Source organism: Pseudomonas wayambapalatensis (genome assembly GCF_049942315.1).
Taxonomy (GTDB): Bacteria; Pseudomonadota; Gammaproteobacteria; order Pseudomonadales; family Pseudomonadaceae; genus Aquipseudomonas; species Aquipseudomonas wayambapalatensis.
The window spans coordinates 1-55,926 of the sequence record NZ_JBNFMU010000215.1 but is presented as its reverse complement, the minus strand read 5'-3'; the positions used below and the strand labels follow the sequence as shown (position 1 = coordinate 55,926).

Below are 55,926 nucleotides of genomic sequence, written 5' to 3'. Positions count from 1 at the left end.
TTCGCGGGCAAGCCCGCTCCTACAAAAACATAGCCTGCCTACCCCACCAGTCCTCCTCTGCACCGATCCTGTGCCACTTGCACCTCGGCAAGGCACAAATTCCTTGAATCCTCGCAAAACCGCCCTGAAAGCCCAGTATTTCCGGGCCTTTCAAAACTGGCACGCCACCTGCAATAGGTACTGTATCTCCAGTTTCGGGGGCCTCGGTACAGGCAGGCCGGGATATCCCCCTCTTTTATTCGCAACACCGCCCGTTTTGGGGACCTCGGTACAGGCAGGCCGGGACTCCCTCTTTTATTCGCAACATCGCCCGTTTTGGGGACCTTGGTACAGGCAGGCCGAGACATCCCCTCTTTTATTCGTGCAGCCTCACCTGCACTCGCCAGTGTCCGGCGTCCTCTGCAGCGGCCCAGGTGCCGCTCAGAGGACGCGCGGCAACCACCGTCAGTACCAACCCCTCCTCGCTCTGCTGCAAGCGCCAGCCCACCGGCCGGCCCTGCAGGCTCAACTGTCCGCGCTGGGCCTTGCCCTCGGCCTGGAACACCACGGCCACCGTCCCTTCGACGTTTTCGCCATGCAGCTTGGGGGCTTCGTTGAACCACAGGTCGAGGCCATCCTGCACCACCTCGACCCGCTCGAGCACACGAACGTCAGGCGCGGTCAGGCGACCGATCATCAGCCCCACCATCACACCGACGATCGCCATCGACAGCAACACACGCGGCCAAGCCTTCGAACGCGGGTCCGGTTCGAGGGTAGAATGCTCGTCATCTTCGTGCCTGGAGCCGTGCATGTTTCACGTCATCCTCTTTCAACCAGAAATTCCGCCGAACACCGGCAATATCATCCGCCTCTGCGCCAACAGCGGCTGCGACCTGCACCTGATCGAGCCGATCGGCTTCGAGCTGGACGACAAGCGCCTGCGTCGTGCGGGGCTGGATTACCACGAGTATGCCACGCTCAAGCGCCACGAGAGCCTCGAAGCATGCCTGGAGAGCCTGGGGCAGCCGCGCCTGTTCGCCTTCACCACCAAGGCCTCGCACCCCTTCCATGAAGTGGCCTACCAGCCGGGCGATGCCTTCCTGTTCGGCCCTGAAAGCCGCGGCCTGCCTGCCGAGGTGCTGGACAGCCTGCCCGCCGAGCAACGCCTGCGCCTGCCGATGCGGCCCGGGTGTCGTAGCCTGAACCTGTCCAATACCGTGGCCGTCACGGTATACGAGGCCTGGCGCCAGCAAGGCTTTGCCTGAGCAAGACAGCGATTCGCCGCCCATGAAAAAGGCCGCGCCCCTCACAGGACGCGGCCTTTTCATTTGCGCGATGCGGATCAGTTATCCAGCGCCACCTGCCCGGCAGCACCGCGCTTGCGGTGCAGCAAAAGGCCCGCCGCGACCACGGCGATGCTCAGCAAGGCCGTCGCGATGATCTCGATCCGGTGATCTTCACGCAGCGCCATCACCACCAGCACAGCCACGATGAAGGCAATGGTCGCCCAGGTCAGCCCCGGGAACAGCCACATCTTGAACGAGATCTTCTCGCCGCGCGCTTCACGTTGGGCACGCATGCGCAGCTGGGAAACGGCGATCACCAGGTACACCAGCAGCGCAATGGCGCCGGAGCTGGCCAGCAGGAACTCGAACACCTGGGCCGGCGCGACGAAGTTGGCGAACACGCAGAGGAAGGCCGCAGCGGTCGACAGCATGACCGCCCAGTGCGGGGTGCCCGCCTTGGTGGTGCGCTGGGCCACGGCCGGTGCGTCGCCACGCTTGCTCAGGGAGAACAGCATGCGCGAAGAGGTGTACAGCGCCGAGTTCAGGCAGCTGGTCACGGCGATCAACACGACGATGTCGACGATCAGCTTGGCATTGGGCACACCGATCAGGCTCAAGACGGTCTGGTAGGAACCTTTTTCCGCGAGGGTCGGATCGTTCCACGGCACCATGGCCACGACCAGGAAGATCGACACCAGGTAGAACAGGCAGATACGCCAGATCACCGAGTTGGTCGCACGGCTGATCTGCTTGCCCGGGTCCTTGGACTCGGCGGCCGCGATGGTGACGATTTCGGTGCCCATGAACGAGAACATGGTGGTCAGCATGGCCGCCAGCACTGCACCGAGGCCATTGGGCATGAAGCCCTGGGTATCGAACAGGTGGCTGACACCGCTGACCTGGCTGCCCGGCACCATGCCGAACATGGCCGCGCAGCCGACGACGATGAAGGCGATGATCGCCAGCACCTTGAGCAGGGCGAACCAGAACTCGAACTCGCCGTAGTTCTTCACGCTGAACAGGTTGGTGATGGTCAGCGCCAGGGTGATCACCAGCGAGAACGCCCACAGGTCGACGGCCGGGAACCAGGCATGCAGGATCGCTGCAGCGGCGTTGGCCTCCAGCGGGATCACCAGCACCCAGAACCACCAGTACAGCCAGCCGATGGTGAAGCCGGCCCAGCGCCCGATGGCGCGGTCGGCGTAGGTCGAGAACGAACCGGTGTCTGGCGAGGCGACGGCCATCTCGCCGAGCATGCGCATCACCAGCACCACGAGAGTACCGGCAGCGGCATAGGCGAGCAGGACCGCCGGGCCGGCTGCGGCAATGGCGTGGCCGGAGCCGACGAACAGACCGGCGCCGATGACGCCAGCAATGGACAGCATGGTGACATGCCGTTGTTTGAGCCCCTGAGCGAGGTCATTGGAATTGTGCTTACCGCTCATAAAACTACCTTTGTAAGGAGTGGACCACCCGATTGCTGATAACGAAGCGCGCCAGGGGTTGATTTAGACGCCTTGGCAATCGGCGCTTTCCAGCTGGCAATAAGTGCGCCAGCGCGGAAAATCATTCGTCTGAATATTGCTTCAGTCCCGAATGGCGGGGCCTTGCGGGCATTCGGCCAGGGTTTGACCGAATGCACATCCAGGCCTGCGGGCCAAGTGTGCATTACTGAAATACCCACTTACAAATGCACTAAAGGTAGTCCTTGGTAACACCTTTGCCCCGATCAGGGGCACAAAAGGTGCAACCTCGGCGTGCAACCTTGAGTCGGTGGTGTGGCCTTCGCGGGCAAGCCCGCTCCTACGGTTGGGGCGGGGGCGCACTAGTGAACAAAACCAAAACTCCTTCCCTCCCCCGCCCAAAACTGGCACCATCGCGCCTTTTTTCATCAAGGCTCCGGCGCCAAGCGCACCGTGTTGCGGACATCCGCGCGACGTTGCACTGCAGCGATGCGACAAACTGTCCTGTCAACGACCCGAGCCTGCTGCGACCCGGTTGGCCGCCATTACGCCGCTATGCTAGCGTTGCGCTCGCCAGGAAGGCCGCCAACAGCTGGGAACGCACCCGAACACATGAGGACCGCACATGGCCCAGGCCACGCCCGCGCTGGAAATCCGCAATCTGCACAAACGCTACGGCGATCAGGAAATTCTCAAGGGCATTTCGCTGACCGCGCGCGACGGTGACGTGATCTCGATCCTCGGTTCGTCCGGTTCCGGCAAGTCCACCCTGCTGCGCTGCATCAACCTGCTCGAGAACCCGCACCAGGGTGAAATCCTCGTCGCCGGCGAAGCGCTCAAGCTCAAGCCCACCAAGACCGGCGACCTGATCGCCGCCGACAACCGCCAGATCAACCGTCTGCGCAGCGAAATCGGCTTCGTCTTCCAGAATTTCAACCTGTGGCCGCACATGTCGATCCTCGACAACATCATCGAGGCGCCACGCCGCGTGCTCGGCCAGAGCAAGGCCGAGGCCATCGAAGCGGCCGAGGCGCTGCTGAACAAGGTCGGCATCCACGACAAGCGTCACAGCTATCCCGCCCAACTTTCCGGTGGCCAGCAGCAGCGCGCCGCCATCGCCCGCACCCTGGCCATGAGGCCCAAGGTCATCCTGTTCGACGAGCCGACTTCGGCGCTCGATCCGGAAATGGTCCAGGAAGTGCTTAACGTTATCCGCGCACTGGCCGACGAAGGCCGTACCATGCTGCTGGTAACGCACGAGATGAACTTTGCCCGCCAGGTGTCCAGTGAAGTGGTCTTCCTGCACCAGGGCCTCGTGGAAGAGCAAGGATCGCCGCAACAGGTCTTCGAAAACCCGACCTCGGCGCGTTGCAAGCAATTCATGTCCAGCCACCGCTAAACGGAGCAACACATGCAGACCTACAAGAAATTCCTCCTGGCCGCTGCCGCCACGCTGGTGATGTCGGCCAACGCCCTGGCCGCGGAAAAACTGCGCATGGGTATCGAGGCGGCCTACCCGCCGTTCAACAACAAGGATGCCAGCGGTAACGTGGTCGGCTTCGACAAGGACATCGGCGACGCCCTGTGCGCCAAGATGAAAGTCGAGTGCTCGGTCGTGACCTCCGACTGGGACGGCATCATCCCCGCCCTGAACGCCAAGAAGTTCGACTTCCTGGTGTCGTCGCTGTCGATCACCGACGAGCGCAAGCAGGCCGTGGACTTCACCGAGCCCTACTACTCCAACAAGCTGCAGTTCATCGCGCCGAAAAACGCTGACTTCAAGACCGACAAGGCTTCGCTCAAGGGCAAGACCATCGGCACCCAGCGCGCCACCCTGGCCGGCACCTGGCTGGAAGACCACTACGGCAGCGATGTCGATGTGAAGCTCTACGATACCCAGGAAAACGCCTACCTGGACCTGATCGCCGGCCGTATCGACGGCATCCTGGCCGACAAGTACGTGCAGTACGAGTGGCTCAAGAGCAAGGACGGCCAGAACTACGAGTTCAAGGGCGACCCGGTGGAAGAGAGCGACAAGATCGGTATCGCCGTGCGTAAAGGCGATCCGCTGCGTGAGAAGCTGAACGCTGCTCTGAAGGAAATAATCGCCGACGGCACGTACAAGAAGATCAACGACAAGTACTTCCCGTTCAGCATCTACTGATACGCCCCGACTGGCACCGCCGCTGCGCGGTGCCGGTCCCTTGAACGCACCCTGCCCATGAATATCGACCTGCACGGATTCGGTCCGGCCATGTTGGCTGGCACCCTGATGACCGTAAAACTGGCGCTCTGTGCCTTGCTGCTGGGGCTGGTCCTTGGACTGCTCGGCGCACTGGCCAAGACCTCGCCGATCAAGCCACTGCAATGGCTTGGCGGCACCTACTCGACCCTGGTTCGCGGCGTGCCCGAACTGCTGTGGGTCCTGCTGATCTATTTCGGCACCGTCGGGCTGATGAGCAGCCTCGGCGATGCCCTGAACATGCCCGGCCTGGAGCTCAGCGCCTTCGCCGCGGGCGTGATCGCCCTGGGCCTGTGCTTCGGCGCCTACGCCACGGAAGTGTTCCGTGGCGCGATCCTGGCGATCCCCAAGGGCCACCGTGAAGCGGGCCTGGCACTGGGGCTGTCGAAGGGGCGCATCCTGTCGCGGATCATCCTGCCGCAGATGTGGCGCGTGGCCCTGCCGGGCCTGGGCAACCTGTTCATGATCCTGATGAAGGACACTGCACTGGTGTCGGTGATCGGCCTCGAAGAAATCATGCGCCACGCCCAGATCGGCGTGACCGTGACCAAGGAGCCGTTCACCTTCTATGCCGTCGCCGCCTGCATCTACCTGTGCCTGACCATCGTCGCCATGGCCGGCATGCATTTCCTTGAAAAACGCGCCGCTCGCGGCTTCATGAGGGCCGCGCAATGAACTGGGAAGTCATCATCAAGTGGCTGCCACGCCTGGCCCAGGGCGCGACCCTGACCCTGGAGCTGGTGGCCATCGCGGTCGTTGCCGGGCTGATCCTGGCCATCCCGCTGGGCATCGCCCGTTCCTCGCGCCACTGGTACGTGCGCGCCCTGCCCTACGGCTACATCTTCTTCTTCCGCGGCACACCGCTGCTGGTGCAGTTGTTCCTGGTGTACTACGGCCTGGCGCAGTTCGACCTGGTGCGTAGCAGCTCGCTGTGGCCCTACCTGCGCGATCCGTTCTGGTGCACGGTGCTGACCATGACTCTGCACACCGCCGCCTACATCGCCGAGATCCTGCGCGGTGCGCTGCAGGCGATCCCCAAGGGCGAGATCGAGGCGGCGCGCGCGCTGGGCATGTCGCGCGGCAAGGCACTGTTCTACATCATGCTGCCGCGCGCCGCGCGCATCGGCCTGCCGGCGTACAGCAACGAAGTGATCCTGATGCTCAAGGCCAGCGCCCTGGCCAGTACCGTGACGCTGCTGGAACTGACCGGCATGGCGCGCACGATCATCGCCCGCACCTACCTGCCGGTGGAGATCTTCTTTGCGGCGGGCGTGTTCTACCTGTTGATTTCGTTCGTCCTGGTGCAGGGTTTCAAGCTGCTCGAGCGCTGGTTGCGCGTCGACGCCTGCCAGGGGCGGTGATCTGAACCCGCGCTGACCTTTTCGCGGGCAAGTCCGCTGCCACAGCTACCCACATGCTTGGGGGGTTGTTGTAGGAGCGGGCTTGCCCGCGAAGGCCGCCCCACCGACCACCCGCCATGCCCTCGACCCCATTCCTCCCCCCCGACCAACTGAACGAGCGCTTCCAGGCCCTGGACCAATTCCTGCGCCAGCACGAACCCCTCTGGAAACCCCGCCCCTTCACCGCCCTGCACCTGGAATGGGAATCCCGCCATCCCGAGCTCGCCCAATGGCTGCGCACGCGCCCCCTGGAGCAAGCCGAAGCCGCCGCACAGCACCCTGAACGACTGCCCGCCCCCGCGCCCTTCCCGCAACTCGCGGACCAGGCCCGGGAGTTGTCCCGCGTCGACGAACTGCCCCTGGCCGACCTGCACACAGCGGGTCATCGCCTGGCGGTCAACGTGCCCGGCCGCAAGTGGCAGCAGATCGAAGCCTTCGGCAGCCGCCTGAGCTTCAAGCAGCCCGCGACCCACTGGCTGGACTGGTGTTCGGGCAAAGGGCACCTGGGCCGTCGGCTGCTGCAACCCGGCCAGCAATTGACCTGCCTCGAATACGACGCCGAGCTGGTCGCAGCCGGCCAGGCACTGAGTGACCACCACCACCTGCCCGCGCACCACCTGCACCAGGACGTGATGGCCGCTGACAGCGTTCGCCACCTGACCCGCGATCACAGCGTGGTCGCCCTGCACGCCTGCGGCGACCTGCACGTGCGCCTGCTGCAACTGGCCAGCGCGCAAGGCTGCCGACAGATCGCCATCGCACCCTGCTGCTACAACCGCACCCAGCGCGAGCATTACCAGGCACTGTCGAGTACCGCGCAGGCCTCGACATTGCAACTGAGCATCACCGACCTCGGCCTGCCACTGAGCGAAACCGTCACCTCCGGCGCCCGCGCGCGCCGCCTGCGCGACACCTCGATGGCCCGTCGCCTGGGCTTCGACCTGCTGCAGCGCCAGCAGCGCCACTGCGACGACTACTTGCCGACCCCATCGCTGCCAACCGCCTGGCTGGACAAATCCTTCGAAGACTACTGCCGCGACCTCGCAGCCCTGCGCCAGGTGCCGCTGATCGGCCACCCCAACTGGCCGGCGCTGGAAGCCGCCGGCTGGCAACGCCTGGCCGAAGTGCGCAACCTCGAACTGCTGCGCAACCTGTTCCGTCGACCGCTGGAGTTGTGGCTGGTGCTCGATCGTGCGCTGTTCCTGCAGGAACAGGGTTACAACGTGCGCCTGGGCGAGTTCTGCAGCTATCCACTGACTCCGCGCAACCTACTGCTGCTGGGGGAGCGGGAATAGCCGGAAAACCTGTGGATAACTCTGTGAACAAGCTTGTGATGAAATTCACGGCTTATTGGATCCACTGGCTATTTCACCCGCTTCACTTATTCCCTTCAGTAAGCGAACGCCAACAAAAACAGGCCTTTGCGCAAAGACCAACGGCGCAGCGCTTCGGCATGCCTCTCGCACAGCACCTGCATGCCGCTTGTGCATAAGCCAAATCCCAGATCCGACGCAAGCCCCTGGTAGCAACTCCTTTTGTTCAGAATCTAAAGGCCTGCCCAATCCCCTGTGGGAGCGGGCTTGTCCCGCGAACACGGGCGTAGCCCGTGCCAGGCAGCGCGGTGTCTTCTTCGCGGGTAAACCCGCTCCCACACCTGGTTCAAGTTCCCACTGCGGCAAAGCGTCGCAAAAGCTATTACAGCAAAATAAATTATTGTATTACGATAATTTATCAAGAATAATCCACCCCGTTCATCACTGTACGGAGGCACCCCATGAACAGTAGATCCGTCGCCTATGCGCGCTCCCGATTGCGCACCATCGGCGCCCTGGCCGCCCTTCTGGCCTGGACCACCGCTGCCGTCGAGTTCGGCGGCACGCCGATGCTCTGGCTGCTCGACTACCCCACCATGGTTTCCGCCTACCTGCAGGCCTACGGCGACCAGATGCCGCTGCTCCTCGCCGAAGGCTACCAACCGTCTCACCTGGCGATCGGCCTGGTGTTCTTCCTCGACCTGATTCCCACCGCCATTTCGGCATTCGCCCTGCTACTGACCGGCATCTTCTTCATGCGCCTGTCCAAGGGCCAGACTTGGACCCTGCCCAACATCCGCCTGCTCTGGTGGGTCGGCCTGCTGTGCATCGGCTCGCCGCTGCTCTGGTCGCTGATCGGCACCTTCGAAGGCCTGGCCCTGGCCATCGACCTGCCTGCCGGGGAAAGAAGCTTCAGCGTGTCGATCGGTGTATCATCCGAGGCTGTCTACGAGATCATGAAAGGCATTCTGCTCTGCGCCTTCTCGCTACTCATGCGTGACGCCAAGACCATCAGCGATGAACACAACTGTTATGTCTAGCCAGCCCTTATGCCGATAATCATCCGCCTCGACGTCGTCATGGCCCGGAACAAGATCCGTTCCAAAGACCTGGCGGAAATCATCGGCATAACGGAAGCGAACCTGTCGCTGCTGAAGAACGGCAAGATCAAGGGTTTCAAGATCGAAACCCTCGAGAAGCTGTGTCGCGCGCTGAACTGCCAACCCGGCGACCTGCTGGAGTTCAGCGAGGAATGATCAAGGACTGCAACACCCATGTATTTGCCCCACAAAGGTTTACTCGCCGTACTGCTGGCCACCTGGCTGATCAGCGGCTGCGGCCCGAGTTACACGTATAGGTATTCGCCACCGCCCAGCGCGCATGGCATGAACTGCATCAACAGCTGCTCGAGCGAGCGCAGGCATTGCCAGCAACTGGAGCGTCTGGAACAAAACAGCCAGCGCGCCCTGTACCAGGCCGAAATGCGTGCCTACCAGTACTGCAAGACCGGCAAGAGCAAGAAGGAAGCGCGTCACAACTGCTACCAGCCGAGCTACCCATTCGGCAGCTCATCCAGCTACAGTTGCGGCCGCGAATACGACAGCTGCTACATGGCCTGCGGTGGCACCATCCAGCGCATTCGCAACCCAGATTGATAGATGAACGGATTTCGACACGTGAAATACACCACGCCTTTCACCCTTCTGGCCCTTGGCCTGGCCCTGAGCGGCTGCTCCAGCAGTAGCAGCAGCTACACCCCAAGGACCTCGAACCTGGACTGGGAAACCCCCGGCATGCAGCTCGGCGGCGACCGCGGCCTGCCCCTGCGAGTGGACGACCGCTGCCGCAAGCGCGGTTGCGACAACCACAAGCTGTTTTTCAACCCCGCAGAGCCTGAACCGAGCGTCAACACCATCCACCGCGGCTGGTAGGATTTTCTCCTTTTGGGGCGGTGACTTAGGCGATTTCGCGTTGAATGCAAGGAAGTGGTTTACAGCAGCCAACCGATCGCTATAATGACGCCCCTGTGCCGGTATAGCTCAGATGGTAGAGCAACTGACTTGTAATCAGTAGGTCCCGGGTTCGATTCCTGGTGCCGGCACCATTCAAGGTTCCATAGAGAGCTTTCAAAATCTCTGGAACCCCCGAAAAACCCGCCTTCTGGCGGGTTTTTTCGTTTTGGCGTTCCGTCGGATTCCGAGGGTAGCCAGCGCTAATAAGGGTACTTTTAAGGATACCTACCAATTCGACATTGGAAAGTACCCTTATGGCTCGCACAACGGCACCCCTTACCGACAACGCCTGCCGCACTGCAAAGGCTCGCGAACGTGAGTACAAGCTTTTTGACGGCGATGGCCTTTACCTGCTCGTGAAGCCCAACGGTCGCAAAGGCTGGCGGCTCAGGTACGTGAAGCCCGATGGTCGCGAGGGCCTGACCTCACTCGGCAATTACCCGGTGGTCGGGCTGGCTGACGCTCGCCACAAGCGCTTCGAGCTCAAACAGCAGCTCGCCAACGGCATTGACCCTATCCAGTCCAAGCAGCAGGCCAAGGTGCAAGCCGTGATCAATGGCCGAACCTTCGAAAGCGTTGCGCTCGATTGGTATGCCGGGATGGTGCCGAAGTGGGCGCCGGGCCACGCCAAGACTGTGCTCAGCCGGTTGAAGACTCACGTATTCCCTTTGTTAGGTGCCAGGGCAATCGTTGAGTTGGACACCCACGACCTCATGCAGCCACTGGAGGCTGTGACGAAGCGCGGCACCATCGACGTGGCGCTCAGGATCAAGAACTACCTGCAAAGCATCATGCGCGAAGCCAAACGGCTGCGGCTGATCACGACGAACCCGGCTCACGATCTCGATGGCTCGATCAAAACGCCACGGGTTACACATCGACCCGCACTACCCTTATCGCGGTTGCCTGAGCTACAGGCGCGTATCGACGGCTACAAAGGTCGTCCGCTCACGCGCCTCACAGTGATGCTATCGCTGCACGTGTTCGTGCGCTCCAGTGAACTGCGCTTCGCCCGCTGGAACGAGTTCGACCTCAAGCGCGGCATCTGGGAAATCCCCGATACCCGCCCGGCGCTGGATGGTGTGCCCTTTTCCACAAGGGGTACAAAAATGGCCGGGGACATCCACGTTGTACCCTTATCGCCGCAGGCAGTGGCCTTGCTTGAGCAGATCCACGCGATCACCGGCAAGTTCGAGCTGGTGTTCGCGGGGGATGCCAAACCGTGGAAGCCGATGTCCGAGAACACGGTGAATGCCGCGCTCAGGAAGATGGGCTACGACACCAAGGTGGATATCTGCGGTCATGGGTTCCGGGCTATGGCGTGCAGTGCGCTGGTCGAGTCCGGGCTGTGGTCAGAGATAGCGATCGAGCGCCAGATGAGCCACAAGGAACGCAACAACGTGCGGGCCGCTTATACCCACAAGGCCGAGTTCCTCGAAGAGCGCCGGATGATCATGACCTGATGGAGTAGGTTTCTGGAGGCGAACCGCGAGGACCATGTGACGCCACATGAGTTTGCCAATCAGACGGGCGAGAACGTCACGCGGCTTCGCAGTGCCAAGAGGACCGAGTAACCCGCCGCACCACCACCTCAACTCGCTGTGAAGTTACCCACAGCACCGCATGAAGCTCTTCCGCGCGGGTCCTTTCAAACGGGGCTGCAAAGCCGCACCGTTTGAAAGGACCATATCTAAGAAAAAACTGCTGGCACAGTTTACGTCTGTGGAAAACCACTGGTGTCCACCGGGAGATAGCTTTATCCACAGGCGCTAAATCCCTGATATCGCGCTGCTTGACGAATATTGTCCACAAGCGTAGACCGGGAGTCGCAAGAGCTGTCGATGACAGCACCCCTGGTGACCCGAACCTTTAAGGTCACGCCGCTCCCGCGGTAGTTCACCCGCAAGTACGATTCGCGTCCGGTAGCTCGTACGGTCACTACCCATGTGAAGGATGCCAACTCAATATCGTTGCCCCTGCGGCAACCACCCTACCCATCTGCTCAGCGGCAACCTATCCGCTTGGCCATTTCGCGTGCGCCAACCTGCGCCCGTCTCTTTCACCGGAAAGAGACGGGCGCTCCTGACACTGCTGCAGCCCTGATCGCACACGGCTCAGCGGCAATTCCCCTCGTGACAATTGGCGTGACAAACGCCGATGTCACCAGCAACAGCCATGCAGATGATGGTGCCGCAGACCAAGGAATGGCCTGCATCTGACTGACAGTCAGGCATGCCCCGGTCATCGCATTGCTGTGTTCACCCGGCTCAGGATCTCGCGGCACTGGTCTCGTCAGCCAATGCAGCCTCCACCCGCCCACCGGTAACGGTGCTCAGGAGGCCAGATCATGAGATGCCCTTGCTCTTGGACGTAAAGAGCCGCCAGTCCCGCGTAGAGGACATCCCCACAGGTCGCAGGGGCCTTGATCCCTGATAACACTCAGCATTCTTGGCGGGATGACGTGGGGTAAGGCTCTTAAGGTCGAGACCTCAAGAACAGTTCGATCATGGCAATCGTAGGTAATAACGATTGACGAAAAGTGGCGAAGGCCGGAATAAGGGACGAAGCCTCGACTGAAGCCCACCAATCAATATGACGGTGGGGATCACGGGAGATTCATGTCTATAGCTATCAGCCCCAAGTCAGAGCAAGGCTTCAGCCCGCTTCGCATTGGATCCGCTATCATAGACCCATAAATCAATATTTGAGCATGCAATAGAAATTATCAATCGGATCCGGTAACTAAAGTCCGCATGCTTCAGCGGCTCTGACCTGACAAGAGCTAGCGGAATTCGCGTGAGCGAAGTCGATGGTGCTAGGCCGGCTTTCTAGGTTGTTTCCGCATTTTACTTCCCATTTTCAACTGATCGAGGGTACATTTCCGTTTCTCTCTGTGGCATTATTTTGCCATGATCAGATATATGAACCTGCCATAACCGGACTCATTAACTCAGAAATTAACCGAGCCATAACAATCAAGATCTCAACTTTCTAACTTTCATATGAAACATTAACTCCAACTGCAAACCTTTGCCATGCACTAGGCAGGGAAGCGCGAACGAACAATTGCTGGCGGGTAGACTATATGGCAAAGGGCAAGGCAAAATCCTCATCAAAGAATAAAAACAAAAGTAGAAGTAGCTTTATTCGAACACTGCAAACACATTCTAAAGCCAGCTCCAGAAGCCAGGTAAATTATAGAGAAGGATTAGCACTAGCTAGAAAACTAACCCCTAGCTCATTATACCCAGCAATTGTTGACGAGTTATTTCGCTCACCCGCGCACAAACATCTTATTGCTCAACTAGAATTTCCCAAAACGTATAGTGAATTCATAAGAATCAAAACCAAGGTTGAGAATCTCACTGAAGACCAAGCCTTCATCTGGCACGCTTCGGTCTTGGGTAAATATATTGATCAACTAATTAGCTTTCCGAGCTTACAAATAGAGCTGGAGGAATTGTTACTCCAAGGCTTTCTGAGCGAAGCTAAAGAGAAATTAGACACCATCGAATCTCTATACGGGGTGTCAATGTGGCTTATAACAAAACGCCTATACTTAATTCAGCTAATGGATGGCGATAGCGCTCAGAAGACATACGTGCAACAAGTAATAGAAAGTCCAGGTTTCAGTATTCTAGCAGCCCTGGCAACCTATTTCATAAGCATGGCATCGGAAGAAGGACAATCACTGTCTCAACTTGAGGAGGAAATGAGTTCATTCCTAACTATGGACTTAATGAAAGAGTTTGCGAAATCTTGCATCCTCCCATATAAACTACATGAAATAGATGCGCTAGGTAGCTTGCTTTCCTTGATGGAGCATCAACCATTAATTGACCGACTTCAAAGTTTTATTGCAGTGGCTCAGGTCGGGACCGCTAGAAATGGAATCTCCGCTGATAGTTACATATACACTGCGGCCAAAATACTTGAGCCATTGCCAGATCCAAGAATTCAAAAAATCATCGCGCTAGTAGAAAAACCCAAAGAAGTCATTGACTATGATTATACTGAAGGTTTAGCGAACTATACGAAAGGTGATTACAACCTAGTCAGAGGCGAGTCCACTGATCTAATTGAGCTTATTGCCACAAGCCATGCCCATCTAAATGAGCCACCATATGATGGAACCCCCAAAAACCTTTACCAGAAAATAATATTCTGGATGTATGAAATACTGAGGCACCCCAACGACTCAGGTGAAAGTTTCGCAAACCTTAAAAAAGTGTCAATATTTTTCACTGGCATATCGTTACCTGCCCGTATCACCGCCTTCCTGCAATGTAAGCAGGACTATATTTTTGACGACGAACTAGATATACAGTCTAACTTGGCTGCCATTTCCGGCCGAACAGATAATCCAAAAAACTGGAAGATCTATCAAAAACTAAACCGAAATTTCGCTTTGCCCATTGATACTAATGACTTAACGTCAAAATTGTACAAGTCTTTATCCCTTGATTATGAGCACGGCGTCGCAGCCTTAAGCTCCCTTGGACTACCCAAGTATCGAGAAGAAGCCTATAAAGGACACTTAGCATCAAACGATAGAAAACTCTCCATTGCGGCCGACCATTATAAAAACTCGATTAACCATGGCAATGACTATGTGAAAAATCGAGGATACAAATACCTGTTTAAGTCACTTTTTGATAACTCGAATTTTTCGGACTGTGCAAAGCTACTAGTGGAAATCCACTTGAGTGGCATTGACGTGCTTTCAACTTATCCGGTAGCTCAGTTAGCCGAGAAACTTTTAGAAGACTATAAATTAACAAGCGATGTCACTACGGCAATTGTATTAAAACTTGCCTCGCTTTTAGATCAAGACTGGGAAAAGCCGCTATCCGACATCTATGAAAACATAATGGACTCCATGGATGTAGATAAACCATCCAGCATTTCGACAGTAGTCTTCCCAGGAAGCCCAAACGAATTAGTGTTTTTCTATAGACACATATGTGTTACGCGAATTCTTGGTGATACTACAGCTTTTACATCTCCAGAGGACATAGATCAAGAGAGGATATCAATATGTCAAAAACTAATCGAACTGGACCCACCCAACGCAAGCGCATACTCAGCAGAAATACGTAGCATAACAAGAGACAGCAAGGTCTCCGCAGCAATAAAGCAAATTGAAGCAAGCAATATCTATGTAGATGAAGAAGGAGTAAAAGTCGCCACCGATAATAACATTAAAGAGCGATATATAAAGTACATGGAGTTGATGTCCTCCCCTGAAAAGGATGCAAAAACACAGGAACTCGCCAAAAACATAGAAAAGATAATTGGCGACAAAATTGATGTTAAGAATATGGAGTTCCCTGCGGTAGATCGAAAGGGAATACTGAGCAATATGATCCACCATTTTGTCCAAAATTTTGCTCTACATCCGGCCTACGGTTTGGATACACACCTGAGCTCAGGTATTCGCCACGGGAAATTTGAAGGACATCTCCGTAACCCCTTGGCAACTCATGATCTCCTTTGTAGTAGAGATAAAGGACGCATAATATTTCCAGTTGGCTGGGACGAGAAAATCCCAGACATGTCACCTCAAGAAAGATTATTCTTGTTTAAAGCTCTTGAGCGATTCACAGTAAAGATTGAATCATTAATAGACAATTTTTTACTGCACCTACTACATATTAGAACTGAGACTCAACCAGTTGGCATGTTCAATATGTTTGCATCTGAAGACGAGCGCTCCGAAATTAGAGAGAAAATCTCAATATGCTCCGACCACAAAGAGTTTATCGAAGTACTTCTCGAATTTAGCTGGGAATTAACCACTAGATCACTATCGAAAATTCAGACAGAGATTGATGTATCACTCAGAAAAAGCGTAATTAACGCCTTTGATTTATTGCTCAACACAATATCCAACAATGAAATATACACACCAGTAATTAAATCAATAATCAACTCAAGAATTGAGGCTGACAAAGTAATAAGTGAAGTTAAAGCCTGGTTCAAAAAGCCGATCAAAGCTCGTCACGACCCATTCGATTTGGACTTAGCACTAGACGTTGGATCAAAACAGATAGAAAACTGTTACGCCAAGCATAAAGCATACGTAACCAGAGAAATAAACACCTCAGTAAAATTTCAAGGCAAGTATATTGGCGGCGTTGTTGAGGTTATTTTCATACTCTTTCAAAATGTTCTTCTACACAGCGGGCACGGAGAGGGGGATTATCATATAATCTTTACAACAAATAAAAATGGTGGGGATTTAACCATTTCCGTAACAAGCAATGTATCGACTGAAACAGATTTAGCTGAGTTGAGTAAAATGGCTGCGTGCGCTGTGGCTAAGTACAACGACAAACTGCTACCGATGGCACGCAAAGAGGGTGGCTCTGGCCTATCAAAAATATGGCGAATTATGAACTATTACCTCAAAAAAACAAGTAATATCTCACTAGAAGTTAGCGATAACGGCCAGTTCACTACTACGCTCACTATCCTTAACGTTGAGGACCTACTATGTTAGTTCATATCATTGAGGATGACGAATTAAAAGCAAGCCGTATTTTAGATTTTTTAAAATCTCAGCATCCCGATTACACTTTCAAAGTAAGTGGAAGCTACCAGAGCGGATTGAAATCCATGGAGGAGGAAACCCCCGACTTTGTTATACTCGACATGACGCTACCTAATTTCGACTACGCCCCTGATCAAAGGGATAGACGAATGCGCCCTTTGGGCGGGTACGACCTAATGAGGAAATTAAAGCGTAAATCATATTCTACGAAAGTAATCATCGTTACACAGCTACCTTCTTTTGATGAAGACAAAAAGAAACTTTCATTTGAAGAAGTGGCGGAGCGGTGTAGACATGAGTTCCCCGATACATTCGTCACAGGCATCTACTTTGACCAAAGTGATATTTCATGGCAGCGCGAATTAATAAGCGCAATCAATTCATTAAACTCAAGGGATGAGATATGATTCGAATTCTGCTAACTGAAGATGAGCAAGAAAAACGAAGATTAATTACCAAGGAGCTAATAAGCACACCAGGCGTCACTATTGACCAAATTGACGTTGCTGTAGATGTGATGGAAGCTAAGAAATTACTAAAAAAAAGAAAGTACGACCTGCTAATCTTGGACCTCAACCTTCCTTCGCGCGCAGGAGAAATAGCAGAGAAGAATTCTGGGCTTGCTATTTTAGATTTCATAAAAATTAATAAGTCAGCAATAAAGCCAACTTATATAGTTGGCATGACGGCATATGAGGAAGCTGCTGCGGAGGCCGAAGATGAGTTCAGTTCACCACTTTGGAAGCTTGTTAGATTCTCATTTAGAGATATGACGTGGGCAACATCACTAACAGCAGCGGTACAGTACATAGTTAGCTCTCATGCGCCACCATATATATGTGATGGCTCCTCGTTCCACACTGATCTTGGAATATTTGTCGCGCTAGATAGCGAAGAACTAAAAAGCATCTTAGACATTGAAATACCATGGGAAAAAATCACAGTCGCACACGACTCATTGACTTACTACACTGGAATATTCAAAAGTGAAGATAAAGAGCTGAGCGTGGTGGTAGCTGCAGCTCCAAAAATGGGTATGCCTGCAGCGGCCGTAGTTACAACAAAACTAATTTCTACATTTAGGCCTAAGTATCTCGCAATCACAGGGATTTGTGCAGGAATTAGAAGTAAGGTAGCGATGGGAGACCTACTAATCGCTGACCCTTCATTTGATTGGGGAAGCGGAAAATGGGAAAAATCTGGCGACACAGTTGAGTTCAAGCCGGCCACATACCAATGGCGACTTGACCCAAATCTTAGTGCAAGCCTTAAGCAGTTCTCAAGCGATCCAGATATTTTGCGAGAAAGCCACAGAAATTTTGATGGAAAAAAGCCAACTCAATTACCGAAAGTGCATATCGAGGCTATGGCAAGTGGTGCAGCTGTGCTTCAGTCACAAGACCATATGGATATGATTCGAAAGCAGCATAAAAATCTGATCGGGATTGAAATGGAAACTTACTCAGTTTTCACAGCTGCAGCGTATGCATCAGATCCAAAGCCAACATGCTTCTCAGTTAAGTCGGTCTGCGACTTTGGTGATGACCACAAAGATGACAATTACCACGAGTATGCTGCCTATATAAGCGCAAGGTTCTTATACAAATTCGCAATCGACACGCTAGAACCGGTTTTCGAGAAGATGACTGAATAGAAATACTGCTATCACGCCAACGCCCAAGGACGGGCTTTTGATAACAGTAGCGTCTTACGTAATAGCACCTTACGCCCTAATAGCACTACAACAATCTATGACAAGCACAGTTCAAGCCTATAATGAAGAAACCTATGAACTTGTGTATATATTTGAATACTCTTTTTTCATACAACAGCTCATTCGCCTCTAGCACCCAGAGAGCATCCAGTCGATATGCAAGTTTTTGACGGGATAGTTTTAGAGGTACCGCAAGAATATAGTTCAGAAAAAGGCTGTACTTTCAATGAGTTGTATATTGATTCGACTCCTGGTGCCGCATCTAAATCACCTGCATACCAACGAATACCTCCAAGGCCACCACAACCCGCCCTTTGGCAATTTCTTCGTTATGACGTTTTACCTACCACTCGCTCTGCCGCCTTGCGATAAGCCTGTTCTCGCTCGCGCTTATCCACAGCTACCACAAAAACAACAACCTCCTGATCGATCACCTCGTAGACCAATCGGTAGCCGCTGCTGCGCAGCTTGACCTTGTAGCAGTCCGGCAAGCTATGCAGCCGGTTCGCTTCGATCCTCGGATTCAGTAAAACCGAGATGAGTTTTTTCTTGAGTTGCTGCCGGACCGTATCCCCCAGCTTCTGCCATTCCTTTAGCGCTCGCGCATCGAACTCAAGGCTATAGGTCATCCAGAGAAACCTTCACTCGCTGAGGGTCGGCAAGGCGCTCGCGAACGGTCGCTAGCAGCGCCTCATCCTCATCGGTCATGAGGACAGGTTTAAAAGGCAGCTGCCCGCGCTCGGCGACGTACTGCAATGCTTGGCGCATAAGCTCGGAGGGCGTAACACCCAACCGCTCAAGCTCACGATAGGCTCGGATTTTGAGATCGTCGTCGATACGAACATTGATGGAGGCCATGGTCGCTTGCTCACTGTAATGACAATGGTCTTTACAGTGACGTAATTCCGGGCACCAGACAAGTGGCTTAGAGCACAAGCCGACGAAGGACAAAGCCCAGAGAGCGCGAGTACAAGCTCTTCGGCAGCGAAGGCCTGGCCGCCCTTGGCAGCTATCCGGTGGTCGGGATGGGGACGGCATGGATCCCATCCCCCTCTAGTCAGAAATCCAAACGCAACACAGTGCGCCAGAAGTTCTTCAGCGGAGAACGCCAGTGCTTGCGCCAGTTACGCTCCCACCAGTCGTCTTCGTTCTTCACCACGTCCTCAAGGTCGCTACCCGTGACAGCAGCAGCATGCTGGCGGAACATCATCGGGAACACACAATGTTGCCGGATCCGTCGCTTGAACATCACGTCCACGGGCGTGCCGTCGTACGGCGTCTGCGCCAGGATGGCGCAGCCTTTGCGTGAAAGCACGTATGCATGAAGGGCCACCACGCGGCCCCGGGCAATGAACGGGAACCAGGTCAACCAGGTTCGGCCCATGCTGTAGCCGAGGTGCAAGGCCTCGAATCGATGGCGACGCATGAAGCGGTTTACCCAGGCGATCCGCGAGGCTTTCAGCTCGTAGGGCATCACGTCATCTTCAAAAATCAGAATCCGCTCCAGGCCCTCCTCGAGCGCGCGCTGGGCGAGTTGCTGGTGAGACTCGTAGCAGCCGCGCTTGGGGTCGCCGTGCTTCTGCACGACATGAAATATCACTTGGTTGTCGAGCACCTTGCCAATGCTCTTCCTGAACAACTCACGCCTGTCACTCCGTGCATCGAGCGAGATGCAATAGACGGCGTCAACATCGAAATGAATCCTGCCCACCAATCAATCCCTTTAACTAATGCCTGTCATATGGTGGTGCTGAATAGAGCGGCAATAATATCGGGAGAATCTGGTATCACAAAGCCATGTTTGCGTTGTCTACCTGGGCGCATCCGGTGGCTGTCCGCGCAGGTCGTCGAACAGCGAGGGGTCGAGGTTGGCCAGGGTGTTTGACATGGGGCCTCCTCAGAGCGTGCCGATGCGGTCCAGCTCGCGCTTGAGCTGGTCGCGGTCGAGGGTATCCGGATGCAGCGCGAAGAACGCCTCGAAACGCCGTTGAATAAGCGCGAGGGTTGCCCGGAACGCGCCGTCGACCGCGGCTTCGTCGCCCACCACGTCGGAAGGGTCTTCCAGCCCCCAGTGGGCCTTGAGCGCGGGGCCGAAGTACACGGGGCACGCTTCACCAGCGGCCTTGTCGCAGACGGTGATGACGATGTCTGGCGGGTTGCCTTCGAAGGCTTCGTTGCCCTTGCTGCTCAGGCCGTCGATGGCGATGCCGGCTTGCTGCAGGGTCTGCAGGCTGCGCGGCAGCACCTGGCCTCGTGGGAAGCTGCCGGCGCTGATGGCTTGGTAGCCTTGCGGGGCGAGGTGGTTGAACAGGGCTTCGCACAGAATGCTGCGACAGCTGTTGGCAGTGCACATGAACAGGATTCGCATCGCTCGCTCCCCGCCGCGTGGCGGTTTTCAAAGGCCCAGGCGCAGTGCCAGGGCGGAAAGGGTGATCAGCAGCACCGGCAGGGTCAGCAGGATGCCGACCTTGAAGTAGTACCCCCAGGTGATGCGCATGCCTTTGCGGGCCAGCACGTGCAGCCAGAGCAAGGTGGCGAGGCTGCCTATGGGGGTGATCTTCGGGCCGAGGTCGCAGCCGATGACGTTGGCGTAGATCATCGCGTCGCGCACCAGGCCTTCGGCGCCGCTGGCCTGGATCGACAGGGCGCCGACCAGCACGCTGGGCATGTTGTTCATCACCGACGACAGCAACGCCGCAATCAGGCCGGTGCCGAGGGTGGCGGCCCACAGGCCGTGGGCTGCGAGGCGGTCGAGCACGCCGGCCAGGGCGTCGGTCATGCCGGCGTTGCGCAGGCCGTACACCACCAGGTACATGCCCAGCGAGAACACCACGATCTGCCAGGGCGCTTCGCGCAGCACGCGGCGGGTGGAGATCACGTGGCCGCGGGCGGCAACGGCGAACAGCACGGCGGCGCAGGCGGCGGCCACGGCGCTGACCGGGATGCCCAGCGGTTCGAGCACGAAAAGCCCCACCAGCAGCGCCAGCAGCACCACCCAGCCGACGCGGAAGGTCGCGCGGTCGCGGATGGCCAGGGCCGGGGCCTTGAGGTCATCCAGGGCATAGCGCGCCGGGATGTCGCGCCGGAAGTACAGGAACAGCACCAGCAGGGTGGCGGCCACCGCCGCCAGGTTGACCGGCAGCATCACCGAGGCGTAGGCGCCGAAGCCCAGCCCGAAGTAGTCGGCCGAGACGATGTTCACCAGGTTCGACACCACCAGCGGCAGGCTGGCGGTATCGGCGATGAAGCCTGCGGCCATGACGAAGGCCAGGGTCGCGCCGGGCGAGAAGCGCAGCGCCAGCAACATCGACATGACGATGGGGGTGAGGATCAGCGCGGCGCCGTCGTTGGCGAACAGTGCCGACACCGCCGCGCCGAGCAGCACGATGAAGGCGAACAGGCGGCGTCCGTCGCCGCGTGCCCAGCGCGCCACGTGCAGGGCGGACCACTCGAAGAAGCCGGCCTCATCGAGCAGCAGGCTGACGATGATGATGGCGATGAAGGTGGCCGTGGCATTCCAGATGATCGCCCAGACGGCGGGAATGTCGTGCAACGACACCGCGCCGAACAGCAGCGCCAGCAGCGCGCCGAAACTGGCGCTCCAGCCGACACCGAGCCCCTTGGGCTGCCAGATGACCAGGATGAGGGTGAAGACGAAGACGCAGGCGGCGATCAGCATCGGCAGGACCTCGTCCACTCAGCAGCAGGCAGCGGCACGGACGGGGCGATCGTCCATGTGCTGCAGGCGGGCGATGTTGTCCTGGAGCCAGGCGCCATTGGCCTGGGCGGTGACCTGCAACAGCTCGCCGACCCAGGCGGGCAGTTCAGGGTTGAGGCGGTAGTACACCCACTGCCCCTGGCGGCGGTCCAGCAACAGGCCGGCGCTGCGCAACTGGGCGAGGTGGCGGCTGATTTTCGGCTGGCTGTCGTCGAGGGCGCACATCAGTTCGCACACACACAGTTCGCCAAGACGGGCGATCAGCAAGGTGGCGCGGACGCGGGTCTCGTCGGCGAGGGACTTGAAGACCTGGGTGGGGGTGATCATGAGGGGGCACCTGAACATATGGAAATCCGAATATATGGATTTCCATATGCATATTGCAACAGGTGCGGGTGTTTCGTCAGAACGCCGTGCTGACCGTCAGCGACAGGTTGCGCGGATCGCCATAGATCGCTCCGGCGTAGAAGCCGTAGCGGGTGTAGTAGTGCTTGTCGAACAGGTTGTTGGCGTTGAGGCTGACGCTGGTGTCGTCGGTCAGCTGGTACTTGGCCATGGCATTCCAGATCGCATATCCCGACCAGTTGACGTCGCTTGAGCTACGGCTGACACCGTTGGTCGGCTGGCCGGCCGGGGTGGACAGCGCGCGGATGTTGGTCTGCGCGGTGACGCCGGTGCCGAGGGTCAGGCGGTCGAGCGGGCCGGACAACCGGTAGGTGGTCGAGGCCTTGAACAGGTGCGACGGATCGCTGCGCCCGTCGCTGTCGAGGCGGCGGAAGTGCAGGTAGGTGTAGCCGGCATAGACGTTCCAGTTCTCGGTCAGGGCGCCTGCGAGTTCCAGGTCGATACCGTCGGTTTCCTGGCCGGAACCTGCCTTGTAGGCGGTGGCGCCGGTCGGGGTCAGCAGGTCGCCGTCGGTGACTGCCTTGTTCTCCTGCTTGGTGCGGAAGTACGCGGCGGATGCGTTCAGGCGGCCGTCGAACCAGGCGGCCTTGATGCCAGTCTCGTAGCTCTGGCCGCGGATCGGCTCGACCTTGGTGCCGCTGGCGGTCTCTTCAGTCTGCGGGTTGAAGATGTCGGTGTAGCTGGCGTACACCGAGTAGGTGTCGTTGAGGTCATACACCGCGCCCAGGTAAGGGGTGACGATGCCGTTGTTCTGCTGGTTGCTGCGCACGCCGCTGACGTTGCGGGTGGTGGCCGAGTAGTCGGTGCTGCGCACACCGAGGATTACCGACAGCGGGTCGGTGATGCTCAGGCGAGTGGCCGCGTACATGCCTTGAAGGCGGGTGGTGGTCTTGCTGTGACGGCCAGTCCGCGAGGCGAGCATGTCGTAGTCGCTGTCCACGCCATTGAGCCAGTTGCTCAGCGGCAGGCCGTTGTTGGCGCGGAACTGGCAGCCCAGGGCCGGGGCGCTGACGCTGTTGGCGCTGACCATGGTGCAGGTGTATTCCGGCGACCAGGCCACAGTGCGGCTGTCGTTGTAGCCGACCATCGCCTGGTGGGTGCGGCCGAACATCTGGAACGGGCCAGACAGGTCGATCTGCGCCGATTGCTGGGTGGTGTCGCTGGAGCTGTGCAGGCCGTTGAGCACCGCACCGCTGCCATCCTGATCCCAGTAGCCGCCATAGACACCGCGCCCGGACGAGTTGACCTTGGCCAGGCCGCGGTGGTTGAGGGCATCGCTGGTGCTCTGCGAGCCTTTCAGGTCCAGGGTCCAGTCGTTGTCGAAGTGGTGCTGCAGCGAGCCGAAGGTGGTGCGGGTGATGTACTCGCCGAAGCTCCAGCTGGGCACCACGTTGGTGCTGCGCGGCAGGTCGGTCTTGCTGCCGTCGCCATACCAGATCGGGATGTTGGCGCCCCAGCCGCCACCGACCACCTTGTTGTATTCGTACTGGTAACCGGCACCGAGGGTGGTGGCGTCGTCCAGGTCGAACTCGAAGTTGGCCAGCGCTGCGCGGGCGCGCTCGGACTGATTGTCACGGAACGAGTTGGCGTCCTGCTGGGTGACTACGAAGCGCGAGCGCAGGCGGCCGTCTTCGGAGAGCGGCAGGTTGAGGTCGGCGCCCAGGCGGCGTTTGTCCCAGCTGCCGTAGGTGGCGTATGCGCTGCCGCCGAAGGTGCGGGTCGGTGCCTTGCGGATCAGGTTGACCGTTGCCGACGGGTCGCCGGTGCCGCCGAGCAGGCCGTTGGCGCCACGCACGATGTCGATGCGCTCGTACAGGTCCAGGTTCAGCGCGTTGCCGCTGCCGCTGAAGTCAGAGCCGCCGGGGAACTGCAGGCCATCGATCTTCCAGTTGCTGATCGAATAGCCACGGGCGCGGAAATCGGTACGCCCGCCGACTTCCATCTTGCTCATGCTGATCCCCGGTGCAGTGTCGAGCGCCTGCTCGATGCTGTGCACATCGCGGTCGTCCATCTGCTGGCGGGTGATGCTGGTCACCGACTGCGGGGTCTGGCGCGGGGTCAGGTTCAGGCCGGTGGAGCTGCGCGTGCTCTCGACGGTATAGCCGAGCTGGCCGGCGGCGTCGGCACTGGGCAGCGCGCTGTCTTCGATGTTGGTGGCGCCCAGCTCCAGGGGCTGGGGATCAGCCGCAAAGGCACCTGCAGACAGACTGAAGGCGATACACAAGGCAAGCGGTGAGAGGCGGCTGCCGCCGCGGGTGAAGCGGGCGCAGGCGCCGGGGATGCTCTGAGGTTTCATTTGGGAAGGCTTCGTATTCGCAGATGGTTTTTGCTACGATTCTAGGGATGTGCCCTCTGGGCTCCATGCCCGGCTTGTACGGGGATGTAATGGAACGTAACGGGCGCTGCATGGGCGCCCCCGACAGGTGTCCCCCGCAATGAGCACGACCTTGCTGGTCGTCGACGATGACGACGAGATCCGCGAACTTCTCTGCGATTACCTTACCGATGCCGGCTATCAGGTACTGGCTGCCGCCGATGGCGAGCAGATGCGCCAGCAGCTGGCGCGACACAAGGTCGAGCTGGTGGTGCTCGACCTCATGCTGCCCGGCGAGGATGGCCTGAGCCTGTGCCGCCAGTTGCAGGCGCAGCCGGGCCTGGCGGTGATCATGCTGTCGGCCAAGGGCAGCACGCTGGATCGCATCATCGGCCTGGAAGTGGGCGCCGACGACTACCTGTCCAAGCCCTTCGAACCCCGTGAACTCATTGCCCGCATCAAGGCCGTCCTGCGCCGCCCGCAGCGCCTCGACACCCCGAGCGAAGAGCCCGCCAGCCAGGCGCAGCAGTTCGCAGGGTTCAGCCTCGACCATATCAAGCGCCTGCTCACTCATCCCGACGGCCAGGCCCTCACCCTGCCCCGCTCCGATTACCGCGTGCTGCGCGAGCTGCTCGAGGCCAACAACCGCGTGGTATCGCGCGATCACCTGACGCGCAGCGCCTTTGGCCGGGACCACCTGCCCGACGACCGCTCGGTGGACATGTGCATCAGCCGCCTGCGCCAGCACCTGCGCCGCGCCGCCAATGGCAGCGCGCAGATCCTCACCATTCGCAACGAAGGCTACCTGCTCAGCATCGCCTGCGAGCCAGGCGCCTGAAGTGCGCCTGCTGCGCCGCCTGTGGCCACGGACGCTGTTCGGCCAACTGCTGCTGATCATGATCAGCGGCACCCTGCTGATCCAGTTGATGTCCAGCAGCATCTGGTTCGACGTGCGCTTCGCCCAGGTGTTCGAGGCCCCGGTGCGGTTGATCGCTGCGCGCAGTGCGCCGCTGATCGCCCAGGCCGACTGCCATGCCGGGCAGTTGCAGGTGCCGGCGCACTATCACCTGCGCTGCGCCGAATCACTGCCTGAAGCCCAACGTGATGATCGACGCGGGCGGCACCGCATCGAACTGCTGCTGCACCAGGCGCTGGCCTACGAACTCGGCCACGACCAGCCGGCGCGCCTGCTGAAGGTGCAATTGACCGATGAGCTTGGTCAGCCGATCGTCTGGCGCAGCCTGTTCGGCCTGCGTACCGCCCAGGCGCACCTGCAGTTCGCCGTGCCGATGGAGGATGGCCACTGGCTGGTGATCGACGGCGAAGAACTGCAGGGCTGGAGTGGCGAGTCGGCCTGGGTGCTGATCAGCGACTATCTGCTGCGCGTCTATGCCCTGCGCATCGTCGCCGTGCTGCTGGTGTGCCTGGTGGCCGTGCGCCTGTGCCTGCGCCCGCTGCGACGCCTGGCCGATGCCGCTCGTGGCCTGGGGCGCAACCTGGAGCAGCCGGCCCTGCCCCTGGAAGGCCCTGAGGAAGTGCGCCAGGCAGCGCAGGCGTTCAACGCCATGCAGCAGCGGCTGATCGCCATGGTCAACGACAAGGCCTACTTTCTCGCCGCCGTCTCCCACGACCTGCGTACGCCCCTGACCCGCATGCGCCTGCGCCTGGAGCGGTTGGAGGATGGCGAACACAAAGAGCGTCTGCGCCAGAACATCGCGCAGATGGATGCCATGATCGGCCAGGTACTGGACTACCTGCGGGCCGGCGAGCAGCAGAACCTGCAGGAGGTGGACCTGGACCGACTGGTGGCGCGCCTGTGCGCCGACTTGGCCAGCGCCGAAGAGCCGCTGCCGATCCAGGGTGAAGTGGGCAAGGTGAAGGTCGATGCCTTGCTGATGCAGCGGTGCCTGCAGAACCTGCTGGTCAATGCCCTGCGTTATGGCAAGGCGGTTTCGCTGCGGCTCGAGGCGGATACGGCGCAGGTGCGGATTCATGTCGAAGATCGCGGGCCAGGTATTGCCGCGGGCCTGCTGGACACCGTGACCGATCCGTTCGTGCGTGGAGAGGGTTCGCGCAACCAGGTGTCCGGTGGGTATGGCCTTGGGTTGAGCATTGCCCAGCGGATTGCGGCCAGCCATGGCGGTGAGTTGCGGCTTTCCAACCGCGATGGCGATGGGCTGAAAGCGACTGTGGTGTTGCCACGCTAGCACCAGCCCGCCCACAGCGCACACCTCAAGCCCCCCATTGCCAAACCCTGCCCAAAAGAGTTCAAATCGCACTAATTCCCATTAACAACTACCCTCCCCCATGCCCCCCACCGATTCTGCCCTGCGCTCCGCCACCGAGGCTCTCTACCTCACCCACAGCGCCTGGCTGCGTGGCTGGCTGCGCAAGCGTCTGGACTCCACCAGCGATGCCGCCGACCTGGTACAGGACACCTTCGTGCGGGTCATCAAGGCGCGTCGTGCCCTGGATATCCGCAAGCCGCGCCAATATCTGAGCACCGTCGCCAAAGGTCTGGTCATCGACCTGTTCCGCCGCCGGGCGCTGGAGCAGAGCTATCTCGAGGCGCTGGCCTCCCTGCCCGCCTGCGACCACCCATCCGAGGAAGACCAGGCGATCGTTCTGGAAACCTTGATGGAAATCGATCGCATGCTAGACAGCCTGGGCGACAAGGTGCGTCAGACGTTCATCCTGTCGCAGTTCGAGGGGCTGACGTATCCGCAGATCGCCGAGCGCCTGGGCGTCTCGGTACGCACGGTGAACAACCACATGGCCAAGGCGATGGAGCAGTGCTGCCTGATGCGCCTGGGGCTGCTGTGAGCACCGTGTCATCACCGTTGAGCACAGCGCAGCGCGAGGCGTTGCGCTGTGCGGCGCAGTGGTATGCGCGGCTGTCGTCGGGGCTCGAGGATGCGGGCGAGCAGCAGCGCTGGCAGCGCTGGCACGATGCAGATCCTCTGCACCAGCAGGCCTGGCAACAGGTTGAGGCAGTTCGGCGGATGGTCGAGGGGGTGCCACGGCAGATTGCAGCGCCGGCCCTGCGTCAGGCGCGGGAGTCGCGCAGGCGGGTGCTGCGTCAGTTGCTGGTGCTGGCGGGCGTCGGTGTGGTGGGTGTGGGCGGCTGGAGAAGCGAACTGCGAACAACGCTGATGGCCAGCCTGCACACCGGGGTCGGTGAGCAGCGTGAGGTGGTGCTGGAGGATGGCAGCCAGATCCTGCTGGACAGCCGTTCGGCGCTGGATGTGCGCTTCGACGCAGCGCAGCGTGTACTGCGTCTGCTGAGCGGGCGGGTGCTGGTGCAAACGGCCGCCGATGCCCTGGGGCGTCCGTTTCTGGTGGAGGTGGCCCAGGGGCAGGTGCAGGCGTTGGGCACCCGCTTCACGGTCGAGGCCGACGAGCGCTTCTGCGAGGTGACGGTGCTGGAAAAGGCCGTACAGGTGCGTCCGCTGAACAGCGCACAAACCCTGCGTCTGGAAGCGGGTCAGCAGGTGCGGTTCGATCGCTCTCGGCTTGGCGAGCCGTGGCGCAGCGACGCTTCGGTGGCGTCGTGGCAAACGGGTAGCCTGATAGCAATCAACCGGCCGCTGGGCGACTTGCTGGAAGAACTGTCGCGCTACCGGCGTGGCTGGCTGCGCTGTGATCCATCGATTGCCGGGCTGCGGATTTCCGGGGCCTTTCCGCTACACGACATCGACCTCGCCCTCGCCGCATTGGCCAGCGGTTTCGAGCTGCGCATCGTGCGGCGTACCGATTACTGGGTCAGTGTCATGCCTCGGGTCGGTTGAGGCGTTGCAAAAAAATCCTCATCTGCGTTGCACTTTTTTCTCACGTCCTTCGGCCATTGCTCAGACATCTGCCGTTTGAGCGGATCAATTGGGGGAGGACCATCATGACGTACCCGTATGCGCGCCGACTGAAACCGGTGGCCGCAGCCATTCGCCTGGGCTTTTGCAGCGTAGTCCTGACTACGCTGCCGGCGTTCGCCCATGCAGCCGAAGTCAGTGAGCTGCGCCAGTACCAGATTCCTGCCGGCAGCCTGACGGAGGCGCTCAGCGCCTTTGCATCGGCCTCGGGCAGTGCCTTCTCCTTCGATGCCGCCTTGACCGACGGCCATCGCTCGCCGGGGCTGCAAGGCCGCTACAGCGTTGCCCAGGGCTTCGCGCTGCTGCTGCAAGGCACAGGGTTGCAGGTGGTCGCGCAGAGCAATGGCAGTTATGTGCTGCGCCCGTCGCCGCGCAATGACGGCTCGCTGGAGCTGGACGCCACGACCATCTCCAGCCAGCGCCTGGACGCCACCTCCGAAGGCACCGGGGCCTACGCCGCGCGGGCGGTGACCATCGGCAAGGGCACACACACGCTGCGCGAGACACCCCAGGCGGTGACCGTGCTGACCCGCAAGTACATGGACGACCAGAACATCAACACCATCGACCAGGCGATGGAGAAAACCCCGGGTATCGCGGTGTACGAATCGCCCATGGGCGGCAAGTACTTCTATTCGCGTGGTTTCATGATGCAGGGCCAGTACCAGTACGACGGCGTGCCGCTGGATGTGGGCGGCGAGTACGTACAGGCCAACAGCTTCTCGGGCGACATGGCCTACTACGACCGGGTCGAAGTGCTCAAGGGCGCGGCGGGCATGATGAAGGGCTCGGGCAGCTCGGCGGGCGGGGTCAATTTCGTGCGCAAACGCGGCCAGAGCACGCCCACCACCAGCCTGAGCCTGTCGGCGGGCTCCTGGGACAACTACCGCAGCCAGATCGACACCGGTGGCCCGCTCAACGCTTCGGGCACGCTGCGTGGCCGGGCGGTGGTAGCGTTGCAGGATCGCCAGTACTTCTACGACCTGGGTAAACGCAAGGACCAGATCCTCTACGGCGCCCTGGACTACGACCTGACGCCGGATACCACCCTGGGCTTAGGCATCGCCTACGAGAGGCTCGACGCCCGGCCCTGCTGGCACGGCCTGCCAAGGGGGAGCGATGGCAAGGACCTGAAGCTGAGTCGCTCGACCTGCCTGGGCGCTTCGTGGAACACCTGGGACAGCCAGCGCACCACGGTGTTCGCCGACCTCAAGCACCAGTTGAACGATGAGTGGGCGTTCAAGTTCGCCGGGGCCTGGACCCACAACGACCAGGACATCAAGTACGCCCTTTCCGAGACCCCTGGCGGGGTGCCTGCAGGTGCGACCTCGGCGCCATCCTCGGTGTACTCGGGCCTGTTCGACTATGACCAGACCGACTACGGTTTCGACGCGTACCTGGATGGCAAATTCGATGCCTTCGGCCTGCAGCATGAGTTGGTGGTAGGCGCCAACGCCAGCCGCGCCCAGACCCGCGACCACTGGGCGCTGATCAACATGACCGGCCTACTCGGCGCATCGCAGGATCCGCTCAATCCCAACCCGCACATCCCCGAGCCCAGCGATGGCTTCTACGCGCCCAACGCTTACCGTGGCGGCCCCTTCCCGACCGAGACCGACACCCGGCAATTCGGCACCTACGCCACGCTTCGCCTGAAGCTGGCCGAGCCGTTGACCCTGGTGCTGGGTTCGCGCGTCAGTTGGTACCGCAACAGTCGTGACTCCTACACCCAGGCATGGGATTACTGGCAGCACGACCGCAGCCAGGAGAACGGTGAAGTGACGCCATTCGGCGCGCTCATCTACGACCTGAACGACAACTGGTCGGTCTACACCAGCTATGCCGCGATCTTCCAGCCGCAGAGCACTTACACCGACCAGGCAGGCAGCCCCTTGCAGCCCAAGACCGGCGCGAGCTACGAGCTGGGGATCAAGGGCGAACTGCTGGATGGGCGTGTGAACACCTCGTTCAACCTGTTCCGCACCATCGAGGAACATCGCGCGGAGGCCAACTACGACAGCAGCTGCCCAGGGTCTTCGGACGGCTTCTGCTACAGCGATGTGGGCAAGGTCCGGGCACAGGGCTTCGAGGCCGAAATCAGTGGCGAGGTGATCGAGCGCTTGCAGGTGCTGGCGGGCTATACCTACACCCAGACCAAGTACCTGGACAGCACCAGTGCCAATCCGCAGGAGCCGGCGTTTTCGACCACCTACTTCCCGCGCCATCTGTTCCGGGCCTCGGCGGACTACCAACTGGCGGGAGCACTGGAGCGCTGGAGCGTGGGTGCAGGGGTAACGGCGCAGAGTGATGTCGCGTTCCGGGATGGCAATATCAGGCCCGTGGCGGTGAAATCCGTCCAGCCGGGGTATGGCATCTGGAGTGGACGGATCGGCTATCGGATCGACGAGAACTGGTCGCTGGCGCTCAATGGCAACAACCTGTTCGACAAGAAGTACTACCAGAGTGTGGGGGCGGTTTCGTGGGGTAACTTCTATGGTGAGCCGCGCAACTTCACAGTGACGCTGAGAGGCAACTTCTGATGTAGGGCTTCATTCCCAAGGCCCGTGAACTAAGTGTGGGAGCGCACTTGCCCGGAACTGTCAGTTTTTTGTGTTCGGGCCGGCAGTGGCCTGCCGCCAGGCAGGCCCTGATTTTCAACAGGACAAAATTTCTGACACCGTGGCCGCTACAATCCCAAACCTTGAACCCCTTCCCCCAATGCGATATAGCTAAAAAGGCACCCATAACGAAAAGAGGCTAACCACGCCCCCATGCACGAGATCACACGTATCCGTCGGCCGCATGGCCCGCTTGCCAATCTGATCGGCAAGTCTACCGGGCCCTTCCCTGCCGCCGTTTCCAGCCTCGGCTGTTCCCCGCTCTCGACACTCTTCCACACCCTGTCGATCCCGCCCCGCGATGTCCTGCTGGCGCACAAGCGCAAGCGCCCCGTGCCTCCGCCTGCCTGCTGACCCCTGAAGTTTCCGCGCTTCCACCGCCCTCGGCTCGTTGCCGCTCGGGGCTGGGGAAGTCTTGCCCTTCTTCCGTGATCACAGGACTTTTTCATGACTACTCGCGTCGCCATCATCGGCGCCGGCCCTTCCGGCCTGGCGCAACTGCGTGCCTTCCAATCCGCCCACGCCAAGGGCGCGGCCATGCCCGAAATCGTCTGCTTCGAGAAGCAGGCCGACTGGGGCGGCATGTGGAACTACACCTGGCGCACCGGCCTCGACCAGCACGGCGAGCCGGTGCACGGCAGCATGTACCGCTACCTCTGGTCCAACGGCCCGAAGGAATGCCTGGAGTTCGCCGACTACAGCTTCGATGAACATTTCGGCCGCCCGATTTCCTCCTATCCGCCGCGCGAAGTGCTGTGGGACTACATTCAGGGCCGAGTGAAAAAGGCCGACGTGCGCCAGTACATCCGCTTCGACACCGTGGTCAAGGACGTGCGCTTCGACAGTACCAGCCGCACCTTCACCCTCACCGCCCACGACTACGCCAATGGCCAGCGTTACGAACAGGTATTCGACTACGTGGTAGTCGCCAGCGGGCATTTCTCCACACCCCAGGTGCCGTCATTCCCAGGCTTCGAGCGCTTCTCCGGACGCATCCTGCACGCCCATGATTTCCGTGATGCACTGGAATTCGCCGGCAAGGATGTGCTGATCATCGGCAGCAGCTACTCCGCCGAAGACATCGGCTCGCAGTGCTACAAATACGGCGCACGCTCGATCACCAGTGCCTACCGCACCCAGCCCATGGGCTACAAATGGCCCAAGGGCTGGGAAGAGCGGCCGCAGTTGCAGCGGGTCGACGGCGACCGCGCGCACTTTGCCGACGGCTCGAGCAAGCGCGTCGATGCGATCATCCTGTGCACCGGCTACCAGCACCACTTCCCGTTCCTGCCCGACGACCTGACCCTGCGCACCGGCAACCGTCTGTGGCCGCTGGGCCTGTACCAGGGCGTGGTGTGGGAGGCCAACCCGCAGCTGATGTACCTGGGGATGCAAGATCTGTGGTACAGCTTCAACCTGTTCGACGCCCAGGCCTGGTTCGTGCGCGACGTGATCCTCGGCCGCATCGCCCTGCCCGACGCGGCCGCCATGCGCGCCGACAGCGAGCACTGGCGCGCCGAGGAAGAGGCCTTGCAGACCACCGCCTCGATGTACGAATTCCAGGGCAGCTACATCGCCCGCCTGATCGAGCAGACCGACTACCCACGCTTCGACATCGACGCGGTGAACCGCATCTTCCTCAAATGGAAGAACGACAAGAAGCACGACATCATGGGCTACCGCGACCGCTCGTACCGCTCGGTGATGACCGGCACCGCCTCGGTGCCACACCACACCCGCTGGATCAAGGCGCTGGACGATTCGCTGGAAGAGTACCTGCGTGAAACGGCGGAGCCTGGGGATGTGAAGGTACTGCGACCGGAGCGTTGAGGTAGAGATTGGTGTTGACGGGCCCGGCGCATCAGCGCCGGGTTCGGGCCTGCCGTGGCTCGACGAGCCGTCTGCGCATCTCCCTGTGCCGCTCGCTGTTGAACACCAGCAGCGCCAGCAGAGGCAAGAGCAGGATGGCAGCCAACAACATGAAATGCAGGCCGTTGCCCAACAAGCTCAGGGCGATCAGCAGCGCCATCAGCGGTACTGGCAAAACGGCCCACATTGCCCATCCATACCCACGAATCATCGCCAAGTGCCCCAGGCACAGCAGCGCCGCCAGTGCTGTACTCGAAACTATCGTGTAGACGGGATTATCCGGATGGCTGCGCCAATGCTCGTCGATCCACATGGCAAGAACCAATGCCACCGACAGCACACAGGTGAAAAAGCCCAGCAGGAACGTCGGGAAGTAACGACGCATGAACGCATGGAATTCAAGATGGCGTTGATACTCGCCCATCATCGAGACCGTCGAACTTTGAGGCGCTGGGCTTTTGAAGCTCTATCGGCTTGACGCTTGTGTCGATACTCGGCAAGTAGCACGCGCATCGCTCTGTAGCGCTTGCTGTTGAGTACCAGCAACGCCAGCAGCGCGACGACTATGATGCTCAGGAAGATCCCCATGTGCGGCCTGAAACCGTAGGTCGGCAACAGGAAAACCACGGAGCCGATACAAAGGGCGGCGACCATCCATACCCCCCAGTCACGACCTCGCACTACGGCGGCATGCGCCGTGACCAGCGTCACCACCAGCACACCAAGGCTGAGCGGATAGTTGATCTCCCGGCTGCAGTCACGGCAATAGGTACTCCACACCAAAGAGAACGTCCCGGCCATGGCGTACAGCGAGAGAAAATACCCCGCCAGGAACACCATGAAGTAGCGATCGAGAAACTTCTGAAGGTCAGGGTGCCGACTCATTACTCGAACTCCTCATAGAGCCCCAGAGCGATGCTCTTGGTCTTGTCCTGCACCGTCCCGCTGCCGACAAAACCGATGGAAGCGCCAAGCGAATCCTTGATCAATGTTTGAGTGGCGTGCTTGATCTGGGTGGGCGTGTGACGCTTGATCAGCTCACCTGTGCTCTGTTGCAGCTTGAGTTGCTTCGCGGTAAGCGAAGGATGCTTGATCGACAGCAACTCGCGGGTGAGAGCGCTACGCTGCTGACGGCTCAATGAACGGGTCAGGTCGAGCCAGTTGGCACCCGTGGCAGCCTTGCGCACCTGCAGGAAGCGAACAGTCGTGAGGGCCGAGCTGCCGACGCCGATCAACGATATACCGTCGAGCAACGGTGTGGCTGCCCTGTACCAGGCCTCCTGATCCATCGCATCATTGGCTGAAGGGTCGTTGACCTCGTTGACCGTCCTGGCAACACCGATAAAGCACTGTGCGGTACTGGCGGTTGCTGCTGCATATCCGGCAACGGTAAGCGCGAGGCTCACACCGCCGGAGAAGGGCACGGCGATAGTACCGCTGAACATGACGACCCAACCCAGGATCGCACCAGCGCAGGAGAGCGTGGTGCCTACCGCCTCCTTGACCACGCGCGACTCACGCGGGTTGGTCTGCAACTGGTTCATGAATTGCTGGGGCGCAATGTAGCGAGGCGCCTCGCGTAGGATGATGCGCTTGGGCTTGATACTGCAGATCGGCTGAAACTCGCGCAGCACGATCACGTTGTAGTCGGCATCGATATACACGACTCCCGCACCGACGATGCCAGGGTCGGCATCGATCGCCTTGAACAGCTTCTGCTGGTCGATACGCCCCTGCAGGCGCTGACGCGCCAGAAACTGCGAGGTGTTGGCCAATTCGTTGACCAGAAGGTCTTTCATGAATACGTGTCCTTACTCAGCTACAGGCTGGCCTGTCCACAGCGCAAAGCCGCTCTTTGCAGAAGCGGCCTTGCGTCGCGAAAGGGGCGCGATGCACCCCTGCCATGCCATCAAACGTTCGGGCAAGGCACCGGTGCCCAGTCACCCATGTCCGGGTTGCGGCACATGCTGTTGACCTGATCCACACCCGCTTTGGCCACTTGCTGGGCCTCGGCCTTCTTGCCGGTGGCGTTCTGCAGGGTCTTCTCGGTAGCGACTGCTTCAGTCGGCACTTTGGTGTTGGTCTTGCCCGCAGCCTGGCCCTTCTTGGTGCCAGACTTGCTGGTCGCTTTCGGTGGCTGGACCACGGCCACCACTTCCGAACGCTGCACGCCCACCTGCTTGAGGTCCTGCTCGTAGGCCTGGGTGTAGTTGTTCAGGTTCTCACCCAGACGACCGTTGACGGTGCCGAGCAGCTGGTTCGACTCGTTCAGGCCGGCAACGATCTCGGCCAGGCGCTTGCGGCCTTCGGTGTCGTTGATGCGGTTGGCCTTGCGGTTCTGGATCAGGCTGGCGAACTCACGCTGGTAGCAAGCCTGGGACGCCTTGGCGTATTGGGTGGTGCGGTCCAGGTCGGCGGCGCTCTTGTCGATGTCGGCGGCGTAGGAAGCGATGCGCTGCTTGTCGTCGCTGATCTGCTTCTGGCGCTCGGTGTAGTAGCCCGCCGCGCCGCCGACCAAGGCGCCGCCAGCAGCGCCGATGGCGGCGTTGCGACCACGGTTGTCACCGTCCACCAGGGCGCCGGTCAGGGCACCGCCTACCGCGCCGAGCAGTGCGCCGGTGGCGACCGAGCGAGTCATGTCGCCGTCAGTGGAACGCAGGTGCTGCACCGGCTCGTAGCAGTTGGGGTAGTACTCCACCTTGGTCGTTGCACCGATCTTGGAAACCGGCGAACCGGCGCAGCCGGTCAGCAGGACGCTGCTGAAACCGGCAGCCAGCAGCAGAGCGGCACGGGCCTTGGAAGCGGTGATCAGGGAGGTGCGATTCAAGCGCATGGTCGGGTTCTCTCTCGGGTTGTGCTGATCCGGCCTGCTTCATGCGGGCCGGGGTCTTTTTTCAGGGTTTCTTCAAGGTCGCGGAGCAGCCGATGCCAGCAGCTCCTTGAGGATCGTCGCCGGGTCGGCCCGCCGGTTCTGGCGGTACTCCCCGACGTGGCGGACGAACAGGGTGGCGCGGGTCTCCAGGCTCTTGCCCAGCACCGGCTTGCGCTCAAGCTCTTGCTTGACCCGCTGGAACTGCGCCTGGATCACCGCATCGGTGTAGCGCGTGCCGCTGGCCAGGTTGTCGATGTAGATCGCCAGCGCGCCGTCCAGCGCGCTGCGGCCGTTGGCGATGGCGGCGCCATACAGGCTGGCGCTGGCCTGGTCGCCGGAGGCCTGGGCCTTGGCCTGGGTGTTCTGCAGGTTGGTCAGGCGGATGTTGTAGTTGTTGATGGTCTCGGCCACGAGGGCCGCCGACTGGATCAGGTTGCCGGCCGCTTCTTCGCGCTGGCGGGCGATCAGCGAGACATTGCGCTTGAGCTCCTCGTTGACCAGCCCCAACTCGGCCTGCAGGCGCGGGTCGCTGGCGCCGGCGATGATGCCGTCCAGGCGCGTGGTCGGGTCATCGGCGGCATTGATGTCGTCGGTGAGGCCGGCCAGGCGCCCCTCTTTCTGCCATTGCTCGAACAGCTCCTGGTAGCGCGAACGCGGCGCCGACAAGGCACCGATGGCGACGCGGAAACCGGTGGTCTCGTTGCGCTGCTCAGTGCCGTCGGCACCGAACAGCGGATACTCGCGACGCATGCCGGTGAACAGCGTGGTCTCGCCTTCCAGGTAGTTGCCACCCTTGACCACGAAGCCGCCGTAGGCGCCCTGACGGCGACCAGCGTGCACCAGCTGGAAGGATTCCTGGACCATTTCGGCGGCATTGCCGATCACATCGAACAGCCCGAGCGGGTTGGGTTGCTTGGTCCCGATCGGCATCAGTCGCGCAGCCTGGCCGGTGCCACCGGCAACCTGGTTGAACACCGCCCAGTCGGCCAGCGGCCCGTCACTGTCGCTGCCCTCGACCTTGCGCGGGAACAGCCGGCCATCGAGCTCCTGACGGCTGACCGCCGAACCGCCGCGGGCGGCGAATTCCCATTCCACTTCGGTGGGCAAGCGCACGAAACCGATCCCGCCATCTTCGGCCTTGCTGCCCCGGCCACTGACCGGCAGCAACTCGCGGTGATGCTTCATCAACCAGGCGCTGTACACCGCGGCGAAACGCTCGGCCTCGAACCGCGACAGCTTGACCTTGGGCAGGCGACCGGCGGCCTCGGTGACCGGTTCGCAGGCGGGCTCCGCCTCGCCGCTGGCCAGCGACTGAGCCTGGGCCATGACCTGCGCATACTGGCGCGCAGTCACCTCGTACTTGCCGATGAAATACATCATCGGCTTGAGCGGACTGCCCGCCTCGACCTTGGGCAGGCTGGCGCCGACCTGCTTCTGCCAGGCGGGGGACAGGTCCTGCAGGCTGAACTGGCCATTGATGAAGTCGCGGCGATACCCGGAGATGAACGACTGCTTGTAACCCGCCTCGCCTTCGCTGAAGGGATAGCCCAGGTTGACCTCGCGGTCGTCGAGGCTGCCTTGCGCCAGCACGTAGACATGCCGGAAGACAATCTCGCCGCCACAGGGCAGCGGCAAGCTGACGTCGTCGGCCAGGGGCTTGGGGTTGTCCAGCTTGCTGGTGGCGGCAGGGTCGGGCTTGGCGGTGTTGACCGCGGAGGCCTGGGGCTTGTCCTCGCCATCGGCGGGAGAGCAGGCCACAAGGCCCAGTGTGGTGACGATCAAGGCCGCTACCTTGAGGCGAAGTTCAGACATCACGAATTCCTTGCGAGGCGTCGATCCGCGCCACCCGCCAGCCGCCCAGGGCGGCGGCAGCGGTGCTGGCCGACAACACGGCGAGCAGGGCGACGAGATAGTGCATAGGCAGCAGGTGAGCGGCGTACTCGCCGGGCACCTGCATGAACAGTCGGTTCAGGCCGTGCTCGGCCAGGGCATACAACAGGGCCGCCAGCCCGGCGGCGAGCAGGCCGCTGTACAGCGCCTGCAACACCACGAACAACAGCAGCGCGGCGGTGCCGAAGCCCAGCAGGCGCAACACCGCCAGCTCGCGCTGCTTGCGCTCGACCGCCGCCACCGCACCTGCGGCAACCGCCGCAACCGCCCCGGCCACGGCCAACGCGGCGATGATCCAGAACACCAGGTCGAGGTTGCGTCCGAGCGACTGCACCTGGGCGATCTGCGCCGCCTGGGTCGAGACCAGCAACTGACGTTCGGCGAAGAACTGGCGCAACGGCTCGACGTCCTCGAGCGTGCGGGCATACAGGCGAAACGCCGGGTAGACCCGCGCTGCGCTGCCGGCCTGCAGCTCGCCCGCCCAATCCAGCGCCGGTACCGCACGCCCGTCGCGGTAGTCCTCGGCGGCCTCCAGCAAGGCCAACGGTGCGAACAAGGCATCGCGCTCGAACGCTGCCAGCGGCAGCACGGCACGCACGTGCAACGAGGTCTGGCGCCACTGCACCTCGCCCGCACGCTGGCGATTGAAACTGGCCTGCAAGCGATCGCCGGGATGGGCGCCGAGCTTTTCCGCCGCAGTGAAACTCAGCACTACGTCGCGCAAGTCGGCTGCACCGGGGGCCACGGCGCCGTCGAGCAACGGATCGCCGGGCGCGGTCGGCAGCATCTCGACCGTCACCCCACGCCCTTGTGCAGGCAGCAGCAACTCGGCGGTGGCGGCGATCTGGCGGGTGCGCGGGATGGCGAAGGCGACATCCGGACGCGCCGCGAGCCCGGTAATGAAATCGGCAGTGAAACGTCCACCGCCCAAGGGTATGACCTCACGCACGCCCGGGTCGCGCTGCAGGCGTTCGGTCAGGCTGCCGATCAGGCCGAACTTCAGGCCGAACAGCACCAGCAGTGGCGCAATCACCGCCACCAGCGTCAGCACCGCGCAGGCCGACAGCCGCGCGTCGGTGCGGTAGTCCTGCCAGGCTAGCCCGGCGATCAGCAGCGGGCGCATCAGGCAGCCTGCCCCAAGGTCGCGATGACGCCGCCGTCGGCATCGCGCCGACAGTGCATGCGCAGCACCCGCAGCCCGGCGTCGCGGGCCAGGGTCTCGTCGTGGGTGGCGATGATGCAGGTCACCCGATGCGCCTCGGCCTGGCGCAACAGCAACTGCATCACCCGCTCGGCATTGACCGGATCGAGCGCTGCGGTCGGTTCGTCCGCCAGCAACAGCGCAGGCGCATGGGCCAGGGCGCGGGCACAACTGACCCGCTGGCGCTGGCCCAGCGAAAGCGCCGCCGGACGCTTGTCCAACTGGTCGCTCACATCCAGCGCGGCCGCCAGGCGTTCGACACCACCGTCGTCGGCCAGCCCCAGCAACTGACGCGGCAGGCGGATATTGCCGCGCACATCGAGAAAGCCCAGCAGCCCGCCCGCTTGCAGCACATAACCCAGGTGCCGACTGCGCAAGGCGGCCAGCCGGTCGAGCCGACGACCACGCCACAGCCCGGCGACATCCTGCACGCTGCCCTCAAGTTCCAGGGTGAAGGCGTCCGCCGCATCCGGCGCCAGCACCAATGCCAGCAGGTCGAGCAGGGTGCTCTTGCCGCAGCCGCTGGGGCCGACCAGCGCCACACGCTCACCGGCGCCCAGGCGCAGATCGCCGATCTCCAGGCGGTAGCGCCCGCGCGTCTTGTGCACCCCTTGCAGGCTGATCATCAAGGCAGCGTCGAGAGCGGGACACGGTACAGGGCGTCGCCCGGTTCGGCGTTGCCGAAACGCACCCAGTTGGCCATGTCGTTGTGGAAGGTTTCGTAGAGGCGAATCTTCGAGTCGAGCTCGTCGATAAAATCCTCCTGCTCGGCGACCGACAGCGACAGCCACAGGTCCTGGGTCATGCTCAGCGACTTGCTGCGATACGGCAGGCCTTCGAGGTACTCACCGAGTACGCCGCCCTGGGCAAGGTTGGCGCCCTTGCTCAGCGCGCCGGGGTCGCGGCTCATGTAGGCACTGGCGCTGGCGATTTCATTGAAGAAGTCGCCCGGCGAGCTGCGCGTCTTGCGCGCCGCATCGACGATCAGCTTGAGCGACTGCTGCAGGTCGTTGAGCTGCAGCTTGGTCAGCATCACGCACACCTGCAAAGTCGGCAGCGCCGGGTTGGTCAGGTCACGATCGGCGGTCCAGGCACTCACCAGTTGCGGCGCCTGGCTGGCGCTGCGACGGCCGAGAAAGTCCATGTGCATGGCGTAGCCCACGGCCTGGGTCTTGGCGGCGAGGCTGGAACCGGAGGCGAGCAACGGCACGGCCTGCGGCTGTTGGTTGCGCACCTGGTGCACCAGCTCGGCGAAGGTCGAGCCGATCTCCTGCACGCGCTCGCCAAAGGCGTTCACATCGCCCCCCGGCACACCCACGTAGAGGTCGCCGATACGCGGGTTGCTGTCGGCGGTGAGCACGCGGTACTGCTGCTCGGCCGAGCCGTGGTTCTTCACCCCGGCAGGGGTGCGCAGGTGCAGGGCGTAGATCTTGATCTGCTTGCTCAGCGCCGCCTGACGCACCTCGGCTTCGTTCATCCGCGTGCTGCTCTCGGGGTCGCTCTTGCGCAAGGCGCCAGCATCGCTGACCAGCAGCACGATGCGTCCGCCGTAGCCGGACCAGTCCATGCCCTCGACCGCCTGCATGACCCCGGCGAAGGCATCTTCGTTGAACGAATGGCTGGACACGGTGGTGGCCTTGACCTGCGATGCGGCCTTGAGAAAGCGCGCAGGGTCGCGGCCTTCATCGAGGCTGACCAGGGTCTTGCTCAAGTAGTCCAGGCCCGGCGTGCGCTTGACGCTGTTGCGAAAGCCCACCAGGCCAAAGCTGACGCTGTCCAGCTCACCGCGTGCCGCCAGTTGCTCCTGCAACTCGCTGACCACCTGGCGCACCCGGTCGATGTAGGGCTGCATCGACACCGAGGTGTCCACCACCAGCACGATACCGGTGCGGAAGCTGTTGTCGCCGGCGCTGGCAACGCCTGCGGCCTGCGGCGCGCTGCCAGCCGCACTGCTCCCGGGATCGATCGATGCGATATTGAGCAGTTGCACCGGCTGACCGTCGGCGTCGAAGCTCTCGCGGTAGTCGAAGATCGGCATCAGGTAGAACTGGTCCTGCGGCACCGCGTTGGCCGCAGGCTCCAGCGCCAGCACACGCGGCACTTCGGCCGGATCGTTTTGCGCCTTGAGCAGTTGCGCGCGGGCCTGGGTACTGTCGTCGAGCAACTGCTGCACATCGTCGGGCTGACGCATGAACATCACCGGCGCGCGGCCGGAGCGTTCGGTGAACTTGAGCACCAGACTCTGCTTCCAGTCGCTGGTCTGCTCTGCAGGCAGCCAGCCTTCGCGCAGGCCATCGCTGGCAGCGCCGACCTGGATCCAGGCTTTGCCGTCGATATCCTTGCGCTGATAAACGTAGAGCACCGAGAAGGCCGGCAGGCTATCGCCGGCAGCGCCACCAGGGCTATCGGCCAGGCGCGCGCCGGGCTTGGTCAGCACGCGCTGGAACAGGGTCTTCTTGCCCGCCATGAGCAGCGGCCGCTGATCGTTCTGCGCCGCGCTGGCGACGGGAGGCGGCGCGCTGGGCTGGACGGGTGTCTGTGCCACCGGTGTGGCGACGGCGGGCTTGTCGTGACCGGCGAACAACCAGTAACCGCCCGCTGCCAGGCCCAGTGCCGCTGCGATGGCCACCGCCAACAGCGCCACCGCGGGCTTTTTCTTTGGCGCAACAACAGGCGCCGGGCGGCTCTGCTGTGGCTCAAGCCGGGCTGGCTCGGGCTGGGCAGCCGCCTGGGGAATCTCGATGGACACTGGCGTCAACCCTGCCAGTTCGGGGGCCGCCTGGGGCACGACCAGTGGCCTGATCACCGTGCTCTGGCAGTCTTCTTCCGGAAGGCGGTCCAGTGCTGCCAGCAAGGCGGCGGCATCGGCGAAGCGTTCGTTCGGGTCCTTGGCCAGCAACCCGCGCAGGATTTCCTGATAGCGCCCATGCTCGATGGGCAGCTCCGGCAGCGGCTCGGTCAGGTGCGCCAGCGCCGTGGACAGCGCATCGGTGCCGCTGTAGGGCAGCTTGCCGACGAGGATCTCGTAGAGCACCACCCCCAAGGCATAGAGGTCGGCGCGCCCGTCGATCTCAAGCCCGCGGGCCTGCTCCGGGCTCATGTAGCTGGGCGTCCCCACCGCGAAACCCGCCTGGGTGAACTGGGTGTGATCGTCCAGGGACTTGGCGATGCCGAAGTCCGACAGCACGGCGTTGCCATCGGCCCGGAACAGGATGTTGGCCGGCTTCACGTCGCGGTGCACCAGGCCCTGGGCATGGGCATAGCCCAGCGCCTGGGCCATCTGGCGCACATAGATCAACCCTTGCTCCGGCGTCAGCCCGGCGGCGATGCGCTCCTTGAGCGTGCCGCTGGGCAGGTACTCCATGGCCATGTAGTACAGCTCGCCGACATTGCCGATGTCGTGGATGGTGGCAATGTGCGGATGGGCCAGGCGTGCAAGGGTGCGGCCTTCGCGCAGGAAGCGCTCGCAGAAGGTCGGGTCGGCCGCCAGGCTCGCGGCCATCACCTTGAGTGCCACCTTGCGCTGCAGCGAGCGCTGGGTGGCCAGGTAGACGCTGGCCATGGCGCCTTGGCCAATCTCGCCGTCGATGTCGAATCCGGGGATCTGCATGTCCATGATGTTCTTCAATTGGCCTTCACCACCACGGCGGTGATGTTGTCGGGCGCGCCTCGGGTCAGGCCCAGGTGGACCAGGCTGCGCACTATCTGGTAGGGGTCGGCATGGCTGAGCACCTCGCCGATCTCGAGGTCTTCGGCGGTCTTGGTCAGGCCATCGCTGCACAGCAGGTAGGTGTCGCCAGGGCGCACCTGCAGGGCCACTGCCTGCAGCTCCAGGTGATCTTCGACACCGATGGCTCGGGTCACGATGTTGCCGCGCGGATGCACCCGGGCCTCGGCCTCGCTGAGCAGGCCGCTGTCCTGCAGTTCCTGGACGTAGCTGTGATCGTGGGACAGACGCTCGATGCGCCCGCCGCGCAGGCGATACAGACGGCTGTCACCGGCCCACAGGCCGATGGCCTGGTCGCCGCGCGCCGCCAGCACCACCACGGTGCTGCCCATCATCGCTACGCCACGGCGTGCGGTTTCCTCGCGGACCGTGAAGTTGACCCACGCCAGGCCGTCACGCACTTCGTCGGCGAACTCCGCCAGCGAGTCGAGCATCGGCAGGCGGCGCAGGCTGTCCACTGCCAGGCTGCTGACATAGTCGCCCGCCGCATGGCCACCCATGCCGTCGGCCACTGCCCACAGGCCCGCCCAGGTCAGGTCCAGGCAGGCGTCCTCGTTGATCTTGCGCACCATGCCGACATGGCTGTAGCTGGCCGCGCTGTACTGCAGGTCGGTCATGCGCGTGCGGCCTCGCTACCCAGAAGAAACCCGGCGAAATCCTCGCTGCGCGGCAGGCCCGGATAGCGCATCAGGCCCGGTGCGATCCGCTCCGAACCCCTGCCCCACCACAGGCTCATGCCCTCGCAGGCGCACTCGGCCAACGCGCGTTCTCGCCCCTCAGGCGTGGTCGCGGCCAGACGTTGCAACCCACCCACCGCAGGCCCACTCGCTATCCCCTGTGGCAGCGGGGTGGTGCCCCGATAGGGCTGCACGGCATGCTCGAACGCTTCGAACTGCGCACCTTCCTCCAGCGTGCCGAGCAAGGCCGCTTCGACCTGTTCGAACCATTCATCCGCACCCACCACCGCAACCGCCACCGAAACCTGCGGCTCCAGCGCCTGCGCCACGGTCAGCGGAAAATACCGCCCGACCCGATCGATGCTCGGCATCACCACCCCGATCATCGCCTGCGGCCCACACACACCCGCTGCCAGGGCAAAGCGCCACAGCGGACTGACCAGGTAGGCCTGCAGCCACTGCTCACCCAGTTGCCGCTGGCTGGCCTGGATACCTGCGGCCAGCCACTGGTCCCAGGGCTGGATGAAGCTCTGTGGCAGATCGCGGCTGACGAAGTCACCGCGGCAGGCCATCTTTCCGTAGAAACCAACGTCGTTCACAGGCGCTCCGGCAGGCTGAAACCGCTGACCACTCGGCTGCGGAACGGGTTGAAGGCGCTGCTGGCACGCAGCTCGTAGGACACGCTGGCACCCTCGACCCGCAGGCGCAGGCTGAAGCGCTCGGGTGAGGTGCCGGCAATCAGGTCGGACTGGTCGAGCAGGCGGAACCACGCCCACGGGCCTTCCAGCGTCAGCCCCGAACGGCCACTGGCCGAAGGGGGCGAGATCGACAGGCGTACCACGCCGATGCTGTTCGGGTTCGGCCACTGCAACGACACCGGACGGCTCGGGCCATGGTCATAGCTGACCTGCTGGCCATCGAGGTCGAGCATGAACTGGGTGATCGACGCATCCATCGCCACCGGCTTGAGCTCGAAACGCACGCCTGGCGTCAGGCCGCTGCTGTTGCGGAAGAAGGCATCGCGGATGGTCGCGGCGCGCTGGAAGGTGTTGAGCACACCGGCATTGATCCCCAGCTTCTGCGCCGCCCCTGGCTGCCAGCTCCACGGCGACGTGGAGGTGTTGACGTATGGCTGCAGGTACTTGCGGAAGTAGTTGTCCATCACCCCGCCAACACCGAAGAACTGGCCGAAGTCTTCCAGGGTCGCATCGCGCGGGCTGCCGGCCGTCAGCGGGTAGCGACCGCTGAGGGACTGGCGGTAGACGTTGACCACCTCGCTGGTCCAGGCGGCATTGAGCTGGTTGCGTACGCCGCCCATGACGATGGCGTTGGTCGAGCCGACCACCGAGCCGACCAGGTTCTGCACCACTTTCGGCTGCCGCGCAGCACCGAGCGAAACCCTCTGCGAGGCAGCCTGAGCCTGGTTCTTGGCCTCGCCCAGCAGGGCTTCGCCACTGGCGCCGACCATCGCACTGACCTGTACGTACAGGGCGTTGAGATCGGCGAGCAGGCCATCGATCGAGCTTGGCTGGCCTTCGCCACCTTCGACCAGCTCGGCCAGTTCGGCGAAGTGTGCGGTCACGGGGTCCACCTCACGCGCACCTTGCTCGGTGCCCGGGATCGGCGTGTCGCCGAGCAGACCGCCCAGGCGCTGACGCAGTTGATCGACACCGGCCTGTTCGACCTTGGCCTGGGCCTTGTCGAGCGTGGTGGGCTGCTGCAGGTCGGTTTCCTTGGCCACCGCCTGCAACAGTTTCTTCATCGGAGAGGTAGGGCCGGACAACACCCGCAGCACGTCGGCGGCCTGCCCGACACTGGTGATCGGCACGAAGTCCAGGTCGGCCAACAGCGCGTCCCAGTGGCGGATGTAGTCCTGGTAGTAGAGCTGGCGCACATCGTCGGCCAGGCGCTTGGCATCGCTGGCCTCGCTCAGCTCGCGACCGAGCACCCAGCGCTCCTCGGCGAGGGTTTCGCTGTGGGCGACGCTGGCGGCGAGAAACGCCTTGCGATAACCCTCGACAGTGAAGATCCCCGGCAGCGGCTCGGTCAGCGGCTTGCCGCTCTTGCGCTGGAATACCAGCGCGGCATCGCGCCCGGCGGCGTCGCTGATGCGAAAATCGCTGACCCCGGCCGGCAGCTTCTGCCGCTTGACCCGGTCATACACACGTTGCGCCACCGGCAACTGCTGCAACTGGCGGCGGGTGTCGTCGATCAGGCGTTGGTCGAGGCGCGCATTCGGCGGGCGCTTGTCGAACAGCGCCGCCAGGTGCTGTTCAAGTGCCTGGCGCTGCTCGGGAGCCAGGTCGCGCGGCAGATGGCGCTCCCAGTCGAGACTGATCCAGGCCTTGAGGAAGTCAGCGTCGTAATGCTCGCCGTCGGCCAGCATCAGATAGGCCTTCAGGCCTTCGTACAGATAGTCGGAAGGACCGCCGGCGTACAGTTGCTCCTCGATGCGGGTGACCAGCCGCGGGGCGAAGATCGCGATCAACAGCTTGCGATAGACGCTGGTGGATTCGGTCTCCAGCATGTCGCCCTGGTACAACCCGAGCCCCTCGGCCCAGGCCGGCGGATCGTCCGCCAGACGGCGCACGGCGTTGAGCAGCGGCAGCACTTCGATCACCTCGCGCTGCGCCGGGCTCAGCTCCTGCACGCTCTTGCCCAGCGGCTTGAGGCGGCTGTCGACTTCGGCGATGTACTGCTGGTTGGCGCGGTAGCTGAGGGTCCACAGGGTGCCGACGACCAGCACCAGAGCCACGCTCAGCGCCAGGGCACCTCGGGTGATCCACTTGCGGCGCTGCTCGACCTTGGGGTTGCTGCCCACCAGCCCACGCTCGGCGAAGGCCACGGCGCTGAACAGCTTCTCGATGAAGTAGCTGCGTCCGGTGCCGGTCTGGCGCGCCAGGTGCGCGCGGTCCAGGCCCATGCTCTGCGCCATGCTGCCGATCAGGCGATCGATGGGGCTGCCTTCCTGGGTGCCGCTGGTGAAGTACACCCCGCGCAGCAGCGCCCGCGCCTCGAAGGCGTTGGGTTTGAACACACCGTCGAGGAAGGTCTTGAGATTGCCGCGCAGTGCCGCGAACTGCTGGACGAAGCCATAGATCAGGTCGCGCCGCGCCGGGTCGCGCTCCTGCTGCAGGCGCTCGACCAGACGCTGGTTGAGGCGTTGTTCGAGCAGGCCGAACTCCTGGTCGAAGCCGGCCAGCGGGCCTTCGCCCTGCTGCCCGTCATCCAGCGCGAAGGTCATGCCCCACACCTGGGCGCGCTCGTCCTTGCTCAGGTTGTCGAAGTACTCCATGAAGCCCGGCACCAGGTCGAGCTTGGTGAGCATCAGGTAGATCGGGAAACGCACGCCGAGCTGGCTGTACAGCTCCTGGATCCGGGTGCGGATCGCCGCTGCATGGGCGGCGCGCTCGGCGTCGCTGCCCAGCAGCAGATCGGACAGGCTGATGGCGATGAACGCCCCGTCGATGGGGCGGCGCGAGCGCTGGGTCTTGAGCAGGTCGAGAAAGCCCAGCCAGGCGGCCTTGTCCACCTGCGCATGGCTGTCCTGGGTGGTGTAGCGTCCGGCGGTATCGAGCAGCACCGCCTGGTCGGTGAACCACCAGTCGCAGTTGCGTGTGCCACCGACACCACGGATGGCGCCCTCGCCCAACTGTGCCGCCAGCGGGAAATGCAGCCCCGAGTTGACCAGCGCGGTGGTCTTGCCGGAGCCCGGCGGGCCGATGATCACGTACCACGGCAGCTCGTAGAGGTTGCGGCGCTCGTCACCGCCCAGGCGCGCTTTCTTCAGCAGCACCAGGGCCTCGTCCATGCGTTGACGCAGGGTCGCCAGCTCTTCGGCGGTGGCCAGGCTCGCAGGATCCGGCGCGGTTTCGGCGGCCAGGCTCTCCATCACTTTGGCGGCCTGGCGACGCGCCTGGACGATGCGCCAGGCACGGTAGGCGATCCACACCGCGAACAGCAGGACGATCAGGATCCAGCGCGGGGTGGGCGGCGCCAGTACGTCCAACAGCGGCCCGATGAACCAGATGATCAGGCTGAGGGCGATCAGCCCCAGCACCGGGATCACCCAGCGAATGACAAAACTGAAAAACGCCTTCACTCGACGCCCTCCGCCAGAACGGTGATTTCGACCCGGCGATTCTTCGCCCGGCCTTGTGCGGTGTCGTTGGAGGCCAGCGGCTCGGTGTCGCTCAGGCCTTGCGCGCTGAAGCGCTGCGGCTGCCCGGTGCGCGCGGCGAGCATTGCCTTGACCTCTTCGGCGCGAGCCTGGGACAGCGCCCAGTTGGAGGGGAAGCGGATCGTGGCGATGCGCTGGTTATCGCTGTGGCCGGTGACGCGCACGTTGCCCTTCACCTTGGAAATCGCCTCGGCGATACGCAGCATCAGCGGCTCGAAATCGCCCTTGATACTGGCGCTGGCAGACGCGAACAGTTCATCGCCACGAATGGTCACCACCGAGCGATCGACCGCATCCTCCACCGCGACCCGACCCGCCTTGATGTCCTCGGCAAGGAAACCTGCCAGGCGCGGGCGCTCGACCGGCTTGGGCTGCACCACCGGGCGGTCCATGGCCTGCACCGGGATTTCACCCAGGGCATGGATGCCGCGGAACACAGGCTCGGCGTCGGCGGCAAGTTTCAGGCGCAGGCCGAACAGCAACAACAGCAGCAAGGCCAGGGCCACCGCGAGCCCTACCCAGGGCGGCACGAACTGGGTCAGACGATCGCGGCTGACCGAAACGCCGCGCCAGTGCGGTGACAATTCGCGTTCGATCTCGCCTCGCGCGCTGCGCAAGGCCGCGGCGGTACGCTCGCGCAGTGCCTCGAGCTGTGCTCGGCCACCGTTCATCACCCGGTAGCGGCCCTCGAAACCGAGGCTGGTGCACAGGTACAGCAACTCCAGCAGGTTCAGGCGTTCGCGCGGGCTCTGCAGGCAATGTTCGAGCAACTGGAAGACCTTCTCGCCGCCCCAGGCTTCGTTGTGCACGGTGATCAAGAGGCTTTGCTTGCCCCAGTCGCTGCTGCTGCCCCAGGGGGTGCTGAGCACGGCCTCATCGAGCGCGGTGCACAGGGCATAGCGCGCCAGCAGCACCTCGTTGCGCGGCACACCGCTGGCTTCGGCGCGCTCTTCGAACTGGCGCAGGTAGGCGAGCAGTTGCGCACGCAGGCTCGCCGGGGCTGGATGGGCGATGGTATTGCGCAAGCGCGTGAGCAACGCCAGCAGGGGCCCGGCCGCCTGCTCCAGCGGATTGAGGCCCTCGCCCTGCCCTGGTGCCAGCGGCTCGGCCGGTACGTTCAGCGGCGCTGGTGCGGCCTGGGGCGTCGCCGTCGGCTGCGGGCCTCGTCCGCCTGGGCGAGGCATGAACTGGGTGCGGTCGTTGGCCTGCGGATCGTCGTGCTGCATCGCGGCTTATCCTCGAATGGCCCAGAAGGCCAGGTTCAGGCCAGGGAACTCGCCAGCGACGTAGAAGGCGAAGCCCCCCGAGTGTTGCAACTGCTTCCAGTGCTCGCTGCCGCGGTCGAGTTCGAAATAGGTGGAGCCTGCATGGAACGGGATCTGCCGCGGCGCCACCGGCAACGGCAGCAGGCCAATGCCTGGCAGTTGCAGATTGACCAGGTCGCGGATGTGCTCCACCGAACCGATCTTGCTCTGCTGGCCGAAGCGGCTGCGCAGGGTCTCGCCTGGCACGTCGGCGCGCACCACGAGGATGAAACTGGCGTTGTCCAGCAGGCTGCGGTCGGCGAGCATGGCCACGTGCACGCCGTAGGCTTTCTCGACGATAGGAATGGCCACCGCCTTGCTGTCGATCAGCATCGACAGCGCTTCACGCAGCGACGCCATCAGCGGCTGGAAGGTCGCCGCGAGGTCATCGTGCTGGTACACCGGGAAGCTCTCGGGGCGACGGCCCTCGCGGGTGAAGGTGGCGAACTCGCCCGCCAGCGTCACCAGCTCGCTGTACAGCCGTTCGGGGTGCAGCGGGCTGAGCTGCCCGAGATGCTCGATCAACGGCTGCGCGCGGTTGACCAGTTGCAACAGCATGAAATCGGCGATTTCCGAGGCACCGCCATTGGCCGAGGCCACCACCCGCCCGGCCAGTGCCTCGCCACGCTGGTGCAGCAGCCCCAGCAGCTCGCTGCGAAAATTCGACAGCGGGTTACTGGCCGCCACATCCAGCAGCGGCGGGATGTAGCTGTCGTCCAGCACCAAGGCCCGGTCGGCACGTTTTTCACGAATGCGCACCACACCCAGCACGGCGAAATCGCCGAGGCCATCTTCCTCACGCAGCAGGCGCAGCGCGCGGCCACCCAGAGCCAGTGGTGCGCGGTTCTCGAACGGCGCATTGTCGTCGCGCACTTCGCTGACCCGCGCCACATAGCGCGCGCCGTCCAGCGCCTCGCCTTCGTCGACGGTGTCGCGGGCACCGGCACGCTTGAGCGGCAAGCCCAGGTGAATCACCCCGTCGCGCAGGTCGTCGGGAATTTCCAGAGGCGCCGGTGGCAGGTCATCGCGGGGAATGTCGAAGGGGGTGCCGTCCGGCAGCAGGCCACGGGCACTGAGGATCGCCAGCTTGCCCTGGGCCAGCAGGCCCTGGTCGACCAGCAGCTCGGAAAAGCCCCAGGCCGCGCTCGACAGCGGGCGGCTGCGGGCATCGATGAAGTTTTCCAGATAGCGGTCGTGCTGCTGGAAGTGCTGGGTCGTGATGAACATGCCTTCCGACCAGACCACGCGATTGTTCCAGGACATGGGTTCTCCGTTTGCCTAGTGGGCAGGCACAGGTTGTGGGGTGGCCACGGCGCTGCGCACGGCGCGCACATCGAGGCTGATCTGATAGTCGCGAGGTGGCACCGCGAGCACGCTGCGCCACTGCGCCTGGTCGATCTCGCGGTAGCCGACCATCAGGCCGACCTGGCGCGTGGCCGGGTTCAGCGGGCGGTCCAGGTGCAGTTGACGGCCGGGCTGCAGCAGCACTTCGTCCTGGTCGATCAGGTCGGCGCCGAGGGTGTCCTGGGCCCGTTCGGCCAGGGCGAAGTAATCGGCGCGCTCGAAGGCGGCGGCATTCTTCAGTTCGTAGATGCGCACCCGCACAGGCGCTGGTGTGCCATCGGCGCCGGGGTTGAGCCCGGCGGCGGCACTGAAGTACAGGGTGACGCCCGGCACTGCCGGCTCAGCGTCCGAACTCGGTACGACCGGCGCATCCTTGCTGCAGGCACTGAGCAGCACGAAGGCCAGGGCTGCGATCAGTCTTGTTGCACTCATCCTCGTCCTCATGACGTATTGGTGTTCTTCCTGCCTTGAGCATCAGTCTCAAGAGCGTTGCAGTCGGGCGTTGTGGGCCTCGTAGGCGCGGCTGAACTCGCGGCCGAACAAGTCCTGGAAATCGTCCTGGGCTTCACGTGATATCTGCCCGTACAGCTCGGTGAACTGCTGCCAGCAATGGGCCTGGCGCGAGCCACCGAACACCTTCGCCAGGCCCGTTGCCGGGGCCAGGCGAGCCTCCAGTCGGGCGGGCTCGAAACGCGTCAGCACGTGCTTGATCGCCGCCTCGACCCCGGCCATGACGGCCAGCTGGTGGGCACGCAGGTCATCGAAACTGTCGCGTACCGCCTGGTCGGCGGGCATGAACGCCTGGTTGCCCTGGCGCAGCAGCAGCAACAGCGCCTCGTCGGCATTGGGGGCGAATTTCAGCGGGTTGTTCTGCACCGGCGCGATGGTGGTCTGCTGCATGCGGAACTCGCCCTTGAGGCTGCTGCGTGCGCGCAGCACATCGATCAGGCCCTCGACCATCAGGCGGTAGCTGCGGCCCACCGCCTCCATCTGCGCTGCGGCATCGCCAGCGTCGATGCGCAGGTGCTCGATGCCCGCGCCGCGCAGGAAGGCCTGCAGCAACGCCTGGTCGGGCATGGCCTGGGGGGTGGGCGGTGCGGGAACGGGCGCAGGCGGTGGAGGCACTGCGGCAACAGGCGTCATCGGCTCGTGGGCAGGCAGGGGGCTGGAGGCCGGCGCCTCGTCGAACAGGTTCCAGTCCGCCGGTATCACACCGGGGGCCGGTGAGGCGGGTGGCGCGACGGCGGGGACCGGTGCGGGCGGACGAAAGTCATGCTGCTGGGCCGGAACATGGTCAGGTTGGCTCGCCGTCGGCACGCTGGCAGGGCCGAGGAAATCGAAGATGTCGGGCAGTGTGTCGTGGCTCGAAGCCCCCTGCAGGAAAGCAGCCGGCGCGGGTGCAAGGGGGGGCTCGGCGGGCGTCGCCTGGTGGGCCATCAACGCCTCGAAGCTCTGCGCGCCAGGCTGGCGGTTCTCCTCCAGCGAGAATCCTGAATCGATGCGTGCCTGAATCTCGTACTCACCAATCCGGATAACTTCGCCATCCATCAATGGCTCGCTGTTTCCTCGGCGCATGCGCACGCCAGCGTGTACCAGTTCCACACCGTTGGTGCTGTTATCGGTCAGGTAATAACGGCCATCCCGAAACTGGATGACGCAATGATTGGACGACACCAACCGCTCTGGATCCGGCAACACCCAATCATTGTTTGGACTTCGCCCGATGGTGACGGCACCAGTTTCCACAATCATCTCCGCGCATTGCCCCGGAGTTATCTTGTGATAACTAGTGATAATTAGGCAAAGTGCCATCACTCCTCCTGCATATAATATTACTCGTGATTCCATTCAAATGAGTGGATAGCGAAAATCGCCAATAATTTCTTTATAAAACAATGAGTTAAATAACATCCATCACTGTTTTATCGCGGCATATCGGCGAATTTAACCACAACGGCAAGGCACTTTGATGGCATCCGACAGGTGGGCCTTCAAAGCTGCAGACTCGGTCACACCTCCACTCGAGGGCGGGTAGCTTACCTTGACAGCATTTTGGAAATAAACCATAAATGCGCAACTTTGGGGTCGGCCGCTGACATCACAATGACATCAACCGCCCGCTCTATCTACAAGTTTTGTGCGCCAGTTCACATTTGCAACTTCGCGCAACTAAAGCCCCGCCACGGGCCGATATGGAGATCGATTCCTGGTGAACTCACCGCTGCTGCTCGCCGCTGTTTCCGATGACTTCCCCTGCGGTGAAGATCTCGAATATGACGCGGACTTCCTGCAACTCGAACGCGATGCCCAAGGGCGTCCGGAACGGGTCATGGGCGATGCAGTACAGGCGGCCGAGCCCCCCGAGTGGCGAGCGATCGAACAGTCCTGCGCCAGCTTGCTGCAGCGCAGCAAGGACCTGCGCATCACCCACTTCCTGGTCCAGGCCAACCTCGCGCTGCACGGCTTCGCCGGCCTCGCCGCCAGCCTGGAACTGATCCGCGACCTGCTCGGCGAATACTGGCTGCACCTGCATCCGCAGCTCGACGCCTCCGACGACAACGACCCGACCGTGCGCATCAACGCACTGACCGGCCTGACGTGCGAAGCCAACATCGCCCTGCTGCGCGAAGCCGTGCTGGCGCGCTCGCGCGCCTTTGGCCCGATCACCTTGCGTGCCGCCCTGCACGCCGCCGGCCTGCAGCATTTCGCCAGCGAGACACTGAGCGTCGAGGCGCTGGCCGCAGCCCTGCGCGATGCCGACGCCGATGAACTCGAACAGACTCGCCAGGCCCTGAACCTGGCCCGCGAGGCCTGCGAAGCGATCGAGCGCCGGGTCAGCGACCAGGTCGGCTCGGCCAGTGGCGTCGATCTGTCCGCACTCAAGCAGCCGTTGCGCCTGGCGCAACAGGTACTTGCCGATTACGCCCCTGGGGGCTCGCCGTCAGCCGCGCCAGACGAACAGCCGCAGCAGGACAGCCTCGACGATGCCCCTTCGGCACCCGCTGCCGTCGCCGCGACCGCTCGCCCCGCCGTGCGCCCCGGCGAAATCAGCAGCCGCGATGAAGTTCAGCAAAGCCTCGAGCGCCTGCTCCAGTACTACGCCCGTCACGAGCCTTCCAGCCCGCTGCCGGTGCTGCTGCGCCGGGCGAAAAACCTGGTCAACGCCGACTTCGCGACCATCGTGCGCGACCTGATTCCCGATGGCCTTTCGCAGTTCGAGAACCTGCGCGGGCCCCAGGACGACTGATACCACCGACAGCCGCAACGAACGACAGCGCCCCAGCGGCGACCAGGAGGAACCACGTGGCCAAAGACAGCTCCCAGAAATTCATCGCGCGCAACCGGGCGCCGCGAGTGCAGATCGAGTACGACGTCGAACTGTATGGCGCCGAGAAGAAGGTCCAGTTGCCCTTCGTCATGGGCGTGCTCTCGGACCTCGCCGGCAAGCCCGCCGAGCCACTGCCCGCGGTGGCCGACCGCAAGTTCCTGGAAGTCGATGTCGACAACTTCGACTCGCGCCTCAAGGCGATGAAGCCACGCGTGGCATTCAACGTCCCCAACGAGTTGACCGGCGAAGGCAACCTGAGCTTGGACATCACCTTCGAGAGCATGGACGACTTCAGCCCGGCCGCCGTGGCGCGCAAGGTCGATGCCCTGAACCAGCTGCTCGAGGCGCGTACTCAACTGGCCAACCTGCTGACCTACATGGACGGCAAGACCGGTGCCGAGGACATCATCCTCAAGGCCATCAAGGACCCTGCCCTGCTGCAGGCCCTGGCCAGCGCCCCGAAACCTTCCGACAACGAGCCGAGCGCCTGAGGAGCCCGCCATGACCGATCCATTGCGCGATACCCAGGCCCAGCCGGCCGCCACCGAGCAGGCCAGCGAGTTCGCCAACCTGCTGCTGCAGGAATTCAAACCCAAGACCGAGCGCGCCAAGGAAGCTGTCGAAAGCGCCGTGCGCACCCTCGCCGAGCAAGCCCTGGCGCAGACCAACCTGGTCTCCAACGACGCCATCGGCTCGATCGAGCAGATCATCGCCGCCATCGACGCCAAGCTCACCGCACAGGTCAACCAGATCATCCACCACGATGACTTCCAGAAGCTGGAAAGCGCGTGGCGCGGCCTGCACTACCTGGTCAACAACACCGAGAGCGACGAGCAACTGAAGATTCGCGTGCTCAACATCTCCAAGACCGACCTGCACAAGACCCTGAAGAAGTTCAAGGGCACCGCCTGGGACCAGAGCCCGGTGTTCAAGAAGCTCTACGAAGAAGAGTACGGCCAGTTCGGCGGCGAGCCCTACGGCTGCCTGGTGGGCGACTACTACTTCGATCAGTCGCCTCCGGATGTCGAGTTGCTGGGCGAGATGTCCAAGGTCTGTGCGTCGATGCATGCGCCGTTCATTGCCGCTGCATCGCCAACGGTGATGGGCATGGGTTCGTGGCAGGAGCTGTCCAACCCGCGTGACCTGACCAAGATCTTCACCACCCCGGAATACGCCGGCTGGCGTTCGCTGCGCGAATCGGAAGACTCGCGCTACATCGGCCTGACCATGCCGCGCTTCCTGGCACGCCTGCCCTATGGCGCCAAGACCGACCCGGTCGAGGCCTTCGCCTTCGAGGAAGACACCGACGGCGCCGACAGCAGCAAGTACACCTGGGCCAACGCGGCCTATGCCATGGCGGTGAACATCAATCGCTCGTTCAAGCATTTCGGCTGGTGCTCGCGCATCCGCGGCGTGGAGTCGGGCGGTGAAGTGCAAGGCCTGCCGGCGCACACCTTCCCCACCGATGACGGTGGCGTGGACATGAAGTGCCCGACCGAGATCGCCATTTCCGACCGCCGCGAGGCGGAGCTGGCGAAGAACGGCTTCATGCCATTGCTGCACAAGAAGAACACCGACTTCGCCGCGTTCATCGGCGCCCAGTCGCTGCAAAAACCGGCTGAGTACGACGACCCGGACGCCACCGCCAACGCCAACCTGGCCGCCCGCCTGCCGTACCTGTTCGCCACCTGCCGCTTCGCCCATTACCTGAAGTGCATCGTTCGCGACAAGATCGGCTCGTTCAAGGAAAAGGACGAGATGCAGCGCTGGTTGCAGGACTGGATCCTGAACTACGTCGACGGTGACCCGGCGCACTCCAGCGAGACCACCAAGGCCCAACATCCGCTGGCTGCGGCCGAAGTGGTGGTGGAGGAAGTCGAGGGCAACCCTGGCTACTACAACTCGCGCTTCTACCTGCGCCCGCACTACCAGCTCGAAGGGCTGACCGTGTCGTTGCGCCTGGTCTCGAAGCTGCCTTCGGCCAAAGGGGCCTGAGCCTGAACCGGGGCCGCTGCGCGCCCCGCGATGGGCTGCGCAGCAGCCCCGATAGAACCGCCAACCGACGCGAAATACCGAGGACATCATGGCTGTAGATATTTTCATCAAGATCGGCGACATCAAGGGCGAGTCCGCGGACAAGGCCCACAAGGACGAAATCGACGTGCTGAACTGGAGCTGGGGCATGTCCCAGTCCGGCAACATGCACATGGGCGGGGGCGGCGGCTCCGGCAAGGTCAACATCCAGGACCTGTCGATCACCAAGTACGTGGACAAGTCCAGCCCCAACCTGATGGCCCACTGCTCCAGCGGCAAGCACATCGACAAGGTCAAGCTGACCGTGCGCAAGGCCGGTGGCGAGAGCCAGGTCGAGTACCTGATCATCAACCTCGAAGAGGTGATCATCAGCTCGCTGAGCACCGGCGGCTCGGGCAGCGATGACCGCCTCACCGAGAACGTCACCCTGAACTTCGCCAAGGTCACCGTGGACTATCAGCCGCAGAAGGCCGACGGCACCAAGGATGGCGGCGCGATCAAGTACGGCTGGAACGTGCGCCAGAACGTCAAGATCTGATAGCGGCGTCGACTGCTTCGCGGGCAATTCCGCTCCTCGTTTGTAGGAGCGGCGGTTCGCCGCTGCGACTTGCCCG

Annotated in this window: 47 protein-coding genes, 1 tRNA gene and 1 pseudogene; 25 read left to right on the top strand and 24 right to left on the bottom strand. The window is 62.0% G+C overall.

The window, feature by feature from the left end:
- Window positions 1-355: 355 nt before the first annotated feature.
- A complete protein-coding gene (locus ACPZMI_RS19540) occupies window positions 356-793 on the bottom strand; it encodes a hypothetical protein (protein ID WP_402762789.1) in 438 nt (145 codons plus the stop codon).
- On the opposite strand from ACPZMI_RS19540, the gene trmL reads away from it, so the two are divergent.
- Window positions 792-1,247, top strand: coding sequence for a tRNA (uridine(34)/cytosine(34)/5-carboxymethylaminomethyluridine(34)-2'-O)-methyltransferase TrmL (gene trmL, locus ACPZMI_RS19535; RefSeq protein ID WP_186665737.1), 456 nt, complete (start codon window positions 792-794; stop codon window positions 1,245-1,247). The two genes, ACPZMI_RS19540 and trmL, sit on opposite strands and share 2 nt — an antisense overlap.
- Before the next feature lie 77 nt (window positions 1,248-1,324).
- On the opposite strand, the gene gabP is transcribed toward trmL, so the two are convergent.
- Complete coding sequence (gene gabP / locus ACPZMI_RS19530; RefSeq protein ID WP_054895290.1) at window positions 1,325-2,713, bottom strand: GABA permease; 1,389 nt, start codon at window positions 2,711-2,713, stop codon at window positions 1,325-1,327.
- A 643-nt stretch (window positions 2,714-3,356) separates the two neighbouring features.
- Between gabP and ACPZMI_RS19525 the strand changes: the two genes are divergently transcribed.
- From ACPZMI_RS19525 to ACPZMI_RS19460, 14 genes and pseudogenes are all read left to right on the top strand, one after another.
- Window positions 3,357-4,130: an ABC transporter ATP-binding protein gene (locus tag ACPZMI_RS19525; protein ID WP_426352867.1), complete on the top strand. Its 774-nt coding sequence runs from the start codon at window positions 3,357-3,359 to the stop codon at window positions 4,128-4,130.
- 12 nt (window positions 4,131-4,142) lie between these two features.
- Window positions 4,143-4,895: an ABC transporter substrate-binding protein gene (locus tag ACPZMI_RS19520; protein ID WP_186665736.1), complete on the top strand. Its 753-nt coding sequence runs from the start codon at window positions 4,143-4,145 to the stop codon at window positions 4,893-4,895.
- A 57-nt stretch (window positions 4,896-4,952) separates the two neighbouring features.
- The gene (locus ACPZMI_RS19515; RefSeq protein WP_186665733.1) at window positions 4,953-5,648 is read left to right on the top strand and encodes an ABC transporter permease; all 696 of its coding nucleotides are present in this window, start codon (window positions 4,953-4,955) and stop codon (window positions 5,646-5,648) included.
- On the top strand, window positions 5,645-6,334 hold the full coding sequence (locus ACPZMI_RS19510; RefSeq protein WP_186665732.1) for an ABC transporter permease: 690 nt from the start codon (window positions 5,645-5,647) through the stop codon (window positions 6,332-6,334). Before ACPZMI_RS19515 ends, ACPZMI_RS19510 begins: the two co-directional genes overlap by 4 nt.
- A gap of 116 nt (window positions 6,335-6,450) precedes the next feature.
- Window positions 6,451-7,668, top strand: a complete 1,218-nt coding sequence (locus tag ACPZMI_RS19505) for a methyltransferase (protein ID WP_426352866.1) — start codon at window positions 6,451-6,453, stop codon at window positions 7,666-7,668.
- 479 nt (window positions 7,669-8,147) lie between these two features.
- Entirely contained in the window at window positions 8,148-8,726 is a 579-nt protein-coding gene (locus ACPZMI_RS19500) for a hypothetical protein (RefSeq protein ID WP_186721381.1), read from the top strand.
- Between the two features lie 9 nt (window positions 8,727-8,735).
- Window positions 8,736-8,942, top strand: a complete 207-nt coding sequence (locus ACPZMI_RS19495; protein ID WP_043211003.1) for a helix-turn-helix domain-containing protein — start codon at window positions 8,736-8,738, stop codon at window positions 8,940-8,942.
- An 18-nt stretch (window positions 8,943-8,960) separates the two neighbouring features.
- Window positions 8,961-9,341 (top strand): hypothetical protein, encoded by a 381-nt coding sequence (locus ACPZMI_RS19490; RefSeq protein WP_186711746.1) that lies wholly within the window; start codon window positions 8,961-8,963, stop codon window positions 9,339-9,341.
- Between the two features lie 21 nt (window positions 9,342-9,362).
- Window positions 9,363-9,617 carry a hypothetical protein gene (locus tag ACPZMI_RS19485; protein WP_226938352.1) on the top strand — a complete coding sequence of 85 codons (255 nt, stop codon included), beginning with the start codon at window positions 9,363-9,365 and terminating at the stop codon, window positions 9,615-9,617.
- Window positions 9,618-9,714: 97 nt separating this feature from the next.
- Window positions 9,715-9,790, top strand: a tRNA-Thr gene (locus ACPZMI_RS19480).
- A gap of 162 nt (window positions 9,791-9,952) precedes the next feature.
- Window positions 9,953-11,272, top strand: a pseudogene (locus ACPZMI_RS19475) (tyrosine-type recombinase/integrase).
- A gap of 1,511 nt (window positions 11,273-12,783) precedes the next feature.
- Window positions 12,784-16,200 carry a hypothetical protein gene (locus ACPZMI_RS19470; protein ID WP_426352865.1) on the top strand — a complete coding sequence of 1,139 codons (3,417 nt, stop codon included), beginning with the start codon at window positions 12,784-12,786 and terminating at the stop codon, window positions 16,198-16,200.
- On the top strand, window positions 16,194-16,658 hold the full coding sequence (locus tag ACPZMI_RS19465; protein ID WP_426352864.1) for a response regulator transcription factor: 465 nt from the start codon (window positions 16,194-16,196) through the stop codon (window positions 16,656-16,658). Before ACPZMI_RS19470 ends, ACPZMI_RS19465 begins: the two co-directional genes overlap by 7 nt.
- Window positions 16,655-17,905, top strand: coding sequence for a phosphorylase family protein (locus tag ACPZMI_RS19460; protein WP_426352863.1), 1,251 nt, complete (start codon window positions 16,655-16,657; stop codon window positions 17,903-17,905). The genes ACPZMI_RS19465 and ACPZMI_RS19460 overlap by 4 nt, the downstream gene beginning before the upstream one ends.
- A 389-nt stretch (window positions 17,906-18,294) precedes the next feature.
- Here ACPZMI_RS19460 and ACPZMI_RS19455 read toward each other — a convergent pair whose 3' ends face one another.
- The 7 genes from ACPZMI_RS19455 to ACPZMI_RS19425 all read right to left on the bottom strand — a co-directional run bounded on the left by ACPZMI_RS19455 (window position 18,295) and on the right by ACPZMI_RS19425 (window position 24,384).
- The gene (locus tag ACPZMI_RS19455; RefSeq protein ID WP_426352862.1) at window positions 18,295-18,594 is read right to left on the bottom strand and encodes a type II toxin-antitoxin system RelE family toxin; all 300 of its coding nucleotides are present in this window, start codon (window positions 18,592-18,594) and stop codon (window positions 18,295-18,297) included.
- Window positions 18,584-18,823, bottom strand: a complete 240-nt coding sequence (locus tag ACPZMI_RS19450) for a type II toxin-antitoxin system RelB/DinJ family antitoxin (RefSeq protein ID WP_060478286.1) — start codon at window positions 18,821-18,823, stop codon at window positions 18,584-18,586. The genes ACPZMI_RS19455 and ACPZMI_RS19450 overlap by 11 nt, the downstream gene beginning before the upstream one ends.
- 199 nt (window positions 18,824-19,022) lie before the next feature.
- Window positions 19,023-19,676 carry a glycosyltransferase family 25 protein gene (locus ACPZMI_RS19445; protein WP_186665716.1) on the bottom strand — a complete coding sequence of 218 codons (654 nt, stop codon included), beginning with the start codon at window positions 19,674-19,676 and terminating at the stop codon, window positions 19,023-19,025.
- A gap of 186 nt (window positions 19,677-19,862) precedes the next feature.
- Window positions 19,863-20,333: an arsenate reductase ArsC gene (locus ACPZMI_RS19440; protein WP_288376533.1), complete on the bottom strand. Its 471-nt coding sequence runs from the start codon at window positions 20,331-20,333 to the stop codon at window positions 19,863-19,865.
- Window positions 20,334-20,360: 27 nt separating this feature from the next.
- Window positions 20,361-21,644, bottom strand: coding sequence for an arsenic transporter (locus ACPZMI_RS19435; protein WP_186665712.1), 1,284 nt, complete (start codon window positions 21,642-21,644; stop codon window positions 20,361-20,363).
- Window positions 21,645-21,662: 18 nt separating this feature from the next.
- Window positions 21,663-22,010: a metalloregulator ArsR/SmtB family transcription factor gene (locus tag ACPZMI_RS19430; RefSeq protein ID WP_186665710.1), complete on the bottom strand. Its 348-nt coding sequence runs from the start codon at window positions 22,008-22,010 to the stop codon at window positions 21,663-21,665.
- A gap of 76 nt (window positions 22,011-22,086) precedes the next feature.
- Window positions 22,087-24,384, bottom strand: a complete 2,298-nt coding sequence (locus ACPZMI_RS19425) for a TonB-dependent siderophore receptor (RefSeq protein ID WP_426352861.1) — start codon at window positions 24,382-24,384, stop codon at window positions 22,087-22,089.
- 139 nt (window positions 24,385-24,523) lie between these two features.
- On the opposite strand from ACPZMI_RS19425, the gene ACPZMI_RS19420 reads away from it, so the two are divergent.
- The 6 genes from ACPZMI_RS19420 (at window position 24,524) to ACPZMI_RS19395 (ending at window position 32,716) form a co-directional block, all read left to right on the top strand.
- On the top strand, window positions 24,524-25,240 hold the full coding sequence (locus ACPZMI_RS19420) for a response regulator (RefSeq protein ID WP_186711458.1): 717 nt from the start codon (window positions 24,524-24,526) through the stop codon (window positions 25,238-25,240).
- A gap of 1 nt (window position 25,241) precedes the next feature.
- Window positions 25,242-26,609 (top strand): ATP-binding protein, encoded by a 1,368-nt coding sequence (locus ACPZMI_RS19415; RefSeq protein WP_426352860.1) that lies wholly within the window; start codon window positions 25,242-25,244, stop codon window positions 26,607-26,609.
- A gap of 100 nt (window positions 26,610-26,709) precedes the next feature.
- Window positions 26,710-27,225, top strand: coding sequence for a sigma-70 family RNA polymerase sigma factor (locus ACPZMI_RS19410; RefSeq protein ID WP_426352859.1), 516 nt, complete (start codon window positions 26,710-26,712; stop codon window positions 27,223-27,225).
- Window positions 27,222-28,190, top strand: coding sequence for a FecR domain-containing protein (locus ACPZMI_RS19405; RefSeq protein ID WP_426352858.1), 969 nt, complete (start codon window positions 27,222-27,224; stop codon window positions 28,188-28,190). Before ACPZMI_RS19410 ends, ACPZMI_RS19405 begins: the two co-directional genes overlap by 4 nt.
- Window positions 28,191-28,294: 104 nt before the next feature.
- Window positions 28,295-30,808, top strand: coding sequence for a TonB-dependent siderophore receptor (locus tag ACPZMI_RS19400; RefSeq protein ID WP_426352857.1), 2,514 nt, complete (start codon window positions 28,295-28,297; stop codon window positions 30,806-30,808).
- A 525-nt stretch (window positions 30,809-31,333) separates the two neighbouring features.
- Window positions 31,334-32,716 (top strand): NAD(P)-binding domain-containing protein, encoded by a 1,383-nt coding sequence (locus tag ACPZMI_RS19395; protein WP_426352856.1) that lies wholly within the window; start codon window positions 31,334-31,336, stop codon window positions 32,714-32,716.
- Between the two features lie 31 nt (window positions 32,717-32,747).
- Here ACPZMI_RS19395 and ACPZMI_RS19390 read toward each other — a convergent pair whose 3' ends face one another.
- The 15 genes from ACPZMI_RS19390 to tagH form a co-directional block, all read right to left on the bottom strand.
- A complete protein-coding gene (locus ACPZMI_RS19390; RefSeq protein WP_426352855.1) occupies window positions 32,748-33,179 on the bottom strand; it encodes a hypothetical protein in 432 nt (143 codons plus the stop codon).
- Window positions 33,179-33,640: a hypothetical protein gene (locus ACPZMI_RS19385; RefSeq protein ID WP_426352854.1), complete on the bottom strand. Its 462-nt coding sequence runs from the start codon at window positions 33,638-33,640 to the stop codon at window positions 33,179-33,181. Before ACPZMI_RS19385 ends, ACPZMI_RS19390 begins: the two co-directional genes overlap by 1 nt.
- Complete coding sequence (gene ssp4 / locus ACPZMI_RS19380; RefSeq protein ID WP_186711099.1) at window positions 33,640-34,554, bottom strand: Ssp4 family T6SS effector; 915 nt, start codon at window positions 34,552-34,554, stop codon at window positions 33,640-33,642. The genes ACPZMI_RS19385 and ssp4 overlap by 1 nt, the downstream gene beginning before the upstream one ends.
- A gap of 110 nt (window positions 34,555-34,664) precedes the next feature.
- Entirely contained in the window at window positions 34,665-35,588 is a 924-nt protein-coding gene (gene tagQ / locus ACPZMI_RS19375) for a type VI secretion system-associated lipoprotein TagQ (RefSeq protein ID WP_063541541.1), read from the bottom strand.
- Between the two features lie 72 nt (window positions 35,589-35,660).
- A complete protein-coding gene (locus ACPZMI_RS19370; RefSeq protein WP_426352853.1) occupies window positions 35,661-37,439 on the bottom strand; it encodes a formylglycine-generating enzyme family protein in 1,779 nt (592 codons plus the stop codon).
- Window positions 37,432-38,640, bottom strand: coding sequence for an FtsX-like permease family protein (locus ACPZMI_RS19365; RefSeq protein ID WP_426352852.1), 1,209 nt, complete (start codon window positions 38,638-38,640; stop codon window positions 37,432-37,434). Before ACPZMI_RS19365 ends, ACPZMI_RS19370 begins: the two co-directional genes overlap by 8 nt.
- The gene (locus ACPZMI_RS19360) at window positions 38,640-39,344 is read right to left on the bottom strand and encodes an ATP-binding cassette domain-containing protein (protein WP_186665690.1); all 705 of its coding nucleotides are present in this window, start codon (window positions 39,342-39,344) and stop codon (window positions 38,640-38,642) included. Before ACPZMI_RS19360 ends, ACPZMI_RS19365 begins: the two co-directional genes overlap by 1 nt.
- Window positions 39,344-42,334, bottom strand: coding sequence for a serine/threonine-protein kinase (locus ACPZMI_RS19355; RefSeq protein WP_426352851.1), 2,991 nt, complete (start codon window positions 42,332-42,334; stop codon window positions 39,344-39,346). Before ACPZMI_RS19355 ends, ACPZMI_RS19360 begins: the two co-directional genes overlap by 1 nt.
- A gap of 8 nt (window positions 42,335-42,342) precedes the next feature.
- Window positions 42,343-43,062 carry a PP2C family protein-serine/threonine phosphatase gene (locus tag ACPZMI_RS19350; RefSeq protein ID WP_186665686.1) on the bottom strand — a complete coding sequence of 240 codons (720 nt, stop codon included), beginning with the start codon at window positions 43,060-43,062 and terminating at the stop codon, window positions 42,343-42,345.
- A complete protein-coding gene (tagF, locus tag ACPZMI_RS19345) occupies window positions 43,059-43,721 on the bottom strand; it encodes a type VI secretion system-associated protein TagF (protein ID WP_186711094.1) in 663 nt (220 codons plus the stop codon). Before tagF ends, ACPZMI_RS19350 begins: the two co-directional genes overlap by 4 nt.
- On the bottom strand, window positions 43,718-47,224 hold the full coding sequence (tssM, locus tag ACPZMI_RS19340; RefSeq protein ID WP_426352850.1) for a type VI secretion system membrane subunit TssM: 3,507 nt from the start codon (window positions 47,222-47,224) through the stop codon (window positions 43,718-43,720). The genes tagF and tssM overlap by 4 nt, the downstream gene beginning before the upstream one ends.
- Window positions 47,221-48,528 carry a DotU family type VI secretion system protein gene (locus ACPZMI_RS19335; RefSeq protein WP_426352849.1) on the bottom strand — a complete coding sequence of 436 codons (1,308 nt, stop codon included), beginning with the start codon at window positions 48,526-48,528 and terminating at the stop codon, window positions 47,221-47,223. The genes tssM and ACPZMI_RS19335 overlap by 4 nt, the downstream gene beginning before the upstream one ends.
- Before the next feature lie 6 nt (window positions 48,529-48,534).
- Window positions 48,535-49,869, bottom strand: coding sequence for a type VI secretion system baseplate subunit TssK (gene tssK / locus ACPZMI_RS19330; protein WP_426352848.1), 1,335 nt, complete (start codon window positions 49,867-49,869; stop codon window positions 48,535-48,537).
- A 15-nt stretch (window positions 49,870-49,884) separates the two neighbouring features.
- Complete coding sequence (gene tssJ / locus ACPZMI_RS19325) at window positions 49,885-50,382, bottom strand: type VI secretion system lipoprotein TssJ (RefSeq protein ID WP_426352847.1); 498 nt, start codon at window positions 50,380-50,382, stop codon at window positions 49,885-49,887.
- A 48-nt stretch (window positions 50,383-50,430) separates the two neighbouring features.
- The gene (gene tagH, locus ACPZMI_RS19320; RefSeq protein WP_426352846.1) at window positions 50,431-51,762 is read right to left on the bottom strand and encodes a type VI secretion system-associated FHA domain protein TagH; all 1,332 of its coding nucleotides are present in this window, start codon (window positions 51,760-51,762) and stop codon (window positions 50,431-50,433) included.
- Window positions 51,763-52,159: 397 nt separating this feature from the next.
- Here tagH and tssA point away from each other — a divergent pair, with 397 nt between their 5' ends.
- The 4 genes from tssA to ACPZMI_RS19300 all read left to right on the top strand — a co-directional run bounded on the left by tssA (window position 52,160) and on the right by ACPZMI_RS19300 (window position 55,850).
- Window positions 52,160-53,197 (top strand): type VI secretion system protein TssA, encoded by a 1,038-nt coding sequence (gene tssA, locus ACPZMI_RS19315; RefSeq protein WP_426352845.1) that lies wholly within the window; start codon window positions 52,160-52,162, stop codon window positions 53,195-53,197.
- A 56-nt stretch (window positions 53,198-53,253) separates the two neighbouring features.
- On the top strand, window positions 53,254-53,769 hold the full coding sequence (gene tssB / locus ACPZMI_RS19310) for a type VI secretion system contractile sheath small subunit (protein WP_054891229.1): 516 nt from the start codon (window positions 53,254-53,256) through the stop codon (window positions 53,767-53,769).
- A gap of 10 nt (window positions 53,770-53,779) precedes the next feature.
- Entirely contained in the window at window positions 53,780-55,273 is a 1,494-nt protein-coding gene (gene tssC, locus ACPZMI_RS19305) for a type VI secretion system contractile sheath large subunit (RefSeq protein ID WP_186665675.1), read from the top strand.
- Between the two features lie 88 nt (window positions 55,274-55,361).
- Window positions 55,362-55,850 carry an Hcp family type VI secretion system effector gene (locus ACPZMI_RS19300; RefSeq protein ID WP_186665673.1) on the top strand — a complete coding sequence of 163 codons (489 nt, stop codon included), beginning with the start codon at window positions 55,362-55,364 and terminating at the stop codon, window positions 55,848-55,850.
- The last annotated feature ends 76 nt before the right edge of the window (window positions 55,851-55,926 follow it).

Coding starts and splice junctions, on each gene's coding strand:
- ACPZMI_RS19395 (WP_426352856.1), top strand. CDS start 31,334: ATGACTACTCGCGTCGCCATCATCGGCGCCGGCCCTTCCGGCCTGGCG.
- ACPZMI_RS19370 (WP_426352853.1), bottom strand. CDS start 37,439: ATGTCTGAACTTCGCCTCAAGGTAGCGGCCTTGATCGTCACCACACTG.
- ACPZMI_RS19365 (WP_426352852.1), bottom strand. CDS start 38,640: ATGCGCCCGCTGCTGATCGCCGGGCTAGCCTGGCAGGACTACCGCACC.
- ACPZMI_RS19525 (WP_426352867.1), top strand. CDS start 3,357: ATGGCCCAGGCCACGCCCGCGCTGGAAATCCGCAATCTGCACAAACGC.
- ssp4 (WP_186711099.1), bottom strand. CDS start 34,554: ATGAAAGACCTTCTGGTCAACGAATTGGCCAACACCTCGCAGTTTCTG.
- ACPZMI_RS19300 (WP_186665673.1), top strand. CDS start 55,362: ATGGCTGTAGATATTTTCATCAAGATCGGCGACATCAAGGGCGAGTCC.
- tssJ (WP_426352847.1), bottom strand. CDS start 50,382: ATGAGTGCAACAAGACTGATCGCAGCCCTGGCCTTCGTGCTGCTCAGT.
- ACPZMI_RS19355 (WP_426352851.1), bottom strand. CDS start 42,334: ATGGACATGCAGATCCCCGGATTCGACATCGACGGCGAGATTGGCCAA.
- ACPZMI_RS19540 (WP_402762789.1), bottom strand. CDS start 793: ATGCACGGCTCCAGGCACGAAGATGACGAGCATTCTACCCTCGAACCG.
- ACPZMI_RS19505 (WP_426352866.1), top strand. CDS start 6,451: ATGCCCTCGACCCCATTCCTCCCCCCCGACCAACTGAACGAGCGCTTC.
- ACPZMI_RS19450 (WP_060478286.1), bottom strand. CDS start 18,823: ATGGCCTCCATCAATGTTCGTATCGACGACGATCTCAAAATCCGAGCC.
- ACPZMI_RS19490 (WP_186711746.1), top strand. CDS start 8,961: ATGTATTTGCCCCACAAAGGTTTACTCGCCGTACTGCTGGCCACCTGG.
- ACPZMI_RS19435 (WP_186665712.1), bottom strand. CDS start 21,644: ATGCTGATCGCCGCCTGCGTCTTCGTCTTCACCCTCATCCTGGTCATC.
- ACPZMI_RS19430 (WP_186665710.1), bottom strand. CDS start 22,010: ATGATCACCCCCACCCAGGTCTTCAAGTCCCTCGCCGACGAGACCCGC.
- ACPZMI_RS19400 (WP_426352857.1), top strand. CDS start 28,295: ATGACGTACCCGTATGCGCGCCGACTGAAACCGGTGGCCGCAGCCATT.
- ACPZMI_RS19460 (WP_426352863.1), top strand. CDS start 16,655: ATGATTCGAATTCTGCTAACTGAAGATGAGCAAGAAAAACGAAGATTA.
- ACPZMI_RS19360 (WP_186665690.1), bottom strand. CDS start 39,344: ATGATCAGCCTGCAAGGGGTGCACAAGACGCGCGGGCGCTACCGCCTG.
- ACPZMI_RS19440 (WP_288376533.1), bottom strand. CDS start 20,333: ATGCGAATCCTGTTCATGTGCACTGCCAACAGCTGTCGCAGCATTCTG.
- ACPZMI_RS19390 (WP_426352855.1), bottom strand. CDS start 33,179: ATGGGCGAGTATCAACGCCATCTTGAATTCCATGCGTTCATGCGTCGT.
- ACPZMI_RS19335 (WP_426352849.1), bottom strand. CDS start 48,528: ATGCAGCACGACGATCCGCAGGCCAACGACCGCACCCAGTTCATGCCT.
- ACPZMI_RS19465 (WP_426352864.1), top strand. CDS start 16,194: ATGTTAGTTCATATCATTGAGGATGACGAATTAAAAGCAAGCCGTATT.
- tagH (WP_426352846.1), bottom strand. CDS start 51,762: ATGGCACTTTGCCTAATTATCACTAGTTATCACAAGATAACTCCGGGG.
- ACPZMI_RS19520 (WP_186665736.1), top strand. CDS start 4,143: ATGCAGACCTACAAGAAATTCCTCCTGGCCGCTGCCGCCACGCTGGTG.
- ACPZMI_RS19495 (WP_043211003.1), top strand. CDS start 8,736: ATGCCGATAATCATCCGCCTCGACGTCGTCATGGCCCGGAACAAGATC.
- gabP (WP_054895290.1), bottom strand. CDS start 2,713: ATGAGCGGTAAGCACAATTCCAATGACCTCGCTCAGGGGCTCAAACAA.
- ACPZMI_RS19500 (WP_186721381.1), top strand. CDS start 8,148: ATGAACAGTAGATCCGTCGCCTATGCGCGCTCCCGATTGCGCACCATC.
- tagQ (WP_063541541.1), bottom strand. CDS start 35,588: ATGCGCTTGAATCGCACCTCCCTGATCACCGCTTCCAAGGCCCGTGCC.
- ACPZMI_RS19350 (WP_186665686.1), bottom strand. CDS start 43,062: ATGACCGACCTGCAGTACAGCGCGGCCAGCTACAGCCATGTCGGCATG.
- ACPZMI_RS19410 (WP_426352859.1), top strand. CDS start 26,710: ATGCCCCCCACCGATTCTGCCCTGCGCTCCGCCACCGAGGCTCTCTAC.
- ACPZMI_RS19510 (WP_186665732.1), top strand. CDS start 5,645: ATGAACTGGGAAGTCATCATCAAGTGGCTGCCACGCCTGGCCCAGGGC.
- ACPZMI_RS19455 (WP_426352862.1), bottom strand. CDS start 18,594: ATGACCTATAGCCTTGAGTTCGATGCGCGAGCGCTAAAGGAATGGCAG.
- tssK (WP_426352848.1), bottom strand. CDS start 49,869: ATGTCCTGGAACAATCGCGTGGTCTGGTCGGAAGGCATGTTCATCACG.
- ACPZMI_RS19515 (WP_186665733.1), top strand. CDS start 4,953: ATGAATATCGACCTGCACGGATTCGGTCCGGCCATGTTGGCTGGCACC.
- ACPZMI_RS19425 (WP_426352861.1), bottom strand. CDS start 24,384: ATGAAACCTCAGAGCATCCCCGGCGCCTGCGCCCGCTTCACCCGCGGC.
- ACPZMI_RS19385 (WP_426352854.1), bottom strand. CDS start 33,640: ATGAGTCGGCACCCTGACCTTCAGAAGTTTCTCGATCGCTACTTCATG.
- ACPZMI_RS19470 (WP_426352865.1), top strand. CDS start 12,784: ATGGCAAAGGGCAAGGCAAAATCCTCATCAAAGAATAAAAACAAAAGT.
- ACPZMI_RS19420 (WP_186711458.1), top strand. CDS start 24,524: ATGAGCACGACCTTGCTGGTCGTCGACGATGACGACGAGATCCGCGAA.
- trmL (WP_186665737.1), top strand. CDS start 792: ATGTTTCACGTCATCCTCTTTCAACCAGAAATTCCGCCGAACACCGGC.
- tssC (WP_186665675.1), top strand. CDS start 53,780: ATGACCGATCCATTGCGCGATACCCAGGCCCAGCCGGCCGCCACCGAG.